Here is a 57,418-nt window from a genome sequence, read left to right on the forward strand (position 1 = left end):
AAGGTCGCCTGCCCCGAGGAGATTGCCTATCGCAGCGGCTGGATCAGCGCATCTGACGTCGAGGCGCTGGCGCATCCGCTGAAGAAGAACGCCTATGGGCAATATCTCCTGGGGATATTGCGCGAGCAGATATTCTAACGATCGCGGCGCGCGCCAGCGCCACATCTCCCGTGCGAACAATCCGAGCAGGACGACGAATGAAAGCCATCGATACCGCCATCCCCGACGTCAAGATCATCGAGCCGACGGTATTTGCCGACGATCGCGGCTTCTTCTTCGAAAGCTTCAGCGCGCTCAAGTTCGAAGCCGCAGTCGGACGAAGCGTCGACTTCGTGCAGGACAATCACAGCCGGTCGGGAAAGGGCGTGCTGCGCGGTCTCCATTATCAGCTGCCGCCGCATGCGCAGGCCAAGCTGGTGCGTGTCGTGGTCGGTGAAGTCTATGATGTCGCGGTCGACATCCGCAAATCGTCTCCGACCTTCGGGCAGTGGGTCGGTGTTCTCCTGTCGGCCGAAAACAAGCGCCAGCTTTGGATACCCGAGGGATTCGCCCATGGCTTCCTGACGCTGAACGACCATGTCGAGTTTGTGTACAAGACCACCAACTACTATGCCCCGGAGAGCGACCGCGGCATTCGCTGGGACGATCCGCAGATCGGCATCGACTGGAGGCTCAACGGTGAGCCGACGCTCTCCCCCAAAGACCAGCGACAGCCTTTGCTAGCCGATGCCGAAGTGTTCGAATGAAGACACCCATATCCGTCCGGTCTTCGCCAGGCTTTGGTTTGGCGATGCCGGCGCATGATATGAAGCACTTTATCGCGAGGCATGTCGGCAATCGCGGGTGTCAAAGCAGTTTCAAGCCGAATGTTCGATAGAAGGTATAGCCCGAGCGCACAAATTGCTTGATATGCCACAGACCCTTACGAGCGGCGTCGCCGCCGCCATGGACTATTCTCGCCGTCGGAACGAAGGCGATGCGTGCCATGTCTCGCGTGCGCAAAGATAGATCAAAGTCCTCGAAATAAAGGAAATAGCGAGGATCAAAGCCGGAGAGCTTTCGGAAAATGGCGCCACGAAAGAGCATAAAGCACCCGCTGACGATCGGCGGGTCCCAGAAGGCGTCCACGTCGGACATATCCGTCATCTGATAGCGGTCGAGCCGCTTCCTGAAAAGCCGGCGCAACCATTTTGGCCCAAACCCTCTTAGTGCCAGATCGAAGAGGGAGGGATAGCGCTTGCACAGATATTGGCGCGTGCCATCTGTTCCCATCGCCAAAGGGGTCAATAGTCCGCATTCCGGATGCCGATCCAGGAAATGCAGGGCATTTGCAAGACAGTCGGGGCTCAAGACCACGTCTGGATTGAGCACGAGGTGAAGGTCGCCGACATCGTCCAATGCCATGTTGTTCGCACGGGCAAAGCCGATATTTCCGTGCCCTTCCAGGAGGTGAACGGAAAGATCGCCGAATTTGTCGGACAGCCATCCGGCAAGGGAGCCATCCATAGAATTATCGACTATCGTGATGCTTGTATTCGTTCCCTCGAGGCGCGCGATTGCAGCTCTCAGGCTTTCAAGTGTTTCGCGGAGACCCGCGAGTTCGGGACGATAGGTGACAATGCAAACTGAGAGGAGTGCCGCGCGCTCTTGGTACGGATCTTCGGTGCTATCGGTCGTCATCATGTCATCCGTGGCGATTGATAAAGCAAGATTGCATTAGGGCACGTGGGTGGGAATCGTATTCCCATACGTATTTGACATGCTATGCGCCTTCTAAATGAAGCCATTGAAACCGGAATCTTCCACTTACGATCCGGTGAGCAAAAGAGGAGAAGTCAATGAAAGTTTCGAAGTTTTGTAAGCGCCGGTGTCATTCGCATTGAAACAGGGCAGAACATGGAACGCTTATAAGCTGCTGCTTATGGCGGATGGTGAAATGCATCATGTTTCAGTGGACATCCGTCGCTCTTCATCTTATGGGGGACACCGGGTAAGGCTATACCTTAACGCGGAAAACAAAAGCAACTTCGGGCCAGCAAGGTTTTGATATGGATCTGTGATTTTGAGCGAATCTGCGTATTCTGTCATAAAACTGCCGATTTTTTATTTTCGCGTTCGGGTTCGATCTAGCCTGTGGTCGCGCTGGTCTGAATGGCTCGCTACCTGTCTAAGGGCGCTGGTTCTTTGTTCCATTAAAGATACTGACGTTCTAACCAAGCGGGCTATAAATCTGCGATAAACGGCCGAAAGATGTGTCATCAGTTATGAATAAATATCCAATACACCCTGTCGCGGCGATTCGCAGTCTTTACATTCATCGGCATCTTGTCGTTACTCTTGTGCGACGGGATATGGCGGCTCGATACCGGGGGTCGATTTTTGGTATCTTGTGGGCGCTCTTCAATCCGCTGTTGATGTTGGTTGTCTACACATTCGTATTCAGTGTCATCTTTAAAGCGCGTTGGGGCGGTGGAGGTGATTCCAAAACCGAGTTCGCTTTGTTGCTGTTTCTCGGGCTAATCGTTTTCAATATATTCTCCGAGTGTGTATCTAAGGCACCCGCTACGATTGTCAGTAATGGCAATTATGTTAAGAAAGTGATATTTCCATTGGAAATATTGCCATGGGTAAATATTTTTGTTGCATTGGTGAATGCTCTTATCAGTCTTTCTGTGTGGATTGTCGCATTTATATTTCTTTTTGGTATTCCTTCGCCATATTTACTTATGCTTCCGCTTGTTATTCTTCCGCTTGTACTTTTTATCATGGGGTTGTCATGGTGCCTTGCTTCCCTTGGTGTCTATATCAGGGATGTGAGCCAACTCGTCAGCATCGTCGTAACGGTGACGATGTTCCTTTCACCGATTTTCTATCCTATCTCCGCGTTGCCAGAGAGGTTTCAGTCCATTGTGTTACTGAACCCTTTGGCAACGGTGATCGAGCAGATGCGACAGATCCTTTTTTGGAGGCAGCCGACTGACCTAACATACTACTGGCTCGAACTTCTCGGATCTGCCATCGTGGCTTGGCTGGGGTTTGCTTGGTTCCAGAAAACACGCAAGGGCTTCGCCGATGTCCTCTGACACAGTGATTGCCGCAAGCGCGCTTTCCAAATGCTATCACATTTATGATAATCCTCGTGATCGCCTCAAGCAGATGATTGTGCCGCGTGTATGCTCGCTGCTAGGGCTTAGACGGCGTCAATATTTTCGCGAATTTTGGGCGTTGAACGACGTTTCCTTCACCATCAGGAAGGGCGAGACGGTTGGTATCATCGGTCGTAACGGCAGCGGCAAGTCTACGCTATTGCAGATGATTTGCGGAACATTAAACCCGACCTCGGGAGACGTGGCTACCATCGGACGCATAGGTGCTCTGCTCGAGCTAGGTTCGGGATTCAATCCCGAGTTCACCGGACGCGAGAATGTTTTTCTCAATGCTTCGTTGCTCGGACTGACGGACCAGCAGATCAAGGATCGCTATGATGCGATCGTAAGTTTTGCGGATATCGGCGATTTTATCAACCAGCCGGTAAAGACGTACTCCAGCGGCATGTATGTGCGCCTAGCATTTGCAGTCATAGCTCATATCGATGCGGATTTGCTGGTTATAGATGAGGCGCTTTCTGTTGGGGATGCTTTTTTCACGCAGAAATGCATGCGTTTTCTGCATGACTTTATAAAGCGAGGAAGCATCATCTTCGTAAGCCATGACACTGCGGCCGTTCGTGGACTCTGCACGCGGGCGATTTGGTTGGACAAGGGTGCCGTCGTTATGGATGGCGTACCAAAGGATGTCTGTAATCGTTATCTGGAGGCCTATTATTCAGAAGGTGGTGTGCCGCCGGTGACGACTTCAACCGTTTCGGAAGAAATGGAGAGTGTTACGGAAGACGCGGAGATGGAAGCGACTGTCGATAGCCGGTTGGCCTTTCTCAATGCGTCCAATCTCAGAAATGATCTGCAGGTTTTCAAGTTTAATTCGAATGGTGAAAATTTTGGAAGAAAGCATGCCGAGATAGTCAATGTAACTTTGCGCAACAGATCGGGAAAACCGCTGAGTTGGATAGTTGGCGGCGAGTATGTGGTTGTACGTGTTGAAGCGAAAGCCTATGCAGATCTCACATCACCGATCATTGGCTTCATGTTGAAGGATAGGCTTGGACAAACCTTGTTTGGCGACAATACCTATTTGACAACGATCGATCGCGGCTCGTTCTGCGCGACTGGTGAGATGCTGGTGGCCGAGTTTACCTTCCGTATGCCAATTCTGCCCGCGGGAGATTATTCTATCGGTGTTGCAATTGCAGATGGAAATCAGGACGTACACGTCCAGCATCACTGGATTCATGATGCTATGGCAATAAAATCCGAAACCTCGATGGTTGCAACTGGCTTGGTCGGCGTTCCTATGTCGAACGTCAGCCTTTGGGTGGAAGCGTGATATGTCTGATTTGAAGCGTTCAATGAAATTCACCGGCGAACGATTTTTACCGGAAGTCTCCGGGAATATTGTCGTTGAACACTTGCATCGCTACCTGAGTGCAGCCGAGCTCGCAAAGGATAAGGTAGTTCTTGATATAGCTAGCGGCGAGGGCTATGGGAGCGACCTTCTCTCGCGCCACGCGGCTGAGGTAATCGGTGTCGACATTGCGGTTGATGCCGTCGAGCATGCTAATCTTAAATATCAGCGACCTAATCTTACATTCCGAGTGGGGGAATGTGCCGCGATCCCGTGTCCAGATAATAGCATTGATTTGATTGTAAGCTTCGAAACTCTGGAGCATCACGACAAGCACGATGAAACATTTCGAGAGTTCAAGCGCGTCTTGCGGCCAGGCGGGAAGCTTTTAATCTCGAGTCCCGATAGAAAGTATTATTCTGATCTTCGCGAATATAAAAACGAATTTCATGTCAAAGAACTCTACGAAGAAGAGTTTCGTGAACTTATGGGGAGATATTTTAGAAATATTAGATATTTCTCACAGAGAGTTTGCTACGGATCTTTACTCCTTCCAACAGAGGGCGCGTCGTCCGCACGAAGCTATCTTCTCAAGTCGGATGAGCTGAAGGCCGCTCAAGGGGTATACGAGCCGCTCTACTTGCTTGCCTTGGCCTCCGATGATGAGACGGGGACAATGGAGGTTGGCCTTCTAGAGCAACCGCTCAACGACACAGAGTTGGTGCAATCCTGGACCAAGGAAGTCGCGTGGCGAGACGACGAACTTGATCATCTCCGCAACCAAGTTGCGGAGATTTCGAAACTTCAAGCGAGTCTTGATGCAGAGCGACGTTTGAAAGACACACTGGAGCAGCATAATGCCGATGTGGAGCAGCGTTACGCAGCCATCCTAAATTCTTCCTCGTGGAAGCTGACTAGGCCGCTTCGCGTTGCCAGGCGCGTTTTCAGCAAGATGCTTAGGCTTTCGACCCATCTGCGACCGTTGCTCAGCCGAGCCGTTAACGCTTTTAGATATTTGCTCAGAGGCGATATGAAGGGCCTGTTGAGCAGGATAACTCACTATCGCAGGCAGGCAAAACTCGAACAGATCCGTGGCCGATTGCAGCGATCCAATGGCCGTATTTGGGGGATCATAACGACCCCGCACACGCTTTTCATCGCAAAATGTATTGCCGAGCGTCTGGAACGGCATGGTATCGCCACGGAAATCATGATGGAGGCTCCAAAGGCCTTCGATCACGATCTTTACATCGTGCTTTGTGCGCAGATGTTCAAGCGGTTGCCACCCGGCGAGAAGCGCATCATTTTTCAACTTGAGCAATCCGTCAGCTCTCGCTGGTTTACCCCCGACTATCTAGCGGTTTTGGAGAACTCGTTGGCGGTTCTCGAATATGCGACCGTCAATATAGAATTTCTAGCGAGCAACGGTATAGCCTATCCGCATGTGAACTATCTGCCGATAGGCACATCGTTGAAACCACCGGAACCAATAGATCTCTCCCAAAAGGAATATGATTTCATCTTCTACGGCGACTATTACAGTTCGCCGAGGCGAAGCCCCATGCTTGAAGCTCTCAAGCAGCATTTTTCGGTAAAGCTCTGCAATGATGCCTTCGGTGACGATATGCATCGCTTAATTCGCAAAGCGCGCGCCGTGATCAATATTCACTATTACGAGAATGCTCTGCTGGAGATGCCACGCATACAAGAATGCCTCTCGCTAGGTGTTCCTGTGTTGTCGGAGAGTTCGCAGGACCAGCAGGACTATCCAGAACTAGGGGAAGCCGTTCGATTCTTCGAGCAAGGTTCAATCGAAGCGATGCTTGAAGCGGCGCACGCTATTATCAGTGAGCATGCGACGATCGATGCTGCAGTTCGGAAGTCGGCTGAGCTAAGCTCAACTCGCTTCACGTTTATGATGGACCGTTTCCTGGCAAATATCGGTTCGTTGCCCATGAAAAAATTGCTCGATGGAGAAATTTATCTTGATCGGGATAGCGCGTTGGTCGCTCTTTCAATGCCTGAGACAATCGATCGGCGTCGTGTATTCCTGGCCGAAAGACCTGAAAGCTGTGCAATTTTCGATGGTGTTCGCAATGTAAGAGGCTGGCTGGGTTGTGGGGCGAGCTATTCCGCTCTCGCTCGTAATGCCCTGGCGCGGGGGATGTCTCAATTGACTGTCCTTGAGGACGACGTGCTGTTCCATGAAGGACACAAAGATAAGATTGAGATCGTCCTAGAGTATCTCGGCCAAACGACTAGATGGGATATCTTCTCAGGGGTAATTGCTTCAGTTCATCCCAATACACGTGTGTTAGATGTGGAGGTATGGAAAGGCATGACGTTTGTCAGGTTGGACCATATGACGAGTACCGTCTTCAATATTTACAACAAGCACGCTCTGGATTTGCTGGCACATTGGGACCCGGAAAATACGGATGTGGATCGTAATGCTATCGACCGATATCTCGAAAGCAGCGACAACTTGGTGATCGTCGTTGCCCTTCCCTTCCTGGTTGGCCACAGAGAGGACGTCGCATCGACCCTCTGGGGCTTCGAGAATGACAGGTATTCCAAGATGATTGCCGAGGCGGAAAGGACGATTTCCGATCTCGCCCAACGTTGGCTGGAGAATGAAGGGCGCATGGCAACAATCAACGCCTGATCATGATCATGAACTACCTCATGCAACCAATGAACACATCAGTAATTTGCTCATCGATTGTACGGCGGTGAAGCATTCCTCGGACATGAGGCAATGATTTCACCTAACCAGTCAGGTCGGCCACGGCAGAGCAACGGTGCAAGCTACCGTGGCCGACCCATCACCAAATACTCCCCCTTGAGCCGCATGTGGCACCAGCAGGCGAAGGCGGAGGAGGCGAAGGCCAGGCTTTCGCCGATGGCCAGGCGGTTGTTGGAGTTGCTGAGCAGCGTCAGCGAGAAGAAGAACAGGCAGAGGATATAGGCGTGCCAGGCGGCGCGCGGGATGATGCCTGCCTTGCGGGCGCGCCAGACGGCGCGGATGAAGATACCGAGCATCAGGGACATCACGGCGGCGCCGAACAGGCCGTAGCGCACGAGGATCTCCAGATAGCCGTTGTGCAGCAGCGTGTACTGGACATGCGAATAGCGCGTCTCGGCCCAGTGCTCCAGCCAGCGGTTGCCCCAGCCGAAGAGCGGGGCGGAAGAGAAGACTTCCCAGCTGTTCGACCAGAGTTGCAGGCGTTCGTCCATCGAAACGGGCGTATTGGTGGAGCTGATGGCGTTTGTGACCACGCCGCCCATCTCATGGCCCTCGAACACGTTCTCAACCATGGTGAAGGCTGCCGAAACGGTTGGCCCGGCTGTCTTGTCGAGGTTGTGCCTGACGCCATAGATGCCGGCGACCAACAGGGCGGCTACGGCGACGACGATGATGACGCCGCTCTTCAGGCGCAGATAGGTCAGCGTGACGAGCGCCAGCAGCGGCAGGGTGATGCCGAGCGCCAGCCAGACGCCTTTCGATTTGGCGCCGTAGATGGCGATAAAACAGAGCGCGAAGATGAAGGGCGAAACGACATAGGCGAAGCGGGCGATCTTGCGGTCGCTGGATTTGTCCGTCAGATAGTGCAGCAGCCAGAACAGCGTGAAGATGACGATCATGCCGCAGGCGACGGCGCCGTGGATCTGGTTGTTCATGATCAGCGGGCGGATGGTTTCGCCGGCAAATACCTCGCGCAGGTGCTGTGTGGCAACGAGCATGATGAGGACTACGCCGAAATAGGCGGCGACGATCTTCTCCATCAGCTCCTCGTAGAGCAGGAAAGCGACACCCATGATGGGGAAGAAGAACGGGAAGGCGTAGAGCCAGTCGGAAGCGCCGATATCGTGCTGCGGCGTCAGCCAGAAGGTGATGAAGAAGCGCGCCATGACATAGACGGCCCACCCCATGCAGAGCCAGCCGATCCAGTCCGTACGTGGCCTGATCGGCGCCTTCATGTAATAATAGAGAGCGATCAGGGACAGAAGTGCGGTGGCATAGCGATAGGCATCGCTTTCAAGCACGGTCGGCGAGGCGACGAGCAGCCAGAGCAGGCCGCCGATGATGGCCACGGGTCTCTTCAGGCTGCCTGTGGCCTTGGTGACGCCGATCGGTGTGGCTGCGAGATCAGCATGCGGTTTGTTCATGCGCGAGTCGTCCAATGTCGTCTTCCGCCTTCATTCACAGTCGGTTGATTACCGGCATTCCCAGCCCTCGGAACGGCCCCTATGGCCGCAAAGGGGCAGGAATACGGCATTTTTCCCATCCCGGCACCCCGGCCACGTCGTTTTCGCCGGATGCTGGCTAATGGGCCACTCCGTCGCGCCGGACGACTTTCAGGGCCGTCAGGATGATAATCTTGAGATCGAAAAGGAAGGAGCGACGGCGCAGGTAGTCTTCGTCCAGCGCCACTTTCTCGGGGATCGGCAGTTCGTCGCGGCCGTTGACCTGCGCCCAGCCGGTCAGGCCCGGTAGCAGCACGTCGACGCCGCGTTCGGTGCGAAGCGCGATCAGATCATGCTGATTGAAGAGGGCAGGGCGCGGGCCGATAATGCTCATCTCGCCCTTCAGGATGCACCAGAGCTGCGGCAGTTCGTCGAGGCTCGACTTGCGCAGGAAGGAACCGATCGGCGTCAGATAGATCTTCGGGTCTTTCAGCAGGTGAGTCGCGACGGCGGGCGTATCGGTGCGCATGCTGCGGAATTTCGGCATGCGGAAGATGCGGTTCTTGCGTCCGACCCTGTCCGACCAATAGAGGATCGGGCCCGGCGAGGTCAGGCGCACGGCAATGGCGACGGTCAGGATCGGAATGAAAAAGACGATGGTCGCGGCAAGAGCAGCGAGAAAATCGAAAAGGCGCTTGGCGATCGTATAGGGCATCGTCTCTTGCTGTTGCATCGTCGCCGGGTCGAGGGCGATGAAGGTCTTGATGCCCTGTGCATCTCATATCGCGAATTTAAGCACAACCGCTGCGGATAAGATTCCCAGCCCTTGTTCCGCGTGGATATCCCGTGCAAAGCATGATTGCAGCAATGATTGGTATGAATGAACGGAGGCGGGTCGATCATATGATCCTGGTGACGGGTGCGACGGGTTTTGTCGGGCAGGCCTTGTCTGCCGAGCTTTCTCGGCGGCAGTTGGCTCATCGCCCGGCGAGCCGCGATCCCCGGCCCGGCTTCGTCGCCATCGGGACGATCGACGGCGCCACGGATTGGTCGGAGGCTCTTGCCGGCGTCGATGTGGTCATGCATCTGGCCGCCCGCGTCCATGTGATGAAGGAAAATGCCGTCGATCCGCTGGCCGAATTTCGCGCCGTCAACGTGGACGCCACGGTCAATCTGGCGCGACAGGCGGCAAGGGCCGGCGTCGGGCGTTTCGTCTTTCTGAGTTCCATCAAGGTCAATGGTGAGGCAACGGCTGCGGGAAGGCCATTCAGGGCTTCGGATGCGCCGCATCCGGAAGATGCCTATGGCCGTTCGAAGCTCGAGGCGGAGGAGGCTCTGCTCGCGATATCAGCGGAAACCGGCATGGAGATCGTCATCATCCGGCCGCCGCTTGTCTATGGTCCCGGCGTGAAAGCGAATTTCGCAAGCCTGATGAAATGGTCCGCCCGGCCGTTTCCCTGGCCGTTCGGGGCGGTTCGAAACCGCAGATCCCTCGTCTTCGTCGGCAATCTCGTCGATTTCATGTTGCTTTGTGCTCGCCATCCCTCCGCCGGCAATCGCGTCTTCCTGGTCAGCGACGGCGAGGATCTTTCGATCGGTCAGTTGATTGCCAGACTGGCCGCGGCTGCCGGACGCAAGGCCTGGATGCTGCCGGTGCCGCCGGCATTGCTGGAAGGGCTTGCCGCGCTTCTCGGCCGCAGGGCCGCCGCGCAGCGGCTGCTTGGATCGCTGCAGGTCGACATCGGCGAGACCAAGGCGGTCACTGGCTGGTCGCCGCCCCATTCGGTCGAAGAGGGGCTGGCGGCAACGCTCGCCGGGGTTGGAGCGTCGGTCCGCTCCTAGAGACTCCAGACCGAGTGACCCGTCAGCAGGGGATTGGTCCGGTCAAGGGCCGCTTTCACGTCGACGACGACGCCGTTTTCGCTCAGGAGATCGAGGATTCCGGCTGCTCCTTCGGCCAGATAGGATTTGTGGGGAACGGCAAGGACGAGGGCGTCGAGCTTGCCGAAATCCTTCAGCTCTCTCAGGCGTATGCCATATTCCTCTTCGGCCTCCGCGTGGCTTGCCATCGGGTCGTGCACCAGCGGTTCCAGGCCGAATTGGTGCAGTTCACTGATAATATCGGGCACGCGGCTGTTGCGCAGGTCGGGCACGTTTTCCTTGAAGGTCAGGCCAAAAATGCCGATGCGGGCGCCGTTGATCGGCTTTTTCGCCGCGACCAGCATCTTGATGAGCTTCTGGGCGATGAAGGCGCCCATGCCGTCATTGATGCGGCGGCCGGACAGGATGACTTCCGGGTGATAGCCTAGCTCTTCGGCCTTGGCCGTCAGGTAATAGGGATCGACGCCGATGCAGTGGCCGCCGACCAGGCCTGGCGTGAAGGGCAGGAAATTCCATTTCGTCCTTGCCGCCTTCAGCACGTCGGCCGTGCGGATATCCATCTTCTCAAAAATGATCGAAAGCTCGTTCATCAACGCGATGTTGAGGTCACGCTGGGTGTTTTCGATCACCTTGGCAGCTTCGGCGACTTTGATGCTGGAGGCGCGATGGATGCCGGCCTCGACGACGGCGCCGTAGACGGCGGCGATCTTCTCCAGCGTTTCCTCGTTATCGCCGGCGACCACCTTCACGATGCGTTCGAAGGTATGCTCCTTGTCGCCGGGGTTGATGCGCTCCGGCGAATAGCCGACATGGAAGTCGATGCCCTGCTGCAGGCCGGAAACCTCCGCCAGCACCGGGCCGCAGACTTCTTCGGTGACACCGGGATAGACTGTGGATTCGTAGACGACGATCGAACCTTTGCGCAAAACCTTGCCGACCGTGCGCGAGGCCGAGATCATCGGCCTGAGATCCGGCTGGCGATTGCGGTCGATCGGCGTCGGTACGGCGACGATGAAGAAATCGCGATCCCGCAGATCTTCAATTTCGCCTGTGATCCGCAGCCCGCTTGACTTCAGCCGTTCGGGCGAAACCTCGCGGGTATCGTCTTCGCCCGCCTTCAGCGCGGCGACCCGGGAGGTCTTTATGTCGAAACCGACCACATTATGGAATTTTTCGGCGAGCGCGATCGCGACGGGCAGACCTACATAACCGAGACCAATGACGGCAATTTTTTCGTTCAACACAACATACCTCGAACAATCCACCTGAATTAGCCCAAATCCAAAGCTCGTGTCAGCGCCTAATATTCGCCTTCAGGATCATTTCAGGTGCGGGTCGCATGAATGTGATGACCAGTCCGGTGCTTTGCAATGGCCTGGAAGTGCGGCCATGTCGCACTCTGCGCTTCAGCTTCGGCGGAGATACATAGGATACCTATCGAAACTTTCTGGTCCCAAACCTATTTATTAGGGTGAGACCCATTTTCTCGGAAAGCGTGGTTCGCGATGCGAAACAGCTATCTTAAACATCTACGCACCCAGCGCGACGAGCTTGAAGCCAAGCTTGAGCTGCATATAGCCCGCTATTGTTTTGGCGACGGCGAGGTGGATGACGGCACGGAAGCGGAACTCCGGCAGCGGATTCTGGAGCTGTCTGACGAAATTGCCGCACTGGAAGCCGACCGCGGCGAGTAGGAAACCGCAGGCGGCAGGTTTTGCGTCGATCCGGATCGGCCAAGCTCAGCAATTCCTTAATCGCCCGCAAGTCGGCACAGCCGAGTAATAGCTGCTCGACATCGCAGGCCATTCAGCGCGATAAGGTCGGAGACGATCGAAGCGCGTGAGGAGCCGATGAAGCCGAGCCTGCCTACCCTTCTCAGCATCAATGGCGGTTATGTCGACACCGCCGGATTTCTTGCCCTGCATGGTCTGTTCACGGCGCATGTCACGGGCAATTTCGTCACGCTTGGCACTTCACTGGCCTTGGGAACCTCAGGCGCTCTTGCCAAGCTTCTGGCGCTGCCGGTTTTCTGTGCCGTTGTCATTCTCGCCCGTCTCGTCGGCGGTGATCTCTCACGGCGCAATCTGCCGACGTTGCAGATCATCCTGACGCTGAAATTGCTATTGCTCGTGCTCGCGGCGATCCTGGCGATGCGCTTCGGCCCGTTCGGTGCCGGGGATGGCTGGCAGGCGCTGCTGACCGGCATGATGCTCGTCGCTGCCATGGCCATTCAGACGACGGCGCACCGCATCCATCTTGGCTCGACGCCGCCGACGACGATGATGACGGGCACGACGACGCAGATCATGATCGATATTGCCGACCTGCTGCGCGGCGCCAAACCGGAAGAGAAGGCCGCCATGAAAGCGCGGCTTGGTCGCATGGGAGCGGCCGTCGGCGGCTTTGCGCTCGGCTGCGCGCTGGCGGCAGCCCTTTTCCTGCTTGTTGGCATGGCTTGTTTCTTGTTGCCGCCGGTTCTGGCGCTTGCCGGAATTCTCTTTCACGCCGGCAAGGCGGAGACGAAGCCGGCTTAGTTCTTTCGCCTCCATCCATTCCTGATGCTACCAATCTTGCTCCTTTCTCCCGCCTTGCAAGTCGGCTACAGCTCTCTAAGTGTACGCGTCGGATCGAACCGGTCCGCCGCTTTCGCGCGGCAAATCCTTGTGGTCGAGAAGAGGTGGTCATGGCAGGAGAAACGGTGCTTGTGGTAGGCGGAGCCGGCTATATCGGTTCGCACACATGTCTGGATCTGGCGAACAAGGGCTTTCAGCCCGTCGTCTACGACAATTTCTCCAATGGACATCGTGAGTTCGTCAAATGGGGTCCGGCGGAAGAGGGCGATATCCGCGATCGGGCGCGCCTCGATGAAGTCCTTGCCAAGCACAAGCCCGCCGCGATCCTGCATTTTGCCGCGCTGATCGAAGTGGGTGAGTCGGTCAAGGACCCCGTTTCCTTCTATGAAAACAATGTTATCGGCACGCTGACTCTGCTTTCGGCAGCCCAGGCAGCGGGCGTTAAGGCCTTCGTCTTTTCCTCGACCTGCGCGACCTACGGCCTGCCGCAGAGCGTGCCGCTCGACGAGAGCCACCAGCAGGTGCCGATCAACCCTTACGGCCGCACGAAATACATCGTCGAGCAGGCGCTGGCCGATTATGACCAGTACAAGGGTCTGCGCTCCGTCGTGCTGCGCTATTTCAATGCCGCCGGCGCCGATTTCGAGGGCCGTATTGGTGAGTGGCATACGCCGGAAACCCACGCGATCCCGCTTGCGATCGATGCGGCGCTCGGCCGCCGCCAGGGCTTTAAGGTCTTCGGCAGCGATTACGACACGCGCGACGGCACCTGCGTGCGCGACTATATCCATGTGCTCGATCTGGCCGACGCCCATGTCCGCGCTGTTGAATATCTTCTGCGCGGCGGCGAATCCGTTGCGCTCAACCTCGGCACGGGCACGGGGACGACGGTGAAGGAGCTGCTCGGCACGATCGAGACCGTGTCGAAGCGGCCGTTCCCGGTCGAATATGTCGGCCGGCGCGAAGGCGATTCGACGACGCTCGTCGCCAACAACGACAAGGCCCGCGATATTCTCGGCTGGTCGCCGCAATATGATCTGACCGAGATCATCCAATCCGCGTGGAACTGGCATGCCAAGTCCAACCAGCACTGAGCGCGCCTCGGGCAATTCGGGCAAGCGCCCGAATATCCTACTGATTTCTGCCGACCAATGGCGGGGGGATTGCCTCTCCGCCGTCGGCCATGAATGCGTGAAGACGCCGAATGTCGATGCGCTTGCCCAGGAAGGCGTGCTGTTCCGGCGGCATTATGCGGGTGCCGCGCCTTGCTCACCAGCTCGCGCGACGCTCTATACCGGCCTTTACCAGATGAACCATCGCGTTTGCCGCAATGGTTCGCCGCTCGATGCCCGTTTCGATAATGTCGCGCTTGCGGCGCGGAGGGCCGGCTACGATCCGACGCTGTTCGGCTATACCGACACGGCGCCCGATCCGCGCGACCGCGATCCTCATGATCCGCATCTGACGACCTATGAAGGCGTGCTGCCGGGCTTCACGCCGCGGCAGCTTCTGCCCGAACATGAGAAACAGTGGCTGTCCTGGCTACGGTCGCGTGGCCATGCCGATGCCGTCAGCCGCGATATCCATATTCCTGTTGGTGCCGAGCCCGGCGAGATTTCCAACAATGCGCCCGCCTATTCCAAGGACGAGACGCAGACGGCTTTTCTGGCCGGCGAATTCATCCGCTGGCTCGGAGAGCAGGATCAGCCCTGGTTCGCGCATGTGTCCTTCCTGCGGCCGCACCCACCCTTTTCGGTGCCGGAACCCTATAACCGCATGTTCTCGGCTGCTGATGGTCCGGCTTTTGCGCGTGCGGTCGATCTCGAAGCGGAAATGACGCTGCATCCATTGCTCGCCTTCGGCCTACCGCTAATCGGCAAGGGCGGTTTCATGTATGGCGGCAAAGGTTCGATCAGCGAGTGGACGTCTCAGGATTTCGCGGCAATCCGCGCCATCTATTACGGCATGATCGCCGAGGTCGACGCGCAGCTTGGCCGCATCTGGCAGGCGTTGAAGGATGCGGGCGCGTGGGACGATACCGTCATCGTCTTCACCTCCGACCATGCCGAAATGATAGGCGATCACTGGATGCTCGGCAAGGGCGGCTTCTTCGACGGCAGCTATCATGTTCCGCTGGTCATTCGCGATCCCCGTCAGAGCGCTACGCGTGGCCGGCAGGTGGAGCGCTTCACCAGTGCCGCTGATATTTTCCCGAGCCTGTGCGACCGGCTCGGCATAGTGCCGGCAAATCATGTCGATGGCGACAGCTTGCTGCCGTTCCTCTCCGGTTCCGAACCGGAAGGCTGGCGCGACGCGGCCTTCTGGGAATTCGATTTTCGCGATATCGCCGAGGGCATTCCAGAGCGGCATTTCGGCTTGCGGTCCAGTGCCTGCAATCTGGCCGTCGTGCGCGACGAGCGCTTCAAATACGTCCATTGCGCCGGGCTTCCGCCGCTGCTCTTCGATCTTGTGAAGGACCCGGCGGAGCTTTCGAACGTCGCCGAGGACGGCGCCTATACGGCGACAAGGCTAGCCTATGCGGAAAAACTCCTCTCGATGCGGGCGGAGCATCTGGACCAGACGCTTGCCTATACGGAGCTGACGGAAAGAGGGCCGGTTTCGCTCCGGCCCTGAGTGGTTTCTGTCGTCTGCCTTTACTTAATTCCGGACGGAAAACCGCTGCGCAGTTTTGCGCGACATGCTTTAGGCAAACGATCCGAGATAGTTCGTCTTGCCCACAGCCAGGCCACGGCTGCGCAGAATGTCGTGCGCCGTGGTGACGTGGAAGAAGAAATTCGGCAGCGCGAATTTCGCCAGATAATCCTCGCCCTTGAAGACCACCTTGTTGCCGCCGGGCGAGATCGTCACTTCGCGTGTGTCGCTGCCTTCCATGGTGGCCGGCGTGACCGTTGCCAGGAAATCCTGCGTTTTCTTCAGGCGCTCGCGCAGGTCCGCGACGGTCGTCTCGTTGTCCTCAAAGCGCGGGGCATCGATGCCGGCGAGCCGGGCAATGGTGAGCTTCGCCGTATCGGAGGCGCGCTGATACTGGCCGGAGAGCGGCAGCATGTCGTCGATCAAGCGCGCGGAAACGAGTTCTTCGGCCGAAATGCCTTTCTCCGCGGCATGGGCTTCGATCTTGTCGAGATAGGCCGAGAGGTTTTGCAGGCCGCGTTGAAAGACGGGGACCGAGAAACTGTACATCGAGGGCATGTGTGTTCTCCGTTGTAGGCCGTGGGGCGGCCGGTTTGTCATCAGCATTCTATTCCGTTCCCGTGTCGATGGAATAACCGTTCCATCGTGCCGGGTGCCCGTATGTAGGTTTGGTTGTCGGCTCTTGCAGCAGTGGCGGCAAGAAAACTCGTCCTTTGCCGGCTTGAGCGACGCGGCCAGAATTTGCTGTTGACCTTTGTTCCGAAAAATGGAATGAATATTCCGCATAATGAATTTTACGGTTTGTTTGTTCCGTTTTTCAGTATGGCCGCCATGGGAGTGGCAGCCGAATTGAATAGAGGCTCCGCAGCCGAGGCTGGGGGCTCCGGCATTCAGGAGGGGTGTGGCCGGGCACCGTATCTGGGAGGAAAACATGAAGAAATTTATCCTTGGCTCCGCGATGGCCCTTCTGCTGTCGACCGCTGCCCACGCCCAAACCATCGGCGTTTCGATGGCTCTCTTCGACGACAACTTTCTGACCGTTCTGCGCAACGGCATGCAGGATTATGCCAAGGACAAGGGCGTGACGCTGCAGGTCGAAGACGCGCAGAACGACATTGCCAAGCAGCAAAGCCAGATCCAGAACTTCATCGCCAGTAAGGTCGATGCCATCATCGTGAACCCGGTCGATACCGACGCGACGGCCGCAATTTCCAAGCTCGCCGCCGATGCCAAGATCCCGCTCGTCTATGTCAACCGCGAGCCGGCCAACGTCGACAGCCTTCCGGACAACCAGGCCTTCGTCGCCTCCAACGAGCAGGAATCCGGTACGCTGGAAGCCAAGGAAGTCTGCCGTCTGCTGGGTGGCAAGGGCAAGGCCGTCATCATGATGGGCGAACTTTCCAACCAGGCCGCCCGCATGCGCACCAAGGACGTCCATGACGTCGTTGCGACGGACGAGTGCAAGGGCATCCAGATCGTTCAGGAACAGACCGCCAACTGGCAGCGTACGCAGGGCGCCGACCTGATGAGCAACTGGCTCTCCAGCGGTGTCGAATTCGATGCCGTCATCTCCAACAACGACGAAATGGCGATCGGCGCCATCCAGGCGCTGAAGGCTTCCGGCAAGTCTCTCGACAAGATTGTCGTTGCCGGGGTCGATGCCACGCAGGACGCGCTTGCCGCCATGCAGGCCGGCGACCTGAAGGTCACCGTGTTCCAGGATGCAGCGGGCCAGGGCAAGGGCGCAGTCGATGCCGCGCTGAAGCTCGCCAAGGGCGATAAGATCGACAAGAAGGTGTACATTCCCTTCCAGCTCGTGACGCCTGCAAACGTCAAGGACTTCGTCAAGAAGAACTGATCGCATGACGATCGACGGATGCGGGCTCGAATGCCCGCATCCTTTGAAATCCGATCTGCCCGGGAGGGAAAAATGGTTGTGAGCCCATCCACGATGGCGGCGGTGCGCGCCAGCGGCGTTGTTCCCAATGCCGCCTATCTGCTGAGCGCGGAAGGCATCCGCAAGGAATTTCCCGGCGTGATCGCCCTCGACGACGTTTCCTTCCGCCTGAAGCGTGGAACGGTGCATGCGCTGATGGGTGAAAACGGCGCGGGCAAGTCGACACTGATGAAGATCCTTGCCGGCATCTATATTCCCGATCAAGGCGAAGTGCGCCTCAAGGGCGTCGAAATCCGGCTGAAATCGCCGCTCGATGCGTTGGAAAACGGCATCGCCATGATCCATCAGGAATTGAACCTGATGCCCTTCATGACGGTCGCGGAGAATATCTGGATACGGCGCGAACCCAAGAACCGCCTCGGCTTTGTCGATCATGCAGAAATGAGCCGCAAGACCGAGGAGCTTTTCCGGCGGCTCAACATTTCGATCGATCCGGAAATCCAGGTGCGCGAGCTCTCGGTCGCGAGCCGCCAGATGGTCGAGATCGCCAAGGCGGTCTCCTATAATTCCGATGTGCTGATCATGGACGAGCCGACTTCGGCGCTGACGGAGCGCGAAGTGGCGCATCTCTTCCAGATCATCCGCGATCTTCGCGCCCAGGGCATCGGCATCGTCTACATCACCCACAAGATGAACGAGCTGTTCGAGATTGCCGACGAGTTTTCGGTGTTCCGCGACGGCAAATATATCGGCACGCACGCCTCCAGCGACGTGACCCGTGACGACATCATCCGCATGATGGTCGGCCGCGAGATCACGCAGATGTTCCCGAAGGAGGAGGTGCCGATCGGCGAGACCGTGCTCTCGGTCAAGGATCTCAGCCTCGACGGCGTCTTCTCCAACGTTTCCTTCGATGTCAGGGCCGGCGAAATCCTCGGCGTCGCCGGGCTGGTTGGCTCGGGTCGTTCCAACGTCGCCGAGACCATCTTCGGCGTCACGCCCGCGTCGTCCGGCACGATCGAGCTTTTCGGCAAGAGAACCGAGATCGCTTCGCCGGCGGCAGCGATCCGCCACGGGATGGCGTTCCTGACCGAAGACCGAAAGGATACGGGCTGTCTTCTCATCCTCAGCGTGCTCGAGAACATGCAGGTGGCGGTGCTGCACGACAAGTTCGTGCGCGGCGGCTTCGTGCAGGAGGGTGCGATCGAAGAGGCCTGCGAGGAAATGGCGAGAAAGCTGCGCGTCAAGACGCCGAACCTCGACGAACGCATCGAAAATCTCTCCGGCGGCAATCAGCAGAAGGCGCTGATCGGCCGGTGGATGCTCACCAATCCCCGCATTCTCATCCTGGACGAGCCGACGCGCGGCATCGATGTCGGCGCCAAGGCGGAGATCCATCGTCTCGTCACCGAAATGGCGCGCAACGGCGTCGCCGTCATCATGATCTCGTCGGAAATGCCCGAAGTGCTCGGCATGAGCGACCGCATCATGGTGATGCACGAAGGACGGGTCACGGGGTTCCTGGATCGGGCGGACGCAACTCAAGTGAAGGTGATGGAGCTGGCCGCGCAGTGACGCCGCCAACCGTCGCAAGGGAGGATTGAACCATGGTTACCAAAGTTGCAGAGGCGACCGCTCCGGCAGTCACGCGGCCAAGACGTCGCCGTGTTCCGCCCGAACTCGGCATCTTCCTTGTGCTGATCGGCATTGCGCTTCTCTGTGAAGTCCTCGGCTGGATCTTCGTCGGCCAGAGCTTCCTTTTGAATCTGCAGCGCCTGAAGATCATGATCCTGCAGGTCTCGGTCATCGGCATCATCTCGGTCGGCGTGACCCAGGTCATCATAACAGGCGGTATCGACCTTTCATCCGGCTCCGTCGTCGGCCTGACGGCGATGGTGGCCGCCAGCTTTGCCCAGTCCTCGACATGGGCGCGCGCCGTCTATCCGGCGCTGACCGACATGCCGTTCTTCGTGCCGATCGGCATCGGCCTGCTGATCGGTCTTGCCGCCGGCTACATCAACGGCCAGCTGATTACCAAGACGAAGATCCCACCCTTCATTGCCACGCTCGGCATGATGGTCTCGGCTCGCGGCCTGTCGAAGCTCTACACCAAGGGCCAGCCGATCTCGGGCCTCACCGATCAGTTCAATTTCATCGGTTCGGGAATCTGGCCGGTCGTCGTCTTCCTCATCATCGCCGTCGTCTTCCATATCGTGCTGCGCTACACGCGCTACGGCAAGTTCACCTATGCGATCGGCGCCAATGTGCAGGCGGCGCGCGTCTCCGGCATCAATGTCGAGGCGCATCTGGTCAAGGTCTATGCAATTGCCGGGCTTCTCGCCGGTCTCGCCGGCATCATCACGGCTGCCCGCGTGCAGACGGCGCAGGCCGGCATGGGCGTGAACTACGAGCTGGATGCGATCGCGGCAGCCGTCATCGGCGGCACGTCACTGACCGGCGGCGTCGGTCGCATCGCCGGCACGGTGATCGGCACCGTCATCCTCGGCGTGATGATCTCCGGCTTCACCTTCCTCAACGTCGACGCCTACTATCAGGAAATCGCCAAGGGTTTCATCATCGTCGCGGCCGTGGCCATCGACGTCTACCGCCAGAAGAAGCGGGCCAAGCGCTGAAATGCCCGACACATCGTCAGCGTTCTAAATCATGCTCTCAGGCGGGGTTTTTACCCCGCCTTTTCCATTTGCGTATGCCATTCCATGCAAATGCAAATTTTTTTCATTTGGGTATGGCGAATCCTGTCAGCTTTTCTATTCTGGCCGCTTTCCATTCGCTCCCCAGAGCGCTTTATCCAGGATAGACAATGCAAGCCGTGTTCGATGGTCACAACGACGTTCTTCTGAGGCTCTGGCATCATGCGCGCGACGGCGCGGACCCGATCGCCGAATTCAGGGACGGGACGTCGAGCGGCCACATCGATGCGCCGCGCGCCCGGGCCGGCGGTCTCGCAGGCGGCCTCTGCGCCATTTATATCCCCTCGGGCGATCTCGTCTTTGCCGATCCGGACAGCAACGGCCACTATGCCACGCCGCTTGCAGCGCCGCTGGAGCGGGCGCCGTCCCTCGATATCGCGCTGGAAATGGCGGCGATCGCGCTCAGGCTCGACCGCGCCGGCGCCTGGAAGCTCTGCCGCTCCACCGCCGAGATCCGCGATTGCATGGAGAATGGCGTTTTCGCTGCCGTCATGCATATGGAAGGCTGCGAAGCGATCGATGCCGATCTGGTCGCGCTCGAAACCTTCTATGCCGCGGGCCTGCGCTCGCTCGGCCCCGTCTGGAGCCGCAACAATGTCTTCGCGGATGGCGTGCCGTTCGCCTATCCGAGTTCTCCGGATACCGGGCCGGGCCTGACGGCAGCCGGCTTCGAGCTGGTGCGCCAGTGCAATCGGCTCGGCATCCTCGTCGATCTCGCCCACATCACGGAAAAGGGTTTCTGGGACGTCGCCAAGACTTCGGATCAGCCGCTCGTTGCCAGCCACTCCAATGCGCATGCGCTGACGCCGGTCGCGCGCAATCTCACCGACAAGCAGCTCGATGCCATCAAGGAAAGCCGCGGCATCGTCGGCCTCAATTATGCGACGGCGATGCTGCGCGACGATGCGCGCTCGGATGCCGATACGCCGTTGGAGGCGATGGTGCGGCATGTCGATCATCTCGTCAGCCGCGTCGGCATCGACTGCGTCGGCCTTGGATCGGACTTCGACGGTGCCACGATTCCTGCGGAAATTAGCGATGCTGCAGGCAATCAAAAGCTGATTGAAGCCCTCCGGAACGTTGGTTATGGTGAGGCCGATCTTGTAAAGCTGTGCAGGGAGAACTGGCTTCGCGTCCTGGCGTCTGCCTGGAAGGAAGACAGCGGAAAACGTGCGTCCTGATACTGCGTAGAGTTTAAAAAAGGGGAATGAAAACAATGATGATGACCAAGATGAACCGCGGTTTCCGCGCATTGTCTGCCGGCGTGGCTCTCTCGCTTCTGCTGATGGCGGCGCCGAATGCTTATGCTGCGACGCCCAAGGATACACTGGTCGAGGGCTTTGCCTTCGACGACATTCTGAGCATGGACCCGGCCGAAGCCTATGAGCTGTCGGCAGCCGAAATCACCGGCAACACCTATAGCCTGCTTGTCCGTCTCGACATCAACGACACCTCCAAGATCAAGGCCGACCTCGCCGAAAGCTGGTCCGTCTCCGACGATCACCTGACCTACACGTTCAAGCTGAAGCCGGGTCTGAAATTCGCTTCCGGCAATCCGATCACCGCCGAAGACGTCGCATGGTCCTTCGAGCGCGTCGTCAAGCTCGACAAGAGCCCGGCCTTCATCCTCACCCAGTTTGGCCTCAATGGCGACAACGTGACGGAGAAGGCCAAGGCGACCGATCCGAACACCTTCACCTTTACCGTCGACAAGCCCTATGCGCCCAGCTTCGTGCTGAATTGCCTGACGGCGACGGTTGCCGAAGTGGTCGACAAGAAGCTGGTCCTGCAGCACGTGAAGCCGGTGACGCCGTCGGCTGACTACAAATACGACAACGACTTCGGAAATGCCTTCCTGAAGACCGGCTTTGCCGGTTCCGGTCCGTTCAAGCTGCGCGAATGGCGCGCCAACGAAGCCATCGTGCTCGAGCGCAACGACAACTATTATGGCGAAAAGGCGAAGCTGAACCGCGTCATCTATCGCTTCATGAAGGAAAGCTCGGCGCAGCGCCTCGCGCTTGAGAACGGCGATATCGACGTCGCGCGCAACCTGTCGCCGACCGATCTCCAGGCCATCGAGAAGAACCCGCAGCTCGCTTCGACCAGCGCGCCGAAGGGCACGATCTATTACATGAGCCTCAACCAGAAGAATCCGAATCTGGCCAAGCCGGAAGTCCAGCAGGCGTTCAAATACCTGGTCGACTATGACGCGATCGGCAAGACGCTGATCAAGGGCATCGGCGAGATCCATCAGACCTTCGAACCGAAGGGCATGCTCGGCTCGCTCGACGAAAATCCGTTCAAGCTCGATGTCGCCAAGGCCAAGGAACTGCTTGCCAAGGCCGGCCTGCCTGATGGATTCTCCGTGACCATGGACGTGCGCAGCGTCGAGCCGGATACCGGCGTGGCGACCGCGATCCAGCAGACGCTCGGCCAGGCCGGTATCAAGGTGGAGATCATCCCCGGCGACGGCAAGCAGAAGCTGACCAAGTATCGTGCCCGCGGCCACGATATCTATTACGGCAACTGGGGCCCGGACTATTGGGACCCCCATTCCAACGCCGACACCTTCACGACGAACGACGACAATTCCGATACGAGCACCAACAAGACGCTCGTCTGGCGCAACACCTGGACCTCTCCCGAGCTGGAGAAGGAAGCCAAGGCTGCGCTCTTTGAAGGCGATGCGGCCAAGCGTGGGGCCATGTATCAGGACATCCAGAAGAAGTTCCTGGAAGCCAGCCCGTTCGTCATTCTCTACCAGCAGACGGAAGTCGCCGGCTATCGCAAGGACGTGAAGGACTTCAAGCTCGGCCCGAGCTTCGACAACAACTTCGTCTGGCCGATCTCGAAGTGATGATCCGGCAGGATTAGTCTTTTGAGCACTGTTGAACGGAAAATGCAGGTGCGGCCCAAGAAGGGCCGTGCCGCTCCCTTTTTCATGGGGCTGCTGCGATTCTTCGCCGTGGCGGTCACGACCTATCTCGGCCTTTTGGCCGTCACCTTCTTCATCGGGCGCATCATACCGATCGATCCGGCGCTCGCGATCGCCGGCGACCACGCGCCTGCGCAAGTGCTGGAGCGTCTGCGGCGCGAGATGCATCTCGACCAGCCGCTCTATGTGCAGTTCTATTATTATCTCGTGAGCGCTCTCAACGGCGATTTCGGGACGTCGGTGCTGACGACCAATCTGGTCATGGACGACATCAAGCGCGTCTTTCCAGCAACGATGGAACTTGCGACCGTTGGCACCATCATCGGCGCCGTGTTCGGCATTCCTTTCGGCGTTCTCGCGGCGGTCCGCCGCAACAGCTTCATCGACCAGATCGTCCGCGTCATCGGCCTGGTCGGCTATTCCGTGCCGGTCTTCTGGCTGGCGATGGTTTCGCTCGTCATTTTCTATGCGAAGCTGAACTGGGTCGCCTATCCCGGCCGCATCGACATCGCCTATGAGTATACATTCACGCCGATCACCGGCTTCTTCCTGCTCGACAGCGCCATGCAGGGGCAGTGGGACGTCTTCTGGGACGTGTTCCGCCATATCATCCTGCCGGCGTCGCTGCTCGGCTATTTCTCGCTCGCCTATATCAGCCGCATGACGCGCAGTTTCATGCTGAACGAGCTGGGGCAGGAATATATCGTCGCGGCCCGCGCCAAGGGGCTTTCGGAGGCGCGGGTGATCTGGGGCCATGCTCTGCGCAGCGCCGCCGTGCCGCTGATCACGGTGATCGCGCTCTCCTATGCTGCTCTGCTCGAGGGTTCCGTGCTGACGGAGATCGTCTTCTCCTGGCCGGGCATCGGCTTCTACATTACCAGTTCGTTGCTCAATGCCGACATGAACGCCGTTCTCGGCGGCACCATCGTCGTCGGCACTGTCTTCATCGGCATCAATCTGATTTCCGATCTTCTGTATCGGACGCTCGACCCAAGGACCCGACGTAAATGACTGTCGAGACCACCCAACCCAGCTTGAGGGACTGGCTGCTCTCCGACCGGCCACAGTCCCGCCGGCAGGCCAGACTCGGGCGTGCCTACGTCACCTGGCGGCAGTTCTCAGCCAATCGCCTAGCCGTTATCGGGCTTGCCATCATCATCGCGCTGGTGCTGGTGGCGGCGCTTGCCGATGTCATCGCCCCGCATTCGCCTGTCATCGGCGACCTCACCAATGCCTATCTGAAGCCGCCCGGCACGTCGGGCTATCTGCTCGGTACCGACGATCTCGGCCGCGATATCCTCTCGCGCCTCATCTACGGCTCGCGCTGGACGCTCTATATCGTCGTGCTCGTCGCGATCATCTCGGCGCCGATCGGGCTGATCATCGGCATGATATCCGGCTACATGGGCGGCTGGGTTGATGTGATTCTGATGCGCATCACCGATATCTTCCTTGCCTTTCCGAAGCTGGTGCTCGCGCTTGCCTTCGCAGGCGCGCTCGGCGCCGGCATCGAGAACGCCGTCATCGCCATCGCCATCACGTCGTGGCCGCCCTATGCGCGTCTGGCGCGCGCCGAAACGATGACGGTGCGGCGCTCGGACTACATCGCTGCGGTGCAGCTTATGGGCGCCTCGCCCCTGCGCATCATCTTCCGTCACGTCATGCCGCTCTGCATTTCCTCGGTGATCGTCCGCGTCACCCTCGACATGGCGGGCGTGATCCTGACGGCCGCCGGTCTCGGCTTTCTTGGCCTCGGCGCCCAGCCGCCGCTGCCAGAATGGGGCGTCATGATTGCAAACGGCTTCAAATACTATCTCGATCAGTGGTGGGTTGCGGCCATGCCCGGCATCGCGATCCTCATCGTCAGCCTCGGCTTCAACCTGCTTGGCGACGGCCTGCGCGATGCGCTCGATCCCAAGGAGAGCGGGCAATGACGACGCTTCTGACCGTGGAGAACCTCAGGGTTCGCTATCCGACCCGCACCGGCGTCATCGACGCCGTGCGCGGCGTATCCTTCACGCTTGGCCGCGAGCGGCTCGGGATCGTCGGCGAAAGCGGTTCCGGCAAGTCGCAGACGGGCCGCGCCATCATGGGACTGACGCCGCCGCACGGCATCGTCACAGCCGACAAGCTGAATTTCAGCGGCATGGACCTGCTGTCGATTTCGGCCAGGGAGCGCCGGTCGCTACGCGGCAAGCGCATCGCCATGGTGCTGCAGGACCCGAAATATTCGCTCGATCCCGTCATGACCATCGGCAAGCAGATCACCGAGACGCTGCGCACGCATGAGAAGATTGGCAAGGCCGAGGCGCGGGACCGCGCTCTCGCCATGCTCGAAGCCGTGCAGATCCGCGATCCCGGCCGCGTCTACGACCTGCATCCGCACGAAGTCTCGGGCGGCATGGGCCAGCGCGTCATGATCGCCATGATGCTGATCGCCGGGCCGGAACTTTTGATCGCCGACGAGCCGACTTCGGCGCTCGACGTCACGGTACAGCTCGACGTGCTCAAGATCATGGACAAGCTTGTTTCCGAGCGCGGCATGGGGCTGATTTTCGTGTCGCACGACCTGCGGCTGGTATCGTCCTTCTGCGACCGCGTCATCGTCATGTATGCGGGCAAGGTCGTGGAAGAACTCAAGGCTTCCGAATTGAACAATGCACAGCATCCCTATACGCGCGGCTTGCTGAACTGCATGCCCGTCATCGGCGAAAACCGGCATCCGCTGCCGGTGCTCGACCGCAAGCCGGAGTGGGCGGCATGACGGCGGCACTCGCAGTTGAAGGCCTCAGCGTCGTCTATGACGGCTACTATGCGCTCGATGCCGTTGGCGTCGAAGTGAAGGAGGGCGAATCCTTCGGCCTGGTCGGCGAATCCGGCTCCGGAAAGTCGACGCTCTTGCGCGCTGTTGCGGGTCTTGCGCCCGTTACCGGCGGCACGATCCGCGTCGGCGGCGAGCAGCTGAGGGGCGCCAAGCGCAGCAAGACCTTCTATCGCCAGGTGCAGATGGTGTTTCAGGACCCCTACGGTTCCCTGCATCCGCGCCAGACGATCGACCGGCTGCTGCTGGAACCATTGGCCATCCACGGGATCGGCGACAGCGAGACGCGTATCGCCAGAGCGCTCGACGAAGTCGGTCTCGGGTCCGGTTTCCGCTTCCGCTATCCGCATCAGCTCTCCGGCGGCCAGCGCCAGCGCGTCGCCATTGCCCGCGCTCTGATCGTGGAGCCGTCGATCCTGCTGCTCGACGAGCCGACTTCGGCGCTCGATGCCTCGGTGCAGGCCGAGGTGCTCAATCTGCTGGAACAGGTGCGCAAGGACCGCAATCTGACCTTCGTGATGGTGAGCCACGATCTCGGCGTCATCACCCATATGTGCGAACGTTTGGCCGTCATGCGCAATGGCGCCGTTGTCGAGAGACTGACGGCGAAGGAGCTTTCGGCAGGCGACGTTAGGCAGGATTACACGCGCAACCTGATGGTCGCCAGCAAGGGGTTCGTCCGCGCCTGAGCGGACGACACCTAAGGTCTTTGTCCGATTAACGAATACGGCGCTAAACACGACCAATCGTATAGACTATTGACACCTGCCGCAATTCTGTCATGATCTCGTTAATGGCAGTTAACTTTCGTGATCCCGATGAAGGGTCAGACGTTAAGTGGAGGCAGGCATGTTTTTCATGGGTGGCATGACCATGGGCTATCTTCATCCGCCGGTTCCGGCGAAGCGGGAAGGTGCACGGTCCGCCGCTCTTTCTGAGGAAAACAGCCGCCGCCAGGCCGGACCTGCCGAAGAGCAGACGGTCGATACGAGCGCCATCGAGCGCAGCTTGATTTGGGCCCGCCGCATTCTCTGCTGATTAGGCGCTGCCGATCTTTCGGGTCCCGGACATCCAATGGTTTAATTTTTCTCGGCTCGCATGCTGGACGGAAATTCATCTCTACCTAATTGATAGGAAATGTATGAATGTCTGTCCTGGGCTCTGCCCGCGAGACATATAAAAACGAACGGAGGCAACACATGGCGAATTTGGGTATGTCGAATACGCATGTGAATCAGTTCGATGGTTCCAAGCGCGCCGCCAAGACGCGGCACAAGATACAGACGGCGATTCATGTTGCTCTGTTTTCCGCAGCGTTTCTTTTTGTTGCTGCCATCGTTTGCGGCATCGTCGTCTGAGCGGTGCTTTGCGAAGCGGCGGCAGCTGTCGCCGCTGAAAGCCGGGCTCGCGCGGCCATCCTTTTAAAATCAGCATTACACAAGCCTGGTCAATCAAAGGCCGGGGGCGTGGTTTAGCTGCAAAGAATCCCTGTTTATTCCACGAGCATAACTTCGCCGGGCAAAGAAGATCCGCCCTGCAGATGTAGTATGCCGTGCAAAGAGCCTGTCGAGATGCTGAAGATCGTTCGATCGCGCAGTCGTGAGGCATTCTCTGTGGTGAGGCGACGGCGCGCCCGGCGATAAGGCGATGAATACCGTTCTCGACAAGCTGGTGGATGATGAAAACCGCCTCATCCGGCTGCTCACTTCACGCTTTATCCAGTCGGCCCGAGATCCGGATTACATCAAGTCTATCCGCCCGGCGTGCGCGAAAACTGTGGCCAGTACGCCCATGCGGTCACCTGTGTCGTCATGGCGCTGTCGGAGATGAACCGTGGCGACGATGCCTGGCATTGCCTCGACATGCTCAAACCGATCAACCATGCACGCGATCGTGATCAGGCCGATATCTATCGTGTAGAGCCCTATATTGTCGCGGCTGATATTTATGGTGAAGGACAACTGTCTGGCCGTGGCGGCTGGACCTGTTATATGGGTTCTGCCGTCTGGCTGTATTGAGTCGCTGTCGAAGGCAGCTTAGGTATCCGCATGAAAAACGACAACTTTTCATCAAACCGGCCTTGCCTTCGAACTGGGACAGCTTTGCGGCAGACATAGAACTGCCGAGCGGAAATTACCGTATTTCCGTCTCAAAAGCGCCCGATGCGGCGAGATACTCGGTGACCGTAAATGATTGGGCGGTCGCCCATCCCGAAGAGGGCTTTCCGGTCGGACAGTAGCGTTTCAGGCACTGTTTCGCTTCCACGATCGGAGCCAAAGGGGGAACTCTTTGGCCCCGATTGCATTAGATTGTCGGAACAGGAGAGTTTTATGAATTCAAGGGCGAATATGAGCCCGGCGCCGGCACAACGGATCAGTGTGCCGAAACCGGTCTCCCAGAGGGATACCCGGCTGGATGTTCTCAGGGCGCTCGCCCTGATCATGATCTTCATCAATCACGTGCCGGGGCAGATTTTCGAAGACTTTACGTCGAAGAATTTCGGATTTTCCGACGGCGCCGAGGCTTTTGTGCTGATTTCCGGCATCTCCGTCGGCCTTGCCTACGGAACGAAATTTCTTCCGGGCAATCGGCTGCAGACGGCGTGGAAGGCGATCAGGCGCGCCTTCACGCTCTATACCGCGCATATGATCACGACCTTTGTGACGCTGGTGCTCTTTATCGCCGGCGCGTGGATTTTCCACCAGAAGGGCCTGCTCTGCGAAGTGAATATCCTCGCCCTGCTGATGGACCCGGCGCGCGGCATTCCTGCGCTGCTGACGCTCGGGCACCAGATCGGCTACAACAACATCCTGCCCATGTACGGCGCCCTGTTCCTGATGCTGCCGCTGATCATGCTGCTGGAGGCGAGAAATCCCCTGTTGCTGCTGGCGATTTCGGTCGGTGTCTGGCTGGTGTCGGGCATCTATTATATCGCGCCGCACACGACGCTGCTTGACGGTTTCTGGTTCCTCAATCCGCTGTCCTGGCAGCTGCTTTTCGTGATCGGCTTCGTCGCCAGCATGCATGTCAAGCGCGGCGGGAAGATCCCTGTCCATCCGGCCTTGATCGCGCTCGCCTTTGCCTATGTGCTCCTGTCCTTCATCTGGGTGACCGACAAGCTTTGGATACTCGGCGACTATCTCGCCACGCTCGGCCTGCCGACCGTCATTACCGGCTTCGACAAGACTTTCCTGTCGCTGCCGCGCCTGCTGCATGTTCTGGCGCTAGCCTATCTGATCGTCAGCATACCCTCGATCTCGGCGCTGCTGCGCCGTTCGGGGAGCCATCCGCTGACGATCCTCGGACGGCATTCGCTGAGCATCTTCGTCGCCGGCACGATTCTCGCCATGGCCGGTCAGGTCATTCTCTATGTTACCAACAAGAGCCCCGTGGTCGGCGCAATCTATGTGGTCTTCGGCATCGCCGCGCAGTTCCTCTATGCCTATCATCTCGAGCACAAACGGCTCGAGGGCGCCGGCCAGCGTGCGGTGAAGGCGCCTGCCGCGGCGATGGCGATGCCGGCTCATTTCGGAAAGCGCCATTGAAGGCACGCTGAGCCGCGAGCGGATCGCTGCTCGTTCTTGCAGATCTCGCCGGTGTTGTGGCGACCGGCATCAGGGATCGGCACTGGCTGAATGGGCAGGCATGTTCGGTTTCGAACGCAAGTTCTGATCCGATGCCGGTCGGATGCCGATCTTAACTCCAGTCGGTATTCGGCCGTATTGACCTCCGATCAGAAAATGGAAAGACCCGGCTTTCCCGCCGGGTCTTTCTCGTTCCGGGTGTCAGTCCATGAAGCTGTCTGTCGTGAATTACGGCCAGATCGCGCATTTCTCCGAACCCGCAGGTCGCTCTCCTGCTCTCAGACCTTCGAGATAGCCACCCACGGTAGCGGTTGATTGCATATACGAAGGCAAAAACGCGATAGAGGCGGGGTGTCGTGGGGGCAAGCAGGAGGGTCACGTGATCATGTAAGCTTGCAGCTAGAGATGACGATCGTGTTGATGGCGGTGGCCAACCCCGCTCCGCTTTCCCGGATTTGCGCTGCCGGCATCGATGCACGGGACCGCATCGGTTAGATCAGGTCGCAGATTTGACTGTCCTGTCCTGTCCTGGCCTGGGCGAGTGGCGATTGCGGGATAGTCTCCTTCCCCATTCGTGACGGTCGGCTCGCAGAAGATGGCGGAAGCATCCAACCTGCGACTCCTACCACGCCAAACCAACCGCTATTCACCCTCAAGCCGATGGCCGGCGGCTCCTCACTCCAGCGCTCTCCCCGTTCTGATGGCAGGGCAATCGTCTATGGGGATCAGCGCCGGAGGTTCCTTCCTCCAGCGGAGGGGAGGTGATCCGCTCTTCGAGACGCTCAGGAGATCGGATAAGGGGCTGACCTATTTGAATTCATGGATTTTTGTGCCCTTGGCAGGCACTCCCTCATCCCCCTGTCGGCACCTTCTCCTGGTGGAGAAGGGAGCAGCGGCGATGCAAGCCCATTTGCGCCTGCCCCGGTTTTGACGCGGCGGGGAGGAGTTTTGTTTCGGCATCAAAAAAGCCGGGAGAGCGTTGCTCTCCCGGCTTCGATCTTGGGCCCCTTGCGAAGATCAGGCGGCTTCGTTTTCCGTGGCGTGTGCCTTGCGGACTTCCTCGTCCGTCAGGATGCCGCTGGCGCGCAGCAGGGCGGCGAAGCGGCCGTTGCTCTGGCTGAGCTCGCTGAAGCTGCCGTTCTCGATGATGCGGCCATTGTCCAGGAAGAGGACCATGTCGGCCTCGCGGACCGTCGACAGGCGGTGCGCAATGATGAAGGTCGTGCGGTTTTGGCGCAGGTTGTCGATCGCCATCTTGACCCGGTTTTCGGTTTCGACGTCGAGCGCGCTGGTGGCTTCGTCGAGCACGAGGATCGGCGCATCCTTGAGGATGGCGCGGGCAATCGCGATACGCTGGCGTTCACCACCCGAGAGCTTGTTGCCACGTTCGCCGACACGGGTATCGTAGCCGCCTTCGCGGGTTTCGATGAAGTCGTTGGCGGCTGCGGCCTGGGCGGCACGGATCATTTCTTCCTGCGTCGCGCCTTCGCGGCCGAGGCGGATGTTGTCGCTGATCGAACGGTTCAGCAGGCCGGCATCCTGGAAGACGGTGGCGATATAGCGGCGCAGCGACTTGCGCGTCACCTTGGTGATGTCGTTGCCATCAACGAGGATCTGGCCCTTCTGCGGATCGAAGACACGCTGTAGCAGATTGACGAGCGTCGTCTTGCCGGCGCCGGTCGGGCCGACGATGGCGACGGTCTGGCCGGCCTTCACCTTGAAGGAGATGTCGTGCAGGCCCTGCGACGAGTTGGCGAAGCCGAAGGATACGTCGCGGAATTCCACTTCGCCCTTGACGTCCTTGATCTCGCCAAGGCTTGCCGGCTCCTCGCGGTCGCGGACCGAATCTTCCAGCGTGTAGAAGTCTTCGAGCTTGGCGCGCGCCTCGAAAATCTGGTTGGCGAAGTTGCGCAGCTGTTCCAGGCGGCCGATCAGCACGTTGGCGAAGGCGATGAAGGTGATGAGAGCGCCGAGGCTCAGGCTGCCGTCCTGGACGAGAACAGTACCGATCATCAGGATCGCCATCATGGCAACGGTCGAGGCCGTGCGGTTCAGCGCGCCGGCAAGCGCCCACCAGTCGAGGACCGGATACTGGGCAGCCAGCAGACGCTCGGTGAAGGACTTCAGCGCCTTGGTTTCGGCTTCGATGCGGTTGTAGCTGTGCAGCACCGAGACGTTGCTGATCGAGTCGCTGACATGCGAGAAAACGGTGTTGTAGTGGCTTTCGACCGAGGTCTGGCCATCCTTCGTGCGGCTCATGACCAGACGGCCGATGATCCAGTAGAAGATGCCGAGCAAGACAAGGACTGCGGACAGGCGCAGGTCCATCGCCATGGCGGTCGGGACCATGATGACGAGCGCGACGGCGGTCGACAGATGGTTGCGCATGAATTCGAGCCATAGGCCGAACAGGGCTTCGCAGGCGCGCAGCAGCGTGTTCAGCGCGCTCGCGGTGCCGCGCTGGCTATGCCAGGAGAGCGGCATCGAGATGATGCGGCCGAAGGCTTCGGTGAGCAGGGAGGCGCGGCGGCCATGCGCCAGGCGGTCGGCCTCGCGGGACACCACGATGAAGGCGACGGCGCTGAAGACGGCAAAGCAGGCCCACAGCACCATGGTGGGCGTGACAGCCTCTTTCTTGGCAATGGCGTCAAAGATGCGGCCGAACAGAACCGGTTCGTAGATGGTGGTCATCGCAAGCGCTATGTTTGCGATCACGACCATCGATACGCGGTATCGATACGCGCCAAGATACTTCAGGGCTCTTGCATAGACTTTGAACAGTGACACGTCAGGCACCCTCTTTGCATCAGCAAAACTTGGAATGCTGCGACACTACAGATCGCTACCTGAACCGGCGATTAACGGAATCTGAAGCTGTTTTTTCAAGGGAATTTCTCGCGTAACGCGCGTTGTCGCGGGCGAGGGTGCTATCGGCCGCCGCAGAAATGTGACAATCTGCTAAGGCCCCTGCCGCAGCGTTATCCGTTACTATTAAGTCACGCCGAAGCCGGCCATTCGGGGTTGAATGGTAAAAAAATCGCTAAAGGCGTTCAATTTCGCGTCGGCCTGAGTATGTTGCCGGCGAATATGCGCGCTATGGGGCCTGGCGGGCAAGGTGGCAATGCTCGTCCGCCGATAATTCAGGCTGCGAGGCCGAGGGGTAAATGTGAATATCCATTCGCTAATACAATTGCTTGTCGTCATTGAGGAGTGCAAGCTCGCCAAGGATGTCGTGGCCGAGTTCGAGCTCGTGCTCCGTTCCTACAAGTTCGACTTCTATGGCGTATTGAAGCAGACGCGGCCGAATATCGATGTTGCGAACTTTATTCTGGCGGGCCGCTGGCCCGATCAATGGCCGCTGACCTACGTCCGCAAGAGATACATGCTTGTCGACCCGATCGCACGCTATTCCACCCAGGCACAGCGTCCTTTCCGTTGGAGCGATGCCGTGGCGGCGCTGAAGACGGACCCACTGCGGCGACGCATGGAACAGATGATGGCGGATGCTCGCGCCAACGGGCTTATCGACGGCTATCTCTTCCCGATTCACGGGCGCAACGGCATGCTTGGCAGCATGACGATCGGCGGTGAGGCGGTCGATCTTTCTCCGACCGAAATCTCCGTTTTCGATGCGGTGGCAAGAAAGATCTTCTGGCGGCTTCTGGAGTTGCGGGACGAGGCGCAATCCTTCGAGGGGGCGGGAGCGGCGGACCTGAAGCTGACCAAGCGCGAAATGGAGGTGCTGAACCATCTGGCCGACGGCATGACGTCGATCGAGATCAGCCGGCTGCTGGCGATCTCCAATCACACGGTCGATTGGTACATGAACAGCATCCAGGACAAGCTGAAGGCGCGCAACCGCCAACACATCGTTGCGATCGCATTCAGAAACGGTCTTATTCCGTAGCGGCAACTATTTTGGTTTCCGGGGCATCGGGGAAATTGACACTTCTTGTGACAAGACGTTAAAAATTTCTTCGCGGGTGCAGCATTGCCCGCTTTCGATGCCTGAGGAGAGCGCATTGCCTATTTCCAAGATCCTGGTCGCCAACCGTTCCGAAATCGCTATCCGCGTGTTCCGCGCCGCTAACGAGCTTGGCATAAAAACGGTCGCCATCTGGGCCGAGGAAGACAAACTGGCGCTGCACCGCTTCAAGGCGGACGAGAGCTATCAGGTCGGCCGCGGCCCGCATCTGGCGCGTGATCTCGGGCCGATCGAAAGCTATCTGTCGATCGAGGAAGTCATCCGCGTCGCCAAGCTTTCGGGCGCCGATGCCATCCACCCCGGCTATGGCCTGCTGTCGGAGAGCCCCGAATTCGTCGACGCCTGCGATGCCGCCGGCATCATCTTCATCGGGCCTCGCGCCGATACGATGCGCCAGCTCGGCAACAAGGTTGCAGCGCGCAATCTGGCGATCTCGGTCGGCGTGCCCGTCGTGCCGGCCACCGAGCCGCTGCCCGAGGATATGAAGGAAGTCGCCCGCATGGCCGAGGAAATCGGCTATCCAGTGATGCTCAAGGCCTCCTGGGGCGGTGGTGGCCGCGGCATGCGCGTCATCCGCTCCGAGGCCGATCTCGCCAAGGAAGTGACGGAGGCCAAGCGCGAGGCCAAGGCTGCTTTCGGCAAGGATGAGGTCTATCTCGAAAAGCTCGTCGAGCGCGCGCGCCACGTCGAAAGCCAGATCCTCGGCGATACCCATGGCAATGTCGTGCATCTGTTCGAGCGCGACTGTTCGGTTCAGCGCCGAAACCAGAAGGTCGTCGAGCGCGCTCCGGCACCTTATCTCAGCGATGCGCAGCGCCAGGAATTGGCCGCCTATTCGCTGAAGATCGCCGAAGCCACGAATTATGTCGGTGCCGGCACCGTCGAATATCTGATGGATGCCGATACCGGCAAATTCTATTTCATCGAAGTCAATCCGCGCATCCAGGTCGAGCATACGGTGACCGAGGTCGTCACCGGCATCGATATCGTCAAGGCGCAGATCCACATTCTCGACGGCTTTGCCATCGGCACGCCGGAATCGGGCGTTCCGAAGCAGGCGGACATCCGCCTCAACGGCCATGCCCTGCAGTGCCGTGTGACGACGGAAGATCCGGAACACAACTTCATTCCGGATTACGGCCGTATCACCGCCTATCGCTCGGCTTCGGGCTTCGGCATCCGCCTCGACGGCGGCACCTCGTATTCGGGCGCGATCATTACCCGCTACTACGATCCGCTGCTGGTGAAGGTCACGGCTTGGGCGCCGAACCCGCAGGAGGCGATCGCCCGTATGCATCGCGCTCTGCGCGAATTCCGCATCCGCGGCGTCGCCACCAACCTCACCTTCCTCGAAGCGATCATCACGCACGAGAAATTCCGCGACAACAGCTACACGACGCGCTTCATCGACACGACGCCGGAGCTGTTCCAGCAGGTCAAGCGTCAGGATCGCGCCACCAAGCTTCTGACCTATCTCGCCGACGTCACCGTCAACGGCCATCCGGAAACGCGCGGTCGTCCCGCGCCCTCGCCCAAGGCTGCCAATCCGGTGCTGCCCTATATCGACAGCAATATTCCGGATGGCACGAAGCAGCTGCTCGACAAGCTCGGTCCGCAGAAATTTGCCGAATGGATGCGCAACGAGAAGCGCGTGCTGATGACCGACACGACCATGCGCGACGGCCATCAATCGCTGCTGGCCACCCGCATGCGCACCTACGATATCGCCAGCGTCGCCGGCACCTATGCGCGCGCCTTGCCGCAGCTCCTGTCGCTCGAATGCTGGGGCGGTGCCACCTTCGACGTCTCGATGCGTTTCCTGACCGAAGATCCGTGGGAGCGCCTGTCGCTGATCCGCGAGGGTGCGCCGAACCTGCTCCTGCAGATGCTGCTGCGCGGCGCCAACGGCGTCGGCTACACGAACTATCCCGACAATGTCGTGAAGTATTTCGTGCGCCAAGCAGCCAAGGGCGGCGTCGATCTCTTCCGCGTGTTCGACTGCCTGAACTGGGTCGAGAACATGCGCGTGTCGATGGATGCCGTCGCCGAGGAGAACAAGCTCTGCGAGGCGGCGATCTGCTACACGGGCGATATCCTCAGCTCCGCCCGCCCGAAATACGATCTGAAATATTATACGGATCTCGCCGTCGAGCTGGAAAAGGCCGGCGCCCATATCATCGCGCTGAAGGATATGGCGGGCCTGCTTAAGCCGGCCGCGGCCAAGGTGCTGTTCAAGGCGTTGCGCGAGGCGACCGGGCTCCCGATCCATTTCCACACGCATGACACCTCGGGCATTGCCGCCGCGACGGTGCTGGCCGCCATCGATGCCGGCGTCGATGCCGTCGATGCCGCGATGGATGCACTGTCAGGCAATACCTCGCAGCCGTGCCTCGGCTCGATCGTCGAAGCGCTGAAGGGCTCCGAGCGCGATCCGGGCCTCGATCCAGAATGGATTCGCCGCATCTCCTTCTACTGGGAAGCCGTTCGCCACCAGTACGCCGCCTTCGAAAGCGATCTCAAGGGACCGGCCTCGGAAGTCTACCTGCACGAAATGCCGGGTGGGCAGTTCACCAACCTCAAGGAGCAGGCGCGTTCGCTTGGCCTCGAAACCCGTTGGCATCAGGTCGCGCAGGCCTATGCCGATGCCAACCAGATGTTCGGCGATATCGTCAAGGTCACGCCGTCCTCCAAGGTCGTCGGCGACATGGCCCTGATGATGGTGAGCCAGGACCTGACGGTTGCCGATGTCGAGAACCCGGCCAAGGATATCGCCTTCCCGGATTCGGTCGTTTCCATGCTGAAGGGCGATCTCGGCCAGCCGCCGTCCGGATGGCCGGAAGCGCTGCAGAAGAAGGCGCTAAAGGGTGACAAGCCCTACACCGTGCGTCCCGGCTCGCTGCTTGCCGAAGCCGATCTCGATGCCGAGCGCAAGGCGATCGAGACCAAGCTGGAGCGCAAGGTCGACGATTTCGAATTCGCTTCCTACCTGATGTATCCGAAGGTCTTCACCGACTATGCACTTGCGGCCGACACCTATGGCCCGGTCTCGGTGCTGCCGACGCCGGCCTATTTCTACGGTCTCAAGGAAGGCGACGAGCTCTTTGCCGAAATCGAGAAGGGCAAGACGCTCGTCATCGTCAACCAGGCGATGACCACGACCGACGAAAAGGGCATGGTGACCGTGTTCTTCGAGCTCAACGGCCAGCCGCGTCGCATCAAGGTGCCGGATCGCGCGCATGGGGCTTCCGGCAGCGCCATCCGCCGCAAGGCCGAAACAGGCAATGCCGCCCATGTCGGCGCGCCGATGCCGGGCGTCATCTCCACCGTCTTCGTCTCGTCCGGCCAGGCGATCAAGGCAGGCGACGTGTTGGTTTCCATCGAGGCCATGAAGATGGAGACGGCGCTGCACGCCGAAAAGGACGGCACGATTTCCGAAGTGCTGGTGCGCGCCGGCGATCAGATCGACGCCAAGGACCTGCTCGTCGTCTATGGCGCTTGAGCGCCGATGAAATACAAAAGGGGTCGGATCAGCATCCAACCCCTTTTGTGCAGCTCTTCGGACGGAGGCGCATCCATGACCGGTCATTCCCTGCGTATCGGGCAATACGACGTTACCCTTCTGCTTGATGGGCTCTTCGAGGCGCCGGCGGATGTGTTGATCCACGCGGACGGCGATGCCGCCAGGCAGCACGCGATCGAAAGCTGGGGCAAGCCGACGCTTCAGGTGGATGTGAACTGCTTCCTTCTGCGTGGGCCTGCCGGTGCGATACTCATCGACGCGGGGACGGGTACGTCCTGGGGGCCGAAATACGGCCATGCGCGGTCGGCTTTGCGCGACGCGGGGATTACGCCGGGCGAAATCCGGAGCGTTGTGCTCACGCATATCCATGGCGACCACGCGCTTGGCTTGCTCGATGGAGACGAAGCGTACTTCCCTCATGCCGAGGTGTTCGTGCCCGGTGGTGATATCGCCTTTTTCTCCGACCCGGCGGCTCGCGAGGCGATGCCGGAGGCGCGGCGCGGTGGCTTCAAGGCGGCCGAACAGCTGCTGCGCGTCTACGGATCACGCGTAAAGCGAATCGAGGCGGGCGAAGTGCTGCCTGGCATAGAGGCGCTTCCGCTGCCGGGTCATACGCCCGGCCATACCGGTTATCTGGTTCGCGGCGGCGACAAGTCTCTCCTGTGTTGGGGAGACACCTTGCACCTGGGCGATCTGCAGCCCGGCGATCCGAAAATTGGCTTGACCTACGATCTTGATCCCGAGCTGGCTGCCAGAACCCGCCGGGCCGCTCTTGAGGACGCTGCTCGCGAAGGCTGGATCATCGGCGGCGGCCACATCACCGGCTTTGGGCGCGTGCAACGGAAGCCGAACGGCTACAGGATTCTGCCGGCGTGAAACATCGGATCGGCAAGGAAGGCGGCCAAGCTCGCGTTGCGCAGCGCAGGCGACGCGAAATGCCGCTGCGGATGTATAGGAAGAGGGAGGTGGAGGGGTGACGGCAGCGATTTCCCTGCGGGCGGCGACCGATGCGGACGTTGACGCCATTCGCGCGTTGACGCGCGAGGCCTACGGCAAATGGGTGCCTCTCATCGGCCGCGAACCGCTGCCGATGATGGCTGATTATGCCGCAGCCGTACGCAAGCATCGCATCGATCTCCTGGAGGCCGATGGCGAACTTGTGGCTCTGATCGAGATGGTGCCGAACGTCGATCATCTGTTGATCGAGAACATTGCCGTATCGCCGCGCCATCAGGGGCAGGGCATCGGCAAGAAGCTGCTTGCCCATGCCGAGGAGGTCGCGGTCACGCTCGGTGTGAACGACATCCGGCTCTACACGAACAAGCGCTTTGCCGAGAATGTGCAGCTCTACTTGAGAAACGGTTATACGATCGACCGCGAGGAGCCGCTGAAAGACGGCTTCCTTGTCCATATGAGCAAGCGTATCGGATAGGTGGCAATCTGCCCTATCTTCTTTTCTCGATCAAGGTGGCCCAGATTGCCGCCAGCAGCGCGAGCAGAGCGGATACCAGCATCAGGACGAAGAGCGTGTGGATCGTTGCCGATTGCGCGATGAACAGCCCGCCGATCGAGCCGATGAGCGCGCCGCCTGATATCCGCATCGCGGCCGCAAGTCCTGCAGCCGTCCCGACCATATCCGATCGAACCGACATGGCGCCGCTATTGGCGGCGGGCATGGTCAGCCCGTTGCCTATGCCGATGAAGACACAAGGGCCGAAGAGCGCCAGAACCTCAGTCATGCCCGACAGCGACAAGGCGAGGCCGAACGCCAGGCCGATGCAGGTCAGAAGCCGGGCGATGACGAGGATCGTGCCGAGCGGAATTTTTGCGCCATAACGGCCGGCCAGATAGCTACCGAGAATGAAGCCGGCGGGAACGAGGCCCATGTAGAAGCCGAGCATGGCGCTGGAGCCGCCGAGTGCATCGCCTATCGTTAGCGGCGCGCCGCCGAGGAAGATGTAAAGCACGCCCATCGAGCAGGCCATGCAGAGCGTGTAGGCCCAGAATTGTGTCGAGGACAAAAGTTGTCCGTAGGAGGCGAGGTAGTTTCTGCGCCCGTTCGACGTAGGCGCTTTCGATCCCTTCAATTCGCGCATGGAGAGGAGGAAGGCGGCGATGCCGAGGATCGCGAGGACGACAAAGCTTGCCCGCCAACCAAAGAACTCGTCCAAGGACCCGCCGAACAGTGGCCCGACCATCGGCGCCAGCGCCCATCCCATGGCGAGATAACCGAATTTGCTGGCAGCTTCGCGCTCATCCGAGGTTTCCTTGATGATGACGAGGGCGACGGAGTAGCACGGCCCGATGCAGGCCTGCATCGAGCGGAAGACGAGAAAGGTGCCGATATCCGGCGCCAGGACACAACCGATGGAGGCGACGATGAAGATCGCAAGCGCCGTCAGGACGACCGGCCTGCGGCCAAAGCGGTCGGATATCGCGCCGCCGATGGCTTCGAGGAATGCGGTGACGATGGAAAAGCCTGCAACCGAGAGGTTCACGAGGGCGAAGTCGGCATGGAATGCCGTTGAAATCTTCGGCAGCGACGGCAGGATCATGTTGACTGGCAGCACGGCAAGGGCCGAGAGCAGGATGAGGGTTGTCAGCCGCGGTTGCGTGGCGGCTTGTCTGACGGTCGTGTCGTCGATTGCTTGCTTGGATGAACGTTCGGTGCGCGTCATGGGTGGGTCCGTCGTGCGATTGGGAAGTTGAGGAAGATCTGACGAGGCGCCGCCCTGTGTCAGGGCAATAAAAAAGGCCCCGTCAGGAGCCTGTTTACCGCGCATGGGTGCTTTCGCCGGATGGTTACACCATCCTGCCCATGCGCCTTCCTACCACTACGAAAACGAGTGCCGTGTTCATGGCACTAGAGCTAGCCGCAAAGCCGAGCAGCGTCAATGCGCGGCTCATCATCAGGTTAAACCTGTGTGCCCTTGTGAGTGTCTCAGATGTCGTAGCTGAGCCCGGAATTCAGCGTCGAGATGAACTGCTTCGTCCGCTCCTGTGCGGGATTGGCGAAGACGTTGCGCGAGGAGCCGGTCTCGACGATGCTGCCCGCTTCCAGGAACACCACGTTGTTGGCGATCTTCGACGCCAAGCGCAGGTCATGCGTTGCCATGACCATGGTCGTGCCTTCGTTGGCGAGCTTGCCGAGAACGTCGACCACTTCGGCCGCCAGTTCCGGATCGAGCGCCGAGGTCGGCTCGTCGCATAGCAGCACGCGCGGCGAGGGGGCAAGCGCCCGGGCGATGGCGACGCGCTGCTGCTGGCCGCCCGACAGCGTCGAGGGCCAGGCATCCATCTTGTGCGCCATGCCGACCTTGGTCAAAAGCTCGACGGCGCGGGCGCGGGCCTTGTCGGCCGGCCAGCGCAGCACGGTCGTCAGGCCCTCCATGACGTTCTGGATCGCGGTTTGATGCGGAAAGAGTTGGAAATTCTGGAAGACCATGCCGGTCTGACGGCGGATCTTCTGAATGTCCTGCCAGGACGGCTTCTTGCCCGGCTGGAAGCTGGCCGTCTCCCCGCCGATGCGGATGGTGCCCGATGTCGGGATCTCCAGCAGGTTGATGCAGCGCAGCAGCGTGCTCTTGCCGCCGCCCGAGGGTCCCACAAGCGCCGTCACCGTGCCTTCCGGAAAGACCAGGCTGATATCCTTGAGGATGAGATTGTCGCCGAAGCGTTTGTCGATGTGCTGGAGCTCAATCATGCCTGCGCCTCCAGCGTGCCGCCGGAGCGGGCAAAACGGCGTTCGAGGTAGCCCTGCAGCGTCGACAGGACCGTGCTCAGGGCGAGGTAGATGATGGCGGCCTCGATATAGAGGATCAGCGGCTCGTAGGTGGTCGCGACGATGCGCTGCGCGGCCTGGAACAGCTCCGGCACGGTGATGGCGGCGGCAAGCGAGGTGTCCTTGACCAGCGAGATGAAGGTGTTCGACAGCGGCGGCACGGCGACGCGGGCCGCCTGTGGCAGGATGGTGCGGCTCATGGCCTGGCGCCAGTTCATGCCGATCGAATAGGCGGCTTCCCACTGGCCCTTCGGCACGGAGGAGATGACGGCGCGGATGATTTCGGACGTGTAGGCGCCGACGCTCAAAGTGAAGCCGATGACGGCGGCCGGAAAGGCGTCGAGCAGGATGCCGAGGCTCGGCAGGCCGTAGAAGATGACGAAGAGCTGCACCAGCAGCGGCGTGCCGCGGATCACCCAGACATAGAAGCGGGCGACGGCCACCAGCGGCGCCGGGCCGAACAGCCTGACGACGGCGGTGAGCAGGCCGAGCAGGAGGCCGAGGACGAAGGTAATCAAGGTGAGCGGGATGGTGAAGACGAGCCCCGCCCAAAGCAGCGTGCCCAGAGACTCCCACATCAATTGCAACCAGTGCTCCACGCAGAAGCGCCCTTTCGATAAGAGAATGCGTCCGGAGATGACCCCGGACGCATCTTTTTCACAGTTTTATGTCGCTGCCTATGCCTACTTACTTCGAAACGTCCTGTCCGAAGTACTTCTTCGAGATCTTGTCATAGGTGCCGTCGGCCTTGATATCGGCGATCGCCTTGTTGATGGCGGCCAGCAGCTCCGGTTCACCCTTGCGGATGATGGCGCCGGAATAATCGGCATTGGCCTGCTGGGCGACGATCTTCACCGGCGCGTCGGGCTTGTGCTTCTTGAAATCGAGGAAGGAGAGGCTGTCGTTGATCGTGGCGTCGGCGCGCCCGGTCAGCACCAGCTGGATCGACTGGTCGAAGCCGTCGGTGCCGACGAGCTCGGCGCCGGACTCGGTTGCGAGCTTGCCGAAATTGCTGGTCAGCGACTGCGCGGACTTCTTGCCCTTGAGATCGGCGAAATCCTTGATGTCGGTATTGCTGTCCTTGACGATCAGCACGGCCTTGGAGGCGATATAGGGATCGGAGAAGTCGTACTTCTGCTTGCGGGCGTCGGTGATGCCGACTTCGTTGATAACGGTGTCGTAGCGGTTGGCGTCGAGGCCGGCGATCAGGCCGTCCCACTTGCCTTCGAGGAACTGCGCCTTGACGCCGAGCTTGGCGGCGATCGCCTCGGCGATCTCGACATCGAAGCCGGTGAGCTTGTTGTCCGCGTCATGGTAGGTGAAGGGCGCATAGGTGCCTTCCGTGCCGACCTTCAGCACGCCGGCGGCCCGGATCGCCTTGAGGTTGTCGCCGGCATGGGCGGGAAGCAGGAAGGCGGCCTGCACGAGGGCGGCGGCGGCAACAGTCTTCAACCAGTTCATCGTTTTCTTCCGTTTCTGGAGCGGTTTCATTCAATGTCGCATACATCGCAGAAAAATTGCATCGCGAAAGCGTAGAAAACTGCGCGATAAAAGGGCAATTGCGAATATTTTTCTCAAAAAGCGGGGGAGGCGTAAATCCAGCTCGTCCCTGATCGGAATGCCATATGCCATGGAGGATCGACACGAAGTCTTTGTAGGAAAAGCGAACTATCGGCGATAACGATATTTACCTCTACGTGTGAACCAATCTAACATACATGTAAAGTTATACGCTAGGATGGCGCATGTGATTGTCGATGCATCTCAAGACTGCAATGTCTTCCGACGCCGGTGGTCTTATCTTCATGGCAACTTGTCGCCATTGGCGCATCTATTGAGAGCGAGCGACCGTGTTCACTGGATTCGCTTTCATGCTTTGCCGGATTCAAAGCGGTATGCCGAGCATGAGATCGAGCGTCAGGAGATATTGAGGAGAGCCAATATCCTTGGAACTGAGATCCTTGGCGCTGACGCAGCCTGCTGGTTGATCCAATCTTGCATTGAGGAGTATTCGACAGCTTCATGGCGTGCGCAGGTAGTGAGCCAAGGGGTCTGTCTCCGTTCTCCGGACCCGGAGGATGACTTTCATTGGATCATCTCGGTTGTACCAACGCAATGGCGGCCAGGAGCGTTTAACGACCTTCTGATCGAGGTGGCTGACGAAAGAGCCGGCCCCGTCTTTTGGATGAACCAGAATAGCAACGCCATTTTCGCTCCATACGACGGCGGTTTCGATTTGTTTCCGCCGTCGCAGCTTGATGTCGAGCATATGCGCGAGCTGCATCCGGAATGGCTATCAAGCTATCCCGATGGCCTCTAGCACCGCCCTCAAGCAGCCGCCGTCCGCCGCTTCATCCGCTCGCTGATAATGATGATGAACCCGGCGCTCAGGATCAAAATGGCGCCGATAAAAGTGTTGGCGCCGGGGATGTCGCCCCAGATCAGGTAGCCGAGCAGGAAGGCCCAGACGAGCGAGGTATATTCGAACGGCGCCAGCACCGAGACCGGGGCCTGGCGCATGCCTTCGAAGAGGGCGAGCTGGCCGGCGCCGGCGATGATGCCGGTCAGTGCAAGCAGCACGACCTGAAAGAGCGTCGGCGTCTGCCAATGGGCGATCGCCATGCCGGCGGTCAGGATGATGAACATCACGTTGGAGACGGCCATCTGGATATGGCTCTTCTCGTGCAGCGCCGTCTTGCGCAGCAGCACCATGCCGCTTGCCCAGAGGACGGCCGCCTGCAGCGCCAGATAGACCGGCCAGGAGATCGACAGGCCGACGGGATTGGAGGCGATCACCACGCCGCAGAAGCCGACGCCGACGGCCATCCAGCGCGCGAAGGTCACCTTTTCACGCAGGACGATGGTCGCGAGGATCGTGCCGACGATCGGGGCCGCGTAATAGAGCGTCGTCACCTCTGCAAGCTGCAGATAGGAAGCGGCCGAGTAATAGGAAATCCAGGCAATCAGGATGATGACGCTGCGCACGATCATCGGTTTCAGGATCGGCGATCGCACCACCGTCTTAACAAGCGAAGGGCCTTCGAAGACGAAGCAGCCGGCAAGGATGGTGCAGCTTCGGATGAACAGGACCTGCCAGACGGAAATCGAGGCGACGAGCAGCTTCACCGCCGAATCGTGGGCGGTAAACAGCATGTAGGCAAACACCGTAAGCAGGATGCCATAGCCGATGGAGTTTTTCACGGGGATGCACCAGAGGATGACCCGATTTGGGGTCGGCTGAATAATCTTTCAGGTCTTGACCGATAGGAGCCTAATTTTTCGGCGTCAATAGGACATTTTGTCGATATCGTGCGTATATGAATGATTTATTCGGGGTTGTGGCACCTTTGCCTCCGCGCTACAGCGCCGCGCGTCATATATGACGCTCAAAGGTCGCTGTAGCACTTTAAAGCTGCTGCATAATTTTATCCTTAAATCGATCCCGACTTAAGGAATTATGCAGTAACGGATGGAGACGAAATGTGACCGTTTCAATCTTTTTCAGTCGTTGTGATTTCAATCGATTTAAATAGACTGCAGCGCTGATTTGGGGGATATCATGGACGACAGGGCTGGATTCGAGGGTATTGAGGTGCGCAGGAGCGGATTTTTCACAAAACCGCGCGCGGCCGTTTCCCTGCTGTTCCTGCTCAATGGCTTCATGGTTGGCTGCTGGGCGCCGAAAATTCCCGAATTCGCCGAACGACTGCAACTTTCGAAATTCGAGCTCGGCCTGATGATCCTCGTCTTCGGCGTCGGCTCGCTCGTCATGATGCCGCTTGCCGGCGCGCAGATCGCCGTGCGTGGCTCGCGTATCGTCGTGCGCGTTTTGGCCGTGCTGCTGCTTCCGATGATTCTGGCGCTGACGCTTGCGCCGAATGTCTGGACCGCGGCCGTCGTGCTCTTTCTGTTCGGCGGCTTCATCGGCGCGATGGACGTGGCGATGAACGCCAATGCCGTCTCTGTCGAGAAAACCATGCGCCGGGCGATCATGTCGTCGTGTCATGCCTTCTGGAGCCTGGGCGGCCTCTTGGGCTCGGCGATCGGCGGCCTGCTGATCTCGCGCTGGGGTGTGCTCGGCCATGCCGAGGCCTCGACCGCAATCGCCGTTCTTTTCCTGATCGTCGCCTGGCCGATGATCCTCAGCGACCAGCCGCATCACGATGAAGCCAAGCCGAAGGCAAAGCTGCCGATGATCCCGCTGCCCTGGCTGCTCGGTATCGTCGCTCTGTTCTGCATGGTTCCGGAAGGGGCGGTTCTCGATTGGAGCGCGCTCTATCTCAGCCAGGAAAAGGGCGCGTCGGTGGCGCTGTCGGGCTTCGGTTACGCCGCCTTCTCGGCGACGATGGCGACCATGCGCTTTGCCGGCGATTTCGTGCGCGACTGGCTTGGCGCCATCCGGACGCTGCGCGTCTGCACCGTCTTTGCCATCGTCGGCATGCTGACCGCAGCACTGGCTCCAAATGCCGAGATCGCCATCCTCGGCTTTGCGCTCTGCGGCATCGGCATTTCCAACATGGTGCCGATCGCCTTTTCCGCCGCCGGCAATATCCCTGGGCTGCAACCGGGCATCGCCATTTCCGTCGTCACCACGCTCGGCTATTCCGGCATGCTGGTCGCGCCGTCGGCCATCGGTTTTGCCGCCGAGCATATCGGCTTCTCGCCGGTCCTGATGGCGCTGCCGGTGCTACTGCTCGTCGTGCTGGCTTTGTCGTCGCTTGCGCGCTACGCTGATGGTGTCGGCGATACCACGCATTAATTTCGTCGCTTTTGCCCGGTAACGGCTAGATCCCGTCCGATCAAAAGAGATTGCGGCAGCGGTTGACAACGACCGTTTCGTGATCCACCTGAAAGACACCCCTTTTCGAGGCCTGCGAGAGCTTTCCATGTCGTCCGCCACCGATTTCGATCCGAAACCGCGCCGTTCCTCTGTTGCTGTCGATGTCGGCGGCGTGATCGTCGGCGGCGGGGCGCCTGTCGTCGTGCAGTCCATGACCAATACCGACACGGCCGATATCGATTCGACCGTCGCCCAGGTTGCCGCACTCTATAAAGCGGGCTCGGAGCTCGTGCGCATCACCGTCGATCGCGATGAGAGCGCCGCCGCCGTGCCGAAGATCCGCGAACGGCTGCTGCGGCTCGGCATGGACGTGCCGCTGATCGGCGATTTCCATTACATCGGCCACAAGCTGCTTGCCGATCACCCGGCCTGTGCCGAGGCGCTGGCGAAATACCGCATCAATCCCGGCAATGTCGGCTTCAAGGACAAGAAGGACAAGCAGTTCGCCGAAATCATCGAGATGGCGATCCGCTATGACAAGCCGGTGCGCATCGGCGTCAACTGGGGTTCGCTCGATCAGGACCTCCTGACCGCGCTGATGGACAAGAACGCCGCCGAAGGCTCGCCGCTGTCGGCCCGGCAGGTGACGCGCGAGACGATCGTACAGTCGGCGCTGATCTCCGCCGATCTTGCCGAGGAAATCGGCCTGCCGCGCAATCGCATCATCCTGTCGGCCAAGGTCAGCCAGGTGCAGGACTTGATCGCGGTCTATTCCATGCTGTCGGAGCGCTCCGACCATGCGCTGCATCTCGGCCTCACCGAGGCCGGCATGGGCTCCAAGGGCATCGTCGCCTCGTCCGCCGCCATGGGCTATGTGCTGCAGCACGGCATCGGCGACACCATCCGCGTTTCCCTGACGCCGGAGCCGAATGGCGACCGCACCCGCGAAGTGCAGGTGGCGCAGGAGCTGCTGCAGGTCATGGGCTTCCGCCAGTTCATCCCCGTTGTTGCGGCTTGTCCCGGCTGCGGCCGCACGACTTCGACGGTGTTTCAGGAACTGGCGCAGAACATCCAGAACGACATCCGCAAGAACATGCCGGTCTGGCGTGAGAAATATCCGGGCGTCGAGGCGCTGAACGTTGCCGTCATGGGCTGCATCGTCAACGGTCCGGGCGAAAGCAAGCATGCCGATATCGGCATTTCGCTGCCCGGCACAGGCGAGACGCCGGCTGCCCCGGTCTTCATCGATGGCCAGAAGGCGATGACGCTGCGCGGCCCGAACATCGCTTCCGATTTCGAGGCCCTGGTGACCGACTATATCGAAAAGCGGTTCGGCCAGAAGAACGTTGCGGCGGAGTGATCGGCTATTGCATGTGAATAAATGCCCCTCACCCCAGCCCTCTCCCCGTTTTGACGGGGCGAGGGAGTGATCTCGCCAAGCCCCTTCGCCCCGTCAAAACGGGGAGAGGGTGGACTCGAACAGTCAAGCGAAGCGGACTGCGAGAGGACGGTTGAGGGGCTCACCTATCCATATGCGATTGGCCTAGCCGCTCTACCAATTTGCGTTGATGCAATTCCGCGTGGAAAACCGCTTTGAGCTTTTCCTAAATTAATTGGTCCGAATCACATATTGCTCGTCAGCAGCTTGATGCCGGCGAAGCAATAGAAGCCGGCCATGGCGCCTTCGATCCAGCGGCGCGCATTGCGATATACCTTCAGTGCATGCGATGTCGAAAACAGGATCGCATAACCCATGAATACTACGAAGCCGGTCGCGCAGCAGACGGTGACAATCAGCACCGCCACGGAAGCCGGCGCGCCTTGCGGCATGCCGAGCGCGATGATGGCGAGCCAGGCGAAGATCGCCTTCGGGTTGGTGACGTGGATGCCGTAGCCGCGCAGAACCAGCGACTTGAAGCTTGGCGTCTTCTGCTCCGTCGTGGCCGTCGGCAGATCGCCGCTGGCGCGGACGGCACGAAACGCCTTATAGGCGAGATAGAGCAGATAGAGGCCGCCGAAGATCTTCAGGATCTCCAGCGCCATCGCATAGGTCTGAAGCAACGTCGCAAGACCTGCCGCTGCGGCAATCGCCCAGGTGAGCGATCCCCCGAAAATGCCGAGCGAGATGCTCATGCCGGCCTTGCGGCCATGGGTCATCGACGTGCCGATGATGGCCATGATGGCCGGACCGGGACTGACGACGGCAATGATATAGGCAATGTAGGCCGGCAGGATCTGCGGCAGGTAGGCAAGCGCTTCGTGCATGGAAAGATTTCCCGGGGGCGTTGGCCGGCGCGAAGAATTCCGCGTCTACTGGCCAATTCGGAATGGCAATCTGTCATAAAACGCGCCGGAAATCACCCGGCCACATTATGGATTCTTGTGATGGTGACATTCCATTGCTGAATGGGTGCGGTAGCCGAATGGCAGACGAGGTACGCGCTATTCCAACTGAAAGGTCCGCCTTGCATACGGCTCATGCGCAACAACCGTCAGGCGATTCTTCGTTGTGCCGAGGCAGTCGGGATCAGCTCTTGCGGTTTGCGACGAAACGGGCGGTTTCCGTCAGGACGCCAGCCTTTTCGCCATAGCCCGCCAGCAGGCCGGCGGCTTCGCGCACCAGCCCTGCGAGCGTTGTTTCCGCCCATTCCTGCCCGTGCAGGGCGACCAGCGTGCCCTTGCCCCGGGCGGCATCCTTGCCGGTTGCCTTGCCCATGGTGGCGGCGTCGGCGGTCAGGTCGAGAAGATCGTCGGCGAGCTGGAAGGCGAGGCCGATCTTTTCGCCGAATGTCCGAAGCCGCTTGCGGTCTTCGGCCGAGGCGCCTGAAATGATCGCTCCGGCCTCGCAGGCGAAGCGGATCAGCGCGCCCGTCTTCATCGCCTGCAGCGTCGTGATGCCGTTTTCGTCCGGCGTCTCTTTCTCGGCGGCGAGATCGAGGGCCTGGCCGCCGGCCATGCCGCCGATGCCGGCTGCGCGCGACAGCGCCAGCACGAGCGCCATTTTCCGATCCGCCGGCAGGTCCGTTTCAGGGGCCGCGATGATGTCGAAGGCATAGGTCAGCAGACTGTCGCCCGCGAGAATCGCCGTGGCGTAGTCGAAGGCGATGTGTACCGTCGGCTGTCCCCGGCGAAGGTCGTCGTCGTCCATGGCGGGCAGATCGTCATGAACGAGGGAATAGCAATGCACGCATTCGAGCGCGGCGCCGATCCTGAGGGCCGCATCGGCATTGCCGCCGAGAAGGGCTGCCGATTCCGTGACGAGGAAGGGCCGCAGCCGCTTGCCGCCATTCAGGACGCCGTGACGCATTGCGCTCAAAAGCCGGACAGGGCGCGCGATCTCGTCATCGAGGCTGATGTCGGCCAGAAGCCGGTTCAACAGAGCCTCGATCTTGCCGGCATTGTCCCGGAGGCGCTGTTCGAATGAGGAGTGGGTGCTGTCCATGGCGGCTGTTTGGCATGAGAGGCGGTTGCTGGCAACGACAATTGTCAACAGCCGCATGGGGAATTGCGTCGCACTCTGGTCATCACCCGATGTAGACGGTATGACGAGTGCAACATCAGCGCGGTTCCCGGCGGCAGCGAAAGTCTTCCGGGATGGAGCCATCGTGGACCTCAGGCAATTGGACATATCGACCGATCAGGAGGAGGAAGCCGAAGTGCCGCAACGGGCCTCCCTGTTCGCGCGCTTCGGGGCAAGGCCGCTTTGGCAGCGCATCGTCCTTATCCTGATCGGCGTCTTGCTGCTGCCCTATCTCCTCATCGTCGCCTACCTGCTGCCGTTCATCCACCCCGTTTCGACCCTGATGATCGGCGATGCCGTTACCTTTCAGGGATACGACCGCCGCTGGGTGCCGCTGGATAAGATCGCGCCGGTGCTGGTGAAATCCGTCATGGTTTCGGAGGATGGGCAGTTCTGTTTTCACGGCGGCGTCGACTGGGGCGAGATGCGGGTCCTCGTCGAGGAGACGCTGAGCGGCAAATCCACGCGCGGCGGCAGCACGATCCCGATGCAGACGGTGAAGAACCTGTTCCTGTGGAACGGCCGTTCCTTCGTGCGCAAGACGCTGGAGTTGCCGTTGGCGGTCACCGCCTCGACCGTCTGGTCGAAACGCCGGATGATGGAAATCTACCTCAATATTGCCGAATGGGGCCCGGGTATCTACGGGATCGAGGCGGCGTCGCGCTATCATTTCAAGGTGCCGGCCTCCAAGCTGACGGCGCGTCAGGCCGCCCTTCTTGCCGTCTCGCTCCCGAACCCGATCGACCGAGTAGCAAGTAAGCCGGGGCGGGGCCTCAGCCAGCTCGCCTCGCTGATCCAGCGCCGCGCGCGCAATGCCGACCCATACATCAAATGCCTTTATGACTGAGATCAGAACTTGTCGTTCGATCGGCTAGGTGTCATCTGGCATTCTTGGCCATGACGTAAGGGCGGATGGTCTGCCAACGATCGGATTTGCCCATGGATTTCTCCGTCTTCTCCCCGGACCTGCTCAAATATGCCAAAAGCCTGCATCCGGAGCCGCCGCGCCATCTCGGCACGCGCTACGATCGCGCCGGCATCTTCCAATACGAGCCCGGCAATACCGTCGTCTGCCATCTGACGGAGGGGTCGCAGACCGAGCAGGCGATCGTTGCGGCGCGGCAAAGATATCTCGACATGCCGGAGGCAAGCCAGTTTGCCTTCACCCCGATCTCCAGCCTGCATATGACGTTGTTTCAGGGGATCATCGAGTATCGCCGCGAACACCCCTATTGGCCCGTAGACCTTGCGCTCGACACGCCGATCGCCGAGATGACCGAGATCATGGGCGAGCGGCAGAAGGCCTTCTCCGCGCGCGATCCCTTCAAGGTGGTGGTAACGAAGGCAAGGCCGAGCGGCCTGCTGGTTGATGGGGCGACCGAGGCTGATCGCAAGGCGATGGCCGCGTGGCGAAACGCCCTTGCCGATCTTCTCGGTTATCGCCATCCCGATCACGAGACCTATCCTTTCCATATCACCTTCGCCTATGCCATCGAGCGGCTGGCCGATGAGGCTTTGCCGCGCTGGCAAGCTATGCTGGACGAGGTGGCGGCAGCACTTCGCGCCGAGGTGCCCCTTCTCGAGCTCCGACCGCCGGCCTTCTGCTCGTTCGAGGATATGAACTATTTTAAAGAACTCCTCGTCTTCGACGACTGAGGCTAAGAAAGGAAACATGCTGTCATGGACAAGCTCACCCTCTACATCGGCAACAAGAACTATTCCTCCTGGTCTTTCCGGCCGTGGATTGCGCTGGAGGCTTGCGGCGTTCCGTTCGAGGAGGTTTTGATCCCCTTCGATTTCCCGGCAGGCAATCCCGCCATTCGCGAGGTCTCGCCGACGGGCAAGGTACCGATGCTCGTCCATGATGGCTTCAAAGTGTGGGAATCGCTCGCCATCATCGAATATGCGGCCGAGCTTTTCCCGGATGCCGGGCTGCTTCCCAGGGATCGTCGGGCGCGGTCGCTGGCACGCTCCTACAGCATGGAGATGCTTTCCGGCTTCCGCGCGCTTCGCAATGCCTGCCCGATGAACATGCGCCGCCCGGTCAGCCGCCTGGATTTGCCTGAGGGGGTCATGGAGGATGTGGCGCGTATCGAGACCATCTGGCGCGAGGCGCGCTCCCTCTCCGGCGGTCCGTTCCTGTTCGGTGCATTTTCCGGCGCCGATGCGATGTTTGCGCCCGTGGTCAGCCGTTTGGAACGCTACGACATAGCGGTTGCGGCTGACACGCGCGACTATATGGCCGTGATGAAGGCGCTGCCGGCCTGGCGAAAATGGGAGGAGGCGGCATTGAAGGAAACCTGGACGGTGCCCGAGGACGAAGCCTGATCGGCGATTCGGCAGCCAACATTCGGGAATCTGCCATGGTGGGCAAAAAATGCTATAAGGGACTGGTCAAAGCCCGGCAAGCCATGTATAAGCCGCCCCAATTTCCGAAATTGATGCATGTCTGTTTCGGCCGCCTTGCTGGCCGTGGATATGTTTCGTCCGTACATGGAGTAACGAGAATGGCTGTACCGAAGAGAAAAACGAGCCCGTCCAAGCGCGGTATGCGCCGCTCTGCTGACGCCCTGAAGGCTTCGACCTACGTAGAAGACAAGAACTCCGGCGAACTGCGTCGTCCGCACCACATCGACCTGAAGACCGGCATGTATCGCGGCCGTCAGGTTCTGACGCCGAAGGAAAGCGCATAATCCAAGCGCTGCCTTGATGGCATGAATGAAAAGGCTGGCGGATCGCCGGCCTTTTTCTGTTTTGATCGGGGTGTGCTGGGTGTGCAAAGCGGCTCATCGGTATGCCGCGAGGCTGAGACCCCCCTCTGTCGCTGTCGCGACATCTCCCCCACAAGGGGGGAGATTGGTGGGGGTATGCCGTTCGTCCTAATGCGAACTTACACGCAGGTTGCAGCAGATGGGCTGGTGAGTTGAGGCAGCGAGGCGCTGCCGGTTGCCGATCTCCCCCTTGTGGGGGGAGATGTCACGTCAGTGACAGAGGGAGGTGAAAACTCTCCGCGAGTTCACAGGCGAATTGCCCTATCTCACAAACTATCCAGCTTGTTTTGCATGGCGCGGAGCTGTTCTTTCAGCTCGTCGATATCTTTGGCTTCGGCCTTGCGGCTTTCCTTGGCGGGCGGCTGCATGAAGGGCGAGAACATCTGCATGGCCTGCTGGAACATTTCCGTATTGCGGCGGACCTGCTCCTCGACCATCTGCATGGGTAGCTGCAGGTTCTTGCCGAGCGGCGTCTCGCCGAAGGCGCGATTGATCTGCTCGCGCATCTGGCTCTGCTGCTCCGTGAAGGCGCGCATGGAATGCTCGAGGAAGCTCGGCACCACCATCTGCATCTGATCGCCGTAATAGCCGATCAGCTGCCGCAGGAAGGAAATCGGCAGCAGCGTATTGCCGGTCTTTGATTCCTGTTCGAAAATGATCTGCGTCAGGACCGAATGCGTAATGTCTTCACCGCTCTTGGCATCCTGGACGGTGAATTCCTCACCCTTCTTGACCATCTCCGCCAGGTCATCCAGCGTCACGTAGGTGCTGGTGCCGGTATTGTATAGGCGGCGATTGGCGTATTTCTTGATTACGATCTGGCCCTCATTCTTCGCCATTATCAGTCTCCTGGCCCCGTCTGATTGTATGGAATGCTCCTCCACCGCCAAGTGTAGACGCAAAAGAAGCTTGGTGACAATCGCTTTGTGCGATGCGGCAAGCCCTTTCCTTTGATTGGATTTTTTTTGAGGGCGGTGACAGCTTCGTGAAATCTGCGCGACGAAAATTCTTGCTGTTTGACTCGGACGCAAAGCTTTGACAGTTTCGCCTCATATACATGTTCATTCTGTGAGGAGGCTTCCATGAGCAGTTCATCCATCGTTGTCGCCAGCGCTGCCCGCACTGCGGTCGGTTCGTTCAACGGCGCTTTCGCGACCGTTGCGGCGCATGAGCTCGGCGCTGCCGCGATCAAGGGTGTGCTGGAGCGTGCCGGCGTCGATGCCAAGGAAGTCGATGAAGTGATCCTCGGCCAGGTGCTTCAGGCCGGTGAGGGGCAGAATCCCGCCCGTCAGGCTGCGATGAAGGCCGGTATTCCTCAGGAAGCGACCGCATGGGGCGTGAACCAGCTTTGCGGTTCCGGCCTGCGCGCCGTCGCACTCGGCCTGCAGCAGATCGCCACGGGTGATGCGAAGATCATCGTCGCCGGCGGCCAAGAATCCATGTCGATGGCGCCGCATGCTGCGAACCTTCGCTCCGGCACCAAGATGGGCGACATGAAGATGATCGACACCATGATCAAGGACGGCCTGACGGACGCCTTCTACGGCTATCACATGGGCATCACCGCGGAAAATATCGCGCGGCAGTGGCAGCTTTCGCGCGACGAGCAGGACCAGTTTGCCGTTTCCTCGCAGAACAAGGCGGAAGCAGCCCAGAAGGCCGGCCGCTTCCAGGACGAAATCGTTCCCTTCACCATCCAGACCCGCAAGGGCGACATCATCGTCGATGCCGACGAATATATTCGCCACGGCGCGACGATGGAGGCGATGGCGAAGCTGCGTCCGGCCTTCGACAAGGAAGGCACCGTGACCGCGGGCAACGCTTCCGGCCTCAATGACGGCGCTGCTGCCGCCGTGCTGATGACCGAGGCCGAGGCCTCGCGCCGCGGCATCCAGCCGCTCGCCCGCATCGTCTCCTGGGCAACGGCCGGCGTCGACCCGCAGATCATGGGTACCGGGCCGATCCCGGCCTCGCGCAAGGCTCTGGAAAGGGCCGGCTGGTCAGTCAACGACCTCGATCTCGTCGAAGCCAACGAGGCTTTTGCCGCGCAGGCTTGCGCCGTCAACAAGGATCTCGGCTGGGATACGTCGATCGTCAACGTCAACGGCGGTGCGATCGCCATCGGCCACCCGATCGGCGCTTCCGGCGCCCGCGTCATGAACACGCTGCTGTTTGAAATGAAGCGCCGCGGCGCCCGCAAGGGGCTCGCCACGCTCTGCATCGGCGGCGGCATGGGTGTCGCCATGTGCTTCGAGGCGCTCTAGAATCAAAGAAGTAGAGCATGATGTCGTCCGAAAACCGCTGACACTTTTCGACATCATGCTCCAGGGTGCCTTGAACGATATTTTCCAGAAGACGTGGTGAAAGCGGAGCGGGCGACCCGAGGTTGGGGCGTCCCGTCTTCGCAGCAAAAAAGGGGAGTGGCACATGAGCAGAGTGGCATTGGTAACCGGGGGTACGCGCGGCATCGGAGCGGCCATTTCGATGGCGCTGCACAATGCGGGCTACAAGGTGGCGGCGACCTATGCCGGCAACGACGAGAAAGCCCGGGCTTTCCATGATGTGACCGGCATCTCCGTCCACAAGTGGGATGTGACCGACTATGAAGCGTGCGGCAAGGGTATCGCCAAGATCGAGCACGACCTCGGCCATGTCGAAATCCTGGTCAACAATGCCGGGATTACCCGCGACGCCATGTTCCACAAGATGACGCCACAGCAGTGGCATGAGGTCATCAATACCAACCTGACCGGCCTCTTCAACATGACTCATCATGTCTGGCAGGGCATGCGCGACCGCAGCTTCGGCCGCGTCATCAACATCTCCTCGATCAACGGTCAGAAGGGGCAGATGGGGCAGGCGAACTATTCCGCCGCCAAGGCCGGCGATCTCGGCTTCACCAAGGCGCTTGCACAGGAAGGTGCGGCCAAGAACATCACCGTCAATGCCATTTGCCCCGGCTATATCGGCACGGAAATGGTGCTGGCGGTGCCGGAGAAGGTGCTGAACGAGCGCATCATTCCGCAGATTCCCGTGGGCCGTCTCGGTGAGCCCGAGGAAATCGCCCGTATCGCGGTTTTCCTTGCCAGCGACGATGCCGGCTTCATCACGGGCTCGACCATAACGGCCAATGGCGGCCAGTTCTTCGTCTAAGGGTGTTTTGAGGGAAGCCGCGATGCGGTTTTCCTCCGTGGGGAATTTTGCGAAGACACCGATATGGAGCGGCTCCAAGCTTTCGCGGGAAGCTGAGCCGCTCCAGGTCGTTTATGGGATGGGCGGGATTCTCGCGCTTGTCAGGGCAATCAGCCACGGCTCGAATTTGCCTGTCGTCTGTGCCGCGGTTTGAATTCGAGGATCACGGCTTCCAGTGCGATCTGCCGCTTTTGCCTGCCGCGCGTTCTTGCCGCGCTGGCGAGTGCATAAAATGTGGTGCCTATGAGCGCGAGTGCTGCAATGCTTGCGATAATAGCGGCCATAGTGCCGTTCCTTTCTCAAAACACTGCCTTCTTCCCGCAGCCAATGGTGCGGGAAGAAGATTACTTCTCAAGAACCGCCGTTATCCGGATTTGTTCCGGGAACGGGTCATGACCGGCCATTCATGACGATCGTCAGGCAATGCCTGTCTTAGCGGCAACGAGCTTCGTAACGGCGACCGTAGCGGTCGCGATAGATGCAATAGCCGCGACGATCTTCCGAGCGTCCGATGAGGTTGCCGACAAGGCCGCCGGCCACGGCGCCGACCGCGGCGCCACCCCAGCTGTGCGTGGCGACGCCGCCGATCAGCGCGCCCGTGCCGGCGCCGATGGCTGTACCCTTTTCCGTTGAGGTGCACGACGCCAGTGCCCCGACGAGGGCGATCGCGGCGATGATCTTCTTCATGATGTTAGCTCCCTGATGTTGCGAGGTATTAGCAATGATCTGCGGATCAGATCCGACCCATCAATAGCAGAATGAGGACAATGACGAGAACAAGCCCGAGACCACCCGATGGGCCATACCCCCATGAACGGCTGTAACCCCAACTGGGAAATGCGCCAATCAGCAGTAGAATCAGTATGACAAGTAATACCGTACCAAGCATGATATGTCTCCTCCATGTCCGTCGCTCGAATATTCCGCCACCATCGCTCAGTCCGATCCGGCGTAATGCTTCCAGCGGCTCCGGCTCACTCTGTTTCCAGTGAATGGGCGGAGTTCTTCAACTCTGCTCATAGAAACTAGCTCGCCTGATAATTGTTCCGGCTAAGAAATAAAAATGCGCGCACGCGATGGCTGCGATGGTCAGCGAAGGGTTAATTCGACCCGGATGCGGGGCGGTTGCGAGGGCACTGCCAGATTCGTTCGTATGGTTAAAATATAATTAAAATACAATGGGTTGCGGTGAACGAAACGAGAAAAGGGCGCTGTCTGTGATTCGTCGGCGATTCGTTCTGCATTTGGACTTCGGTTAACGGGAGGGTCGCTTGTGACCTATCGCCGGCATCGCGAGCGGACAAGCCCGGCCGGAGACGGACGGCGGAAATAGCGCCGCCGGGGGTCGATTGGTTAATTTGCGGCGAAGCTGCCGACAGGCTTGCTATCCCTGCCGACAGCTATCTCGCGATGTTGTCCCGGCGAAATACAACATGTAGCCGTGAACAAATACGATACCTGCCAGTATCCGCGATTCGTCACCGATTCGTTCCGGCTTTGATCGAAGTGTTAACATATGCATCTTTTGCGTGCATTCATCGATTCATTATAGCGTCGCTCGCTAAAAGGTTAACCGCAATCGCTGATTCGGGTCGAATCCGGGGCTCAACCATTCAGAGTCCAGTATGCCGTCGCTACGGAACCGCTAGATATTGTGAGGAACAAAAACGGAATCAGTTGGAAACTGCGATTCGTCGCCGATTCGTTCCGGCTTTGACCCATATGTTAAAGCCGCCGGCGGATTCGAGAAAAATATTAATTTTTACAAATTGTTAACCATAAAATCATGCGAAGTTTCGCTGGCTGTCTATTCTCCGCTTGACTCCTTTTCCCGTGGAAAAGCGCTGCAAGCGAGATTCAGTATTTGGTGGGAGTCTTTTCAGCAAAATCCATATGTAGTAGTGAACAAATAAGGAACAGCCCGGAGTCAGCGATTCGTCTCCGATTCGTTCTCAGGCTGTTCCTGAATCGCCGGGACTCGCATGGGATGTGGCGTAAATGTGACTTATGGTTGAGGCGTTCAAATATGAAATCGAATGTTGCCGCATCTGTTTTTTCATTCGGGTCTTGCCTTTGTCACATAGGGTCGTCATCTGTTCGTTTCCTCCAGGAGGAACATGCTGATCGGAAGACGGCGGTTTCTCGCCCATGCACGGACCTATGACT

At 59.4% G+C, this 57,418-nt stretch carries 52 protein-coding genes (1 of these 52 cut by a window edge); 36 read left to right on the plus strand and 16 right to left on the minus strand.

Translation table 11 applies throughout. The annotated features are described in order from the left end of the window. The first annotated feature begins 197 nt into the window (after positions 1 to 197). Positions 198 to 746 carry a dTDP-4-dehydrorhamnose 3,5-epimerase gene (gene rfbC, locus BJ928_RS28335; protein WP_047634425.1) on the plus strand — a complete coding sequence of 183 codons (549 nt, stop codon included), beginning with the start codon at positions 198 to 200 and terminating at the stop codon, positions 744 to 746. 100 nt (positions 747 to 846) lie between these two features. Here the strand turns inward: rfbC and BJ928_RS28340 are convergent, their stop codons facing one another. Then, the gene (locus tag BJ928_RS28340; RefSeq protein ID WP_047634424.1) at positions 847 to 1,683 is read right to left on the minus strand and encodes a glycosyltransferase family 2 protein; all 837 of its coding nucleotides are present in this window, start codon (positions 1,681 to 1,683) and stop codon (positions 847 to 849) included. A gap of 581 nt (positions 1,684 to 2,264) precedes the next feature. On the opposite strand from BJ928_RS28340, the gene BJ928_RS28350 reads away from it, so the two are divergent. From BJ928_RS28350 to BJ928_RS28360, 3 genes are read left to right on the plus strand one after another with little or no spacing between them, the layout of a single operon-like run. Further along, positions 2,265 to 3,083 carry an ABC transporter permease gene (locus BJ928_RS28350; RefSeq protein ID WP_047634423.1) on the plus strand — a complete coding sequence of 273 codons (819 nt, stop codon included), beginning with the start codon at positions 2,265 to 2,267 and terminating at the stop codon, positions 3,081 to 3,083. Beyond that, positions 3,073 to 4,443 carry an ABC transporter ATP-binding protein gene (locus BJ928_RS28355; RefSeq protein WP_047634422.1) on the plus strand — a complete coding sequence of 457 codons (1,371 nt, stop codon included), beginning with the start codon at positions 3,073 to 3,075 and terminating at the stop codon, positions 4,441 to 4,443. Before BJ928_RS28350 ends, BJ928_RS28355 begins: the two co-directional genes overlap by 11 nt. Position 4,444: 1 nt before the next feature. Next, positions 4,445 to 7,126: a class I SAM-dependent methyltransferase gene (locus BJ928_RS28360; RefSeq protein ID WP_082011953.1), complete on the plus strand. Its 2,682-nt coding sequence runs from the start codon at positions 4,445 to 4,447 to the stop codon at positions 7,124 to 7,126. A 143-nt stretch (positions 7,127 to 7,269) separates the two neighbouring features. Here the strand turns inward: BJ928_RS28360 and BJ928_RS28365 are convergent, their stop codons facing one another. After that, the gene (locus tag BJ928_RS28365; RefSeq protein ID WP_047634437.1) at positions 7,270 to 8,631 is read right to left on the minus strand and encodes an O-antigen ligase family protein; all 1,362 of its coding nucleotides are present in this window, start codon (positions 8,629 to 8,631) and stop codon (positions 7,270 to 7,272) included. 157 nt (positions 8,632 to 8,788) lie between these two features. Beyond that, entirely contained in the window at positions 8,789 to 9,364 is a 576-nt protein-coding gene (locus tag BJ928_RS28370; protein ID WP_047634421.1) for a sugar transferase, read from the minus strand. Positions 9,365 to 9,516: 152 nt separating this feature from the next. Here BJ928_RS28370 and BJ928_RS28375 point away from each other — a divergent pair, with 152 nt between their 5' ends. Continuing rightward, positions 9,517 to 10,491: an SDR family oxidoreductase gene (locus BJ928_RS28375; RefSeq protein ID WP_348628260.1), complete on the plus strand. Its 975-nt coding sequence runs from the start codon at positions 9,517 to 9,519 to the stop codon at positions 10,489 to 10,491. Here the strand turns inward: BJ928_RS28375 and BJ928_RS28380 are convergent. After that, positions 10,488 to 11,774, minus strand: coding sequence for a nucleotide sugar dehydrogenase (locus tag BJ928_RS28380; protein WP_047634420.1), 1,287 nt, complete (start codon positions 11,772 to 11,774; stop codon positions 10,488 to 10,490). The genes BJ928_RS28375 and BJ928_RS28380 overlap by 4 nt on opposite strands. A 261-nt stretch (positions 11,775 to 12,035) precedes the next feature. Here BJ928_RS28380 and BJ928_RS28385 point away from each other — a divergent pair, with 261 nt between their 5' ends. The 4 genes from BJ928_RS28385 (at position 12,036) to BJ928_RS28400 (ending at position 15,737) form a co-directional block, all read left to right on the plus strand. After that, positions 12,036 to 12,224 carry a hypothetical protein gene (locus BJ928_RS28385; protein WP_047634419.1) on the plus strand — a complete coding sequence of 63 codons (189 nt, stop codon included), beginning with the start codon at positions 12,036 to 12,038 and terminating at the stop codon, positions 12,222 to 12,224. Between the two features lie 156 nt (positions 12,225 to 12,380). Next, positions 12,381 to 13,064, plus strand: coding sequence for a DUF1275 family protein (locus BJ928_RS28390; protein ID WP_047634417.1), 684 nt, complete (start codon positions 12,381 to 12,383; stop codon positions 13,062 to 13,064). Positions 13,065 to 13,213: 149 nt separating this feature from the next. Further along, a complete protein-coding gene (gene galE / locus BJ928_RS28395) occupies positions 13,214 to 14,197 on the plus strand; it encodes a UDP-glucose 4-epimerase GalE (protein ID WP_047634416.1) in 984 nt (327 codons plus the stop codon). Further along, positions 14,175 to 15,737, plus strand: coding sequence for an alkaline phosphatase family protein (locus BJ928_RS28400; RefSeq protein WP_047634415.1), 1,563 nt, complete (start codon positions 14,175 to 14,177; stop codon positions 15,735 to 15,737). The genes galE and BJ928_RS28400 overlap by 23 nt, the downstream gene beginning before the upstream one ends. 69 nt (positions 15,738 to 15,806) lie before the next feature. Here BJ928_RS28400 and BJ928_RS28405 read toward each other — a convergent pair whose 3' ends face one another. Next, positions 15,807 to 16,313, minus strand: a complete 507-nt coding sequence (locus BJ928_RS28405) for a DUF1993 domain-containing protein (RefSeq protein ID WP_047634414.1) — start codon at positions 16,311 to 16,313, stop codon at positions 15,807 to 15,809. A 373-nt stretch (positions 16,314 to 16,686) separates the two neighbouring features. On the opposite strand from BJ928_RS28405, the gene BJ928_RS28410 reads away from it, so the two are divergent. The 13 genes from BJ928_RS28410 to opgC all read left to right on the plus strand — a co-directional run bounded on the left by BJ928_RS28410 (position 16,687) and on the right by opgC (position 29,664). Continuing rightward, positions 16,687 to 17,613 (plus strand): sugar ABC transporter substrate-binding protein, encoded by a 927-nt coding sequence (locus tag BJ928_RS28410; RefSeq protein WP_047634413.1) that lies wholly within the window; start codon positions 16,687 to 16,689, stop codon positions 17,611 to 17,613. 72 nt (positions 17,614 to 17,685) lie between these two features. Next, the gene (locus tag BJ928_RS28415; protein ID WP_047634412.1) at positions 17,686 to 19,227 is read left to right on the plus strand and encodes a sugar ABC transporter ATP-binding protein; all 1,542 of its coding nucleotides are present in this window, start codon (positions 17,686 to 17,688) and stop codon (positions 19,225 to 19,227) included. Positions 19,228 to 19,259: 32 nt separating this feature from the next. Next, positions 19,260 to 20,285 carry an ABC transporter permease gene (locus BJ928_RS28420; RefSeq protein ID WP_047634410.1) on the plus strand — a complete coding sequence of 342 codons (1,026 nt, stop codon included), beginning with the start codon at positions 19,260 to 19,262 and terminating at the stop codon, positions 20,283 to 20,285. A gap of 188 nt (positions 20,286 to 20,473) precedes the next feature. Next, positions 20,474 to 21,544 carry a dipeptidase gene (locus BJ928_RS28425; RefSeq protein ID WP_047634409.1) on the plus strand — a complete coding sequence of 357 codons (1,071 nt, stop codon included), beginning with the start codon at positions 20,474 to 20,476 and terminating at the stop codon, positions 21,542 to 21,544. Between the two features lie 35 nt (positions 21,545 to 21,579). Beyond that, positions 21,580 to 23,220 (plus strand): ABC transporter substrate-binding protein, encoded by a 1,641-nt coding sequence (locus BJ928_RS28430; protein WP_047634408.1) that lies wholly within the window; start codon positions 21,580 to 21,582, stop codon positions 23,218 to 23,220. A 21-nt stretch (positions 23,221 to 23,241) separates the two neighbouring features. After that, the gene (locus tag BJ928_RS28435) at positions 23,242 to 24,309 is read left to right on the plus strand and encodes an ABC transporter permease (protein WP_047634407.1); all 1,068 of its coding nucleotides are present in this window, start codon (positions 23,242 to 23,244) and stop codon (positions 24,307 to 24,309) included. Next, positions 24,306 to 25,232 (plus strand): ABC transporter permease, encoded by a 927-nt coding sequence (locus BJ928_RS28440; RefSeq protein ID WP_047634406.1) that lies wholly within the window; start codon positions 24,306 to 24,308, stop codon positions 25,230 to 25,232. The genes BJ928_RS28435 and BJ928_RS28440 overlap by 4 nt, the downstream gene beginning before the upstream one ends. Beyond that, positions 25,229 to 26,062: an ABC transporter ATP-binding protein gene (locus BJ928_RS28445; protein WP_047634405.1), complete on the plus strand. Its 834-nt coding sequence runs from the start codon at positions 25,229 to 25,231 to the stop codon at positions 26,060 to 26,062. The genes BJ928_RS28440 and BJ928_RS28445 overlap by 4 nt, the downstream gene beginning before the upstream one ends. Next, a complete protein-coding gene (locus BJ928_RS28450) occupies positions 26,059 to 26,808 on the plus strand; it encodes an ABC transporter ATP-binding protein (RefSeq protein WP_047634435.1) in 750 nt (249 codons plus the stop codon). Before BJ928_RS28445 ends, BJ928_RS28450 begins: the two co-directional genes overlap by 4 nt. A 160-nt stretch (positions 26,809 to 26,968) precedes the next feature. Continuing rightward, the gene (locus tag BJ928_RS28455; protein ID WP_047634404.1) at positions 26,969 to 27,157 is read left to right on the plus strand and encodes a hypothetical protein; all 189 of its coding nucleotides are present in this window, start codon (positions 26,969 to 26,971) and stop codon (positions 27,155 to 27,157) included. Between the two features lie 107 nt (positions 27,158 to 27,264). Further along, positions 27,265 to 27,477 (plus strand): hypothetical protein, encoded by a 213-nt coding sequence (locus tag BJ928_RS38620; protein WP_147413954.1) that lies wholly within the window; start codon positions 27,265 to 27,267, stop codon positions 27,475 to 27,477. A gap of 405 nt (positions 27,478 to 27,882) precedes the next feature. Then, entirely contained in the window at positions 27,883 to 28,137 is a 255-nt protein-coding gene (locus BJ928_RS39440; protein ID WP_245432588.1) for a hypothetical protein, read from the plus strand. 330 nt (positions 28,138 to 28,467) lie between these two features. Further along, complete coding sequence (opgC, locus tag BJ928_RS28465) at positions 28,468 to 29,664, plus strand: OpgC domain-containing protein (RefSeq protein WP_052227855.1); 1,197 nt, start codon at positions 28,468 to 28,470, stop codon at positions 29,662 to 29,664. Positions 29,665 to 30,720: 1,056 nt separating this feature from the next. Here the strand turns inward: opgC and BJ928_RS28470 are convergent. Further along, complete coding sequence (locus tag BJ928_RS28470; RefSeq protein ID WP_047634401.1) at positions 30,721 to 32,490, minus strand: glucan ABC transporter ATP-binding protein/ permease; 1,770 nt, start codon at positions 32,488 to 32,490, stop codon at positions 30,721 to 30,723. Positions 32,491 to 32,869: 379 nt separating this feature from the next. Here BJ928_RS28470 and BJ928_RS28475 point away from each other — a divergent pair, with 379 nt between their 5' ends. The 4 genes from BJ928_RS28475 to BJ928_RS28490 all read left to right on the plus strand — a co-directional run bounded on the left by BJ928_RS28475 (position 32,870) and on the right by BJ928_RS28490 (position 38,640). Further along, entirely contained in the window at positions 32,870 to 33,610 is a 741-nt protein-coding gene (locus BJ928_RS28475) for a LuxR family transcriptional regulator (RefSeq protein ID WP_047634400.1), read from the plus strand. 115 nt (positions 33,611 to 33,725) lie between these two features. Continuing rightward, positions 33,726 to 37,187 carry a pyruvate carboxylase gene (gene pyc, locus BJ928_RS28480; protein ID WP_047634399.1) on the plus strand — a complete coding sequence of 1,154 codons (3,462 nt, stop codon included), beginning with the start codon at positions 33,726 to 33,728 and terminating at the stop codon, positions 37,185 to 37,187. A gap of 75 nt (positions 37,188 to 37,262) precedes the next feature. Continuing rightward, positions 37,263 to 38,084, plus strand: a complete 822-nt coding sequence (locus tag BJ928_RS28485; RefSeq protein WP_047634398.1) for an MBL fold metallo-hydrolase — start codon at positions 37,263 to 37,265, stop codon at positions 38,082 to 38,084. 97 nt (positions 38,085 to 38,181) lie between these two features. Next, complete coding sequence (locus BJ928_RS28490; protein ID WP_047634397.1) at positions 38,182 to 38,640, plus strand: GNAT family N-acetyltransferase; 459 nt, start codon at positions 38,182 to 38,184, stop codon at positions 38,638 to 38,640. 13 nt (positions 38,641 to 38,653) lie between these two features. Here BJ928_RS28490 and BJ928_RS28495 read toward each other — a convergent pair whose 3' ends face one another. The 4 genes from BJ928_RS28495 to BJ928_RS28515 all read right to left on the minus strand — a co-directional run bounded on the left by BJ928_RS28495 (position 38,654) and on the right by BJ928_RS28515 (position 42,450). Beyond that, a complete protein-coding gene (locus BJ928_RS28495; protein ID WP_047634434.1) occupies positions 38,654 to 39,886 on the minus strand; it encodes a multidrug effflux MFS transporter in 1,233 nt (410 codons plus the stop codon). 263 nt (positions 39,887 to 40,149) lie between these two features. Beyond that, on the minus strand, positions 40,150 to 40,911 hold the full coding sequence (locus tag BJ928_RS28505; protein ID WP_047634396.1) for an amino acid ABC transporter ATP-binding protein: 762 nt from the start codon (positions 40,909 to 40,911) through the stop codon (positions 40,150 to 40,152). Next, positions 40,908 to 41,588, minus strand: a complete 681-nt coding sequence (locus BJ928_RS28510) for an amino acid ABC transporter permease (RefSeq protein WP_047634395.1) — start codon at positions 41,586 to 41,588, stop codon at positions 40,908 to 40,910. Before BJ928_RS28510 ends, BJ928_RS28505 begins: the two co-directional genes overlap by 4 nt. 88 nt (positions 41,589 to 41,676) lie before the next feature. Then, entirely contained in the window at positions 41,677 to 42,450 is a 774-nt protein-coding gene (locus tag BJ928_RS28515; RefSeq protein WP_047634394.1) for an amino acid ABC transporter substrate-binding protein, read from the minus strand. A gap of 286 nt (positions 42,451 to 42,736) precedes the next feature. On the opposite strand from BJ928_RS28515, the gene BJ928_RS38625 reads away from it, so the two are divergent. Beyond that, on the plus strand, positions 42,737 to 43,309 hold the full coding sequence (locus tag BJ928_RS38625; protein ID WP_147413955.1) for a hypothetical protein: 573 nt from the start codon (positions 42,737 to 42,739) through the stop codon (positions 43,307 to 43,309). Between the two features lie 8 nt (positions 43,310 to 43,317). Here BJ928_RS38625 and BJ928_RS28520 read toward each other — a convergent pair whose 3' ends face one another. Beyond that, positions 43,318 to 44,190, minus strand: coding sequence for a DMT family transporter (locus tag BJ928_RS28520; protein ID WP_047634393.1), 873 nt, complete (start codon positions 44,188 to 44,190; stop codon positions 43,318 to 43,320). 358 nt (positions 44,191 to 44,548) lie between these two features. Between BJ928_RS28520 and BJ928_RS28525 the strand changes: the two genes are divergently transcribed. Then, positions 44,549 to 45,748: an MFS transporter gene (locus BJ928_RS28525; protein ID WP_047634392.1), complete on the plus strand. Its 1,200-nt coding sequence runs from the start codon at positions 44,549 to 44,551 to the stop codon at positions 45,746 to 45,748. A gap of 127 nt (positions 45,749 to 45,875) precedes the next feature. After that, positions 45,876 to 47,129 (plus strand): flavodoxin-dependent (E)-4-hydroxy-3-methylbut-2-enyl-diphosphate synthase, encoded by a 1,254-nt coding sequence (gene ispG / locus BJ928_RS28530; RefSeq protein ID WP_047634391.1) that lies wholly within the window; start codon positions 45,876 to 45,878, stop codon positions 47,127 to 47,129. A gap of 263 nt (positions 47,130 to 47,392) precedes the next feature. Here ispG and BJ928_RS28535 read toward each other — a convergent pair whose 3' ends face one another. Both BJ928_RS28535 and BJ928_RS28540 read right to left on the minus strand, forming a co-directional pair. Next, positions 47,393 to 48,034 carry a LysE family translocator gene (locus BJ928_RS28535; protein WP_047634390.1) on the minus strand — a complete coding sequence of 214 codons (642 nt, stop codon included), beginning with the start codon at positions 48,032 to 48,034 and terminating at the stop codon, positions 47,393 to 47,395. Positions 48,035 to 48,296: 262 nt separating this feature from the next. Then, entirely contained in the window at positions 48,297 to 49,211 is a 915-nt protein-coding gene (locus BJ928_RS28540) for a polyprenyl synthetase family protein (RefSeq protein WP_047634433.1), read from the minus strand. Between the two features lie 178 nt (positions 49,212 to 49,389). On the opposite strand from BJ928_RS28540, the gene mtgA reads away from it, so the two are divergent. The 4 genes from mtgA to rpmF all read left to right on the plus strand — a co-directional run bounded on the left by mtgA (position 49,390) and on the right by rpmF (position 51,982). Continuing rightward, a complete protein-coding gene (gene mtgA / locus BJ928_RS28545; RefSeq protein ID WP_047634389.1) occupies positions 49,390 to 50,136 on the plus strand; it encodes a monofunctional biosynthetic peptidoglycan transglycosylase in 747 nt (248 codons plus the stop codon). Between the two features lie 92 nt (positions 50,137 to 50,228). Continuing rightward, a complete protein-coding gene (locus BJ928_RS28550; RefSeq protein WP_047634388.1) occupies positions 50,229 to 50,945 on the plus strand; it encodes a DUF1868 domain-containing protein in 717 nt (238 codons plus the stop codon). A gap of 24 nt (positions 50,946 to 50,969) precedes the next feature. Next, positions 50,970 to 51,617: a glutathione S-transferase family protein gene (locus BJ928_RS28555; RefSeq protein WP_047634387.1), complete on the plus strand. Its 648-nt coding sequence runs from the start codon at positions 50,970 to 50,972 to the stop codon at positions 51,615 to 51,617. Between the two features lie 179 nt (positions 51,618 to 51,796). Next, the gene (gene rpmF, locus BJ928_RS28560) at positions 51,797 to 51,982 is read left to right on the plus strand and encodes a 50S ribosomal protein L32 (RefSeq protein WP_006724402.1); all 186 of its coding nucleotides are present in this window, start codon (positions 51,797 to 51,799) and stop codon (positions 51,980 to 51,982) included. A 344-nt stretch (positions 51,983 to 52,326) separates the two neighbouring features. Here rpmF and phaR read toward each other — a convergent pair whose 3' ends face one another. Further along, a complete protein-coding gene (gene phaR, locus BJ928_RS28565) occupies positions 52,327 to 52,899 on the minus strand; it encodes a polyhydroxyalkanoate synthesis repressor PhaR (RefSeq protein ID WP_047634386.1) in 573 nt (190 codons plus the stop codon). A gap of 243 nt (positions 52,900 to 53,142) precedes the next feature. Here phaR and BJ928_RS28570 point away from each other — a divergent pair, with 243 nt between their 5' ends. Both BJ928_RS28570 and phbB read left to right on the plus strand, forming a co-directional pair. Further along, positions 53,143 to 54,324, plus strand: coding sequence for an acetyl-CoA C-acetyltransferase (locus tag BJ928_RS28570; protein WP_047634385.1), 1,182 nt, complete (start codon positions 53,143 to 53,145; stop codon positions 54,322 to 54,324). 163 nt (positions 54,325 to 54,487) lie between these two features. Continuing rightward, complete coding sequence (gene phbB / locus BJ928_RS28575; protein WP_047634384.1) at positions 54,488 to 55,213, plus strand: acetoacetyl-CoA reductase; 726 nt, start codon at positions 54,488 to 54,490, stop codon at positions 55,211 to 55,213. A 471-nt stretch (positions 55,214 to 55,684) separates the two neighbouring features. Here phbB and BJ928_RS28580 read toward each other — a convergent pair whose 3' ends face one another. Next, the gene (locus tag BJ928_RS28580; RefSeq protein WP_047634382.1) at positions 55,685 to 55,939 is read right to left on the minus strand and encodes a YMGG-like glycine zipper-containing protein; all 255 of its coding nucleotides are present in this window, start codon (positions 55,937 to 55,939) and stop codon (positions 55,685 to 55,687) included. Positions 55,940 to 55,985: 46 nt separating this feature from the next. Then, positions 55,986 to 56,141 (minus strand): DUF3309 family protein, encoded by a 156-nt coding sequence (locus BJ928_RS28585; RefSeq protein WP_082011952.1) that lies wholly within the window; start codon positions 56,139 to 56,141, stop codon positions 55,986 to 55,988. Positions 56,142 to 57,412: 1,271 nt separating this feature from the next. On the opposite strand from BJ928_RS28585, the gene BJ928_RS28590 reads away from it, so the two are divergent. Further along, positions 57,413 to 57,418 carry the beginning of a helicase-related protein gene (locus BJ928_RS28590; RefSeq protein WP_047634381.1) on the plus strand. Its footprint extends 3,120 nt past the window's final position, so only the first 6 of its 3,126 coding nucleotides appear in the window; its start codon is at positions 57,413 to 57,415; its stop codon lies off the right edge, out of view.

The sequence above is a fragment of the Rhizobium sp. WW_1 genome, assembly GCF_003610155.1.
Classification (GTDB): Bacteria; Pseudomonadota; Alphaproteobacteria; order Rhizobiales; family Rhizobiaceae; genus Rhizobium; species Rhizobium tropici_A.

Excerpts from the sequence above, each read along its gene's own strand:
- rfbC (WP_047634425.1), top strand. The coding sequence starts at position 198 with ATGAAAGCCATCGATACCGCCATCCCCGACGTCAAGATCATCGAGCCG.
- BJ928_RS28340 (WP_047634424.1), bottom strand. The coding sequence starts at position 1,683 with ATGATGACGACCGATAGCACCGAAGATCCGTACCAAGAGCGCGCGGCA.
- BJ928_RS28350 (WP_047634423.1), top strand. The coding sequence starts at position 2,265 with ATGAATAAATATCCAATACACCCTGTCGCGGCGATTCGCAGTCTTTAC.
- BJ928_RS28355 (WP_047634422.1), top strand. The coding sequence starts at position 3,073 with ATGTCCTCTGACACAGTGATTGCCGCAAGCGCGCTTTCCAAATGCTAT.
- BJ928_RS28360 (WP_082011953.1), top strand. The coding sequence starts at position 4,445 with ATGTCTGATTTGAAGCGTTCAATGAAATTCACCGGCGAACGATTTTTA.
- BJ928_RS28365 (WP_047634437.1), bottom strand. The coding sequence starts at position 8,631 with ATGAACAAACCGCATGCTGATCTCGCAGCCACACCGATCGGCGTCACC.
- BJ928_RS28370 (WP_047634421.1), bottom strand. The coding sequence starts at position 9,364 with ATGCCCTATACGATCGCCAAGCGCCTTTTCGATTTTCTCGCTGCTCTT.
- BJ928_RS28375 (WP_348628260.1), top strand. The coding sequence starts at position 9,517 with ATGATTGGTATGAATGAACGGAGGCGGGTCGATCATATGATCCTGGTG.
- BJ928_RS28385 (WP_047634419.1), top strand. The coding sequence starts at position 12,036 with ATGCGAAACAGCTATCTTAAACATCTACGCACCCAGCGCGACGAGCTT.
- BJ928_RS28390 (WP_047634417.1), top strand. The coding sequence starts at position 12,381 with ATGAAGCCGAGCCTGCCTACCCTTCTCAGCATCAATGGCGGTTATGTC.
- galE (WP_047634416.1), top strand. The coding sequence starts at position 13,214 with ATGGCAGGAGAAACGGTGCTTGTGGTAGGCGGAGCCGGCTATATCGGT.
- BJ928_RS28400 (WP_047634415.1), top strand. The coding sequence starts at position 14,175 with ATGCCAAGTCCAACCAGCACTGAGCGCGCCTCGGGCAATTCGGGCAAG.
- BJ928_RS28405 (WP_047634414.1), bottom strand. The coding sequence starts at position 16,313 with ATGCCCTCGATGTACAGTTTCTCGGTCCCCGTCTTTCAACGCGGCCTG.
- BJ928_RS28410 (WP_047634413.1), top strand. The coding sequence starts at position 16,687 with ATGAAGAAATTTATCCTTGGCTCCGCGATGGCCCTTCTGCTGTCGACC.
- BJ928_RS28415 (WP_047634412.1), top strand. The coding sequence starts at position 17,686 with ATGGTTGTGAGCCCATCCACGATGGCGGCGGTGCGCGCCAGCGGCGTT.
- BJ928_RS28420 (WP_047634410.1), top strand. The coding sequence starts at position 19,260 with ATGGTTACCAAAGTTGCAGAGGCGACCGCTCCGGCAGTCACGCGGCCA.
- BJ928_RS28425 (WP_047634409.1), top strand. The coding sequence starts at position 20,474 with ATGCAAGCCGTGTTCGATGGTCACAACGACGTTCTTCTGAGGCTCTGG.
- BJ928_RS28430 (WP_047634408.1), top strand. The coding sequence starts at position 21,580 with ATGATGATGACCAAGATGAACCGCGGTTTCCGCGCATTGTCTGCCGGC.
- BJ928_RS28440 (WP_047634406.1), top strand. The coding sequence starts at position 24,306 with ATGACTGTCGAGACCACCCAACCCAGCTTGAGGGACTGGCTGCTCTCC.
- BJ928_RS28445 (WP_047634405.1), top strand. The coding sequence starts at position 25,229 with ATGACGACGCTTCTGACCGTGGAGAACCTCAGGGTTCGCTATCCGACC.
- BJ928_RS28450 (WP_047634435.1), top strand. The coding sequence starts at position 26,059 with ATGACGGCGGCACTCGCAGTTGAAGGCCTCAGCGTCGTCTATGACGGC.
- BJ928_RS28455 (WP_047634404.1), top strand. The coding sequence starts at position 26,969 with ATGTTTTTCATGGGTGGCATGACCATGGGCTATCTTCATCCGCCGGTT.
- BJ928_RS38620 (WP_147413954.1), top strand. The coding sequence starts at position 27,265 with ATGTCTGTCCTGGGCTCTGCCCGCGAGACATATAAAAACGAACGGAGG.
- opgC (WP_052227855.1), top strand. The coding sequence starts at position 28,468 with ATGAGCCCGGCGCCGGCACAACGGATCAGTGTGCCGAAACCGGTCTCC.
- BJ928_RS28485 (WP_047634398.1), top strand. The coding sequence starts at position 37,263 with ATGACCGGTCATTCCCTGCGTATCGGGCAATACGACGTTACCCTTCTG.
- BJ928_RS28495 (WP_047634434.1), bottom strand. The coding sequence starts at position 39,886 with ATGACGCGCACCGAACGTTCATCCAAGCAAGCAATCGACGACACGACC.
- BJ928_RS28505 (WP_047634396.1), bottom strand. The coding sequence starts at position 40,911 with ATGATTGAGCTCCAGCACATCGACAAACGCTTCGGCGACAATCTCATC.
- BJ928_RS28515 (WP_047634394.1), bottom strand. The coding sequence starts at position 42,450 with ATGAACTGGTTGAAGACTGTTGCCGCCGCCGCCCTCGTGCAGGCCGCC.
- BJ928_RS28525 (WP_047634392.1), top strand. The coding sequence starts at position 44,549 with ATGGACGACAGGGCTGGATTCGAGGGTATTGAGGTGCGCAGGAGCGGA.
- ispG (WP_047634391.1), top strand. The coding sequence starts at position 45,876 with ATGTCGTCCGCCACCGATTTCGATCCGAAACCGCGCCGTTCCTCTGTT.
- BJ928_RS28535 (WP_047634390.1), bottom strand. The coding sequence starts at position 48,034 with ATGCACGAAGCGCTTGCCTACCTGCCGCAGATCCTGCCGGCCTACATT.
- BJ928_RS28540 (WP_047634433.1), bottom strand. The coding sequence starts at position 49,211 with ATGGACAGCACCCACTCCTCATTCGAACAGCGCCTCCGGGACAATGCC.
- BJ928_RS28550 (WP_047634388.1), top strand. The coding sequence starts at position 50,229 with ATGGATTTCTCCGTCTTCTCCCCGGACCTGCTCAAATATGCCAAAAGC.
- BJ928_RS28555 (WP_047634387.1), top strand. The coding sequence starts at position 50,970 with ATGGACAAGCTCACCCTCTACATCGGCAACAAGAACTATTCCTCCTGG.
- rpmF (WP_006724402.1), top strand. The coding sequence starts at position 51,797 with ATGGCTGTACCGAAGAGAAAAACGAGCCCGTCCAAGCGCGGTATGCGC.
- phaR (WP_047634386.1), bottom strand. The coding sequence starts at position 52,899 with ATGGCGAAGAATGAGGGCCAGATCGTAATCAAGAAATACGCCAATCGC.
- BJ928_RS28570 (WP_047634385.1), top strand. The coding sequence starts at position 53,143 with ATGAGCAGTTCATCCATCGTTGTCGCCAGCGCTGCCCGCACTGCGGTC.
- phbB (WP_047634384.1), top strand. The coding sequence starts at position 54,488 with ATGAGCAGAGTGGCATTGGTAACCGGGGGTACGCGCGGCATCGGAGCG.
- BJ928_RS28580 (WP_047634382.1), bottom strand. The coding sequence starts at position 55,939 with ATGAAGAAGATCATCGCCGCGATCGCCCTCGTCGGGGCACTGGCGTCG.
- BJ928_RS28585 (WP_082011952.1), bottom strand. The coding sequence starts at position 56,141 with ATGCTTGGTACGGTATTACTTGTCATACTGATTCTACTGCTGATTGGC.